The sequence below is a fragment of the Myxococcus sp. CA005 genome (assembly GCF_006518205.1).
Lineage (GTDB): Bacteria > Myxococcota > Myxococcia > Myxococcales > Myxococcaceae > Myxococcus > Myxococcus xanthus.
In genome coordinates, this window is the sequence record NZ_SRLV01000038.1 from 1 (window position 1) to 57671 (window position 57671).

Annotated in this window: 47 protein-coding genes and 1 pseudogene (1 of these 48 running past the window's edge); 23 read left to right on the forward strand and 25 right to left on the reverse strand. The window is 69.9% G+C overall.

Translation table 11 applies throughout. The features are described from left to right. From FMQ63_RS18255 to FMQ63_RS18270, 4 genes are all read left to right on the forward strand, one after another. A partial coding sequence (locus FMQ63_RS18255) for a fatty acid desaturase (RefSeq protein ID WP_141276675.1) occupies positions 1-877 on the forward strand: 877 nt, incomplete at its 5' end. Between the two features lie 80 nt (positions 878-957). Continuing rightward, a complete protein-coding gene (locus FMQ63_RS18260; RefSeq protein WP_011550762.1) occupies positions 958-1731 on the forward strand; it encodes a helix-turn-helix transcriptional regulator in 774 nt (257 codons plus the stop codon). Between the two features lie 306 nt (positions 1732-2037). Beyond that, positions 2038-3048 (forward strand): hypothetical protein, encoded by a 1011-nt coding sequence (locus FMQ63_RS18265; RefSeq protein WP_011550761.1) that lies wholly within the window; start codon positions 2038-2040, stop codon positions 3046-3048. Between the two features lie 38 nt (positions 3049-3086). Continuing rightward, complete coding sequence (locus tag FMQ63_RS18270; RefSeq protein ID WP_225888498.1) at positions 3087-3743, forward strand: ABC transporter ATP-binding protein; 657 nt, start codon at positions 3087-3089, stop codon at positions 3741-3743. Positions 3744-3874: 131 nt separating this feature from the next. Here FMQ63_RS18270 and FMQ63_RS18275 read toward each other — a convergent pair whose 3' ends face one another. Then, positions 3875-4507, reverse strand: a complete 633-nt coding sequence (locus tag FMQ63_RS18275; RefSeq protein WP_011550759.1) for a phospholipase D-like domain-containing protein — start codon at positions 4505-4507, stop codon at positions 3875-3877. A gap of 98 nt (positions 4508-4605) precedes the next feature. Here FMQ63_RS18275 and FMQ63_RS18280 point away from each other — a divergent pair, with 98 nt between their 5' ends. The 5 genes from FMQ63_RS18280 (at position 4606) to FMQ63_RS18300 (ending at position 9674) form a co-directional block, all read left to right on the forward strand. Next, positions 4606-5289, forward strand: coding sequence for a TetR/AcrR family transcriptional regulator (locus tag FMQ63_RS18280; protein WP_011550758.1), 684 nt, complete (start codon positions 4606-4608; stop codon positions 5287-5289). Positions 5290-5318: 29 nt separating this feature from the next. Beyond that, positions 5319-6770, forward strand: a complete 1452-nt coding sequence (locus tag FMQ63_RS18285; RefSeq protein ID WP_011550757.1) for an aldehyde dehydrogenase family protein — start codon at positions 5319-5321, stop codon at positions 6768-6770. 38 nt (positions 6771-6808) lie between these two features. After that, complete coding sequence (locus tag FMQ63_RS18290) at positions 6809-8248, forward strand: aldehyde dehydrogenase family protein (protein WP_011550756.1); 1440 nt, start codon at positions 6809-6811, stop codon at positions 8246-8248. A 75-nt stretch (positions 8249-8323) separates the two neighbouring features. Then, the gene (locus FMQ63_RS18295; RefSeq protein WP_011550755.1) at positions 8324-8914 is read left to right on the forward strand and encodes a PH domain-containing protein; all 591 of its coding nucleotides are present in this window, start codon (positions 8324-8326) and stop codon (positions 8912-8914) included. Continuing rightward, positions 8907-9674 carry a PH domain-containing protein gene (locus FMQ63_RS18300; protein ID WP_011550754.1) on the forward strand — a complete coding sequence of 256 codons (768 nt, stop codon included), beginning with the start codon at positions 8907-8909 and terminating at the stop codon, positions 9672-9674. The genes FMQ63_RS18295 and FMQ63_RS18300 overlap by 8 nt, the downstream gene beginning before the upstream one ends. Before the next feature lie 51 nt (positions 9675-9725). Here FMQ63_RS18300 and FMQ63_RS18305 read toward each other — a convergent pair whose 3' ends face one another. Continuing rightward, on the reverse strand, positions 9726-11348 hold the full coding sequence (locus FMQ63_RS18305) for an ABC-F family ATP-binding cassette domain-containing protein (protein ID WP_011550753.1): 1623 nt from the start codon (positions 11346-11348) through the stop codon (positions 9726-9728). Positions 11349-11533: 185 nt separating this feature from the next. On the opposite strand from FMQ63_RS18305, the gene FMQ63_RS18310 reads away from it, so the two are divergent. The 3 genes from FMQ63_RS18310 to FMQ63_RS18320 all read left to right on the forward strand — a co-directional run bounded on the left by FMQ63_RS18310 (position 11534) and on the right by FMQ63_RS18320 (position 13472). After that, a complete protein-coding gene (locus FMQ63_RS18310; RefSeq protein WP_011550752.1) occupies positions 11534-12160 on the forward strand; it encodes a phenylalanine--tRNA ligase beta subunit-related protein in 627 nt (208 codons plus the stop codon). 50 nt (positions 12161-12210) lie between these two features. Then, complete coding sequence (locus FMQ63_RS18315) at positions 12211-12987, forward strand: YdiY family protein (RefSeq protein ID WP_011550751.1); 777 nt, start codon at positions 12211-12213, stop codon at positions 12985-12987. Between the two features lie 146 nt (positions 12988-13133). Next, positions 13134-13472, forward strand: a complete 339-nt coding sequence (locus tag FMQ63_RS18320; RefSeq protein ID WP_171452297.1) for a CBS domain-containing protein — start codon at positions 13134-13136, stop codon at positions 13470-13472. A gap of 27 nt (positions 13473-13499) precedes the next feature. Here FMQ63_RS18320 and FMQ63_RS18325 read toward each other — a convergent pair whose 3' ends face one another. The 3 genes from FMQ63_RS18325 to FMQ63_RS18335 form a co-directional block, all read right to left on the reverse strand. Continuing rightward, positions 13500-15200, reverse strand: a complete 1701-nt coding sequence (locus FMQ63_RS18325) for a dihydroxyacetone kinase family protein (protein WP_011550749.1) — start codon at positions 15198-15200, stop codon at positions 13500-13502. Positions 15201-15214: 14 nt separating this feature from the next. Further along, on the reverse strand, positions 15215-15856 hold the full coding sequence (locus tag FMQ63_RS18330) for a carbonic anhydrase (protein WP_011550748.1): 642 nt from the start codon (positions 15854-15856) through the stop codon (positions 15215-15217). 117 nt (positions 15857-15973) lie between these two features. Next, positions 15974-16462 (reverse strand): gluconokinase, encoded by a 489-nt coding sequence (locus FMQ63_RS18335; protein WP_011550747.1) that lies wholly within the window; start codon positions 16460-16462, stop codon positions 15974-15976. 169 nt (positions 16463-16631) lie between these two features. Here FMQ63_RS18335 and FMQ63_RS18340 point away from each other — a divergent pair, with 169 nt between their 5' ends. Both FMQ63_RS18340 and FMQ63_RS18345 read left to right on the forward strand, forming a co-directional pair. After that, positions 16632-17684: a DNA ligase gene (locus FMQ63_RS18340; RefSeq protein ID WP_026114225.1), complete on the forward strand. Its 1053-nt coding sequence runs from the start codon at positions 16632-16634 to the stop codon at positions 17682-17684. Between the two features lie 132 nt (positions 17685-17816). Then, entirely contained in the window at positions 17817-19226 is a 1410-nt protein-coding gene (locus FMQ63_RS18345; protein ID WP_020478280.1) for a serine/threonine-protein kinase, read from the forward strand. A gap of 13 nt (positions 19227-19239) precedes the next feature. Here FMQ63_RS18345 and FMQ63_RS18350 read toward each other — a convergent pair whose 3' ends face one another. From FMQ63_RS18350 to FMQ63_RS18375, 6 genes are all read right to left on the reverse strand, one after another. Beyond that, positions 19240-21300 carry a neutral/alkaline ceramidase gene (locus tag FMQ63_RS18350; protein WP_011550744.1) on the reverse strand — a complete coding sequence of 687 codons (2061 nt, stop codon included), beginning with the start codon at positions 21298-21300 and terminating at the stop codon, positions 19240-19242. A 144-nt stretch (positions 21301-21444) separates the two neighbouring features. Next, positions 21445-23616 carry an ATP-binding protein gene (locus FMQ63_RS18355; RefSeq protein ID WP_011550743.1) on the reverse strand — a complete coding sequence of 724 codons (2172 nt, stop codon included), beginning with the start codon at positions 23614-23616 and terminating at the stop codon, positions 21445-21447. Positions 23617-23777: 161 nt separating this feature from the next. Continuing rightward, complete coding sequence (locus FMQ63_RS18360; protein WP_011550742.1) at positions 23778-24437, reverse strand: acyltransferase; 660 nt, start codon at positions 24435-24437, stop codon at positions 23778-23780. Between the two features lie 12 nt (positions 24438-24449). After that, entirely contained in the window at positions 24450-26210 is a 1761-nt protein-coding gene (locus FMQ63_RS18365; protein WP_011550741.1) for a histone deacetylase, read from the reverse strand. A gap of 130 nt (positions 26211-26340) precedes the next feature. Next, positions 26341-27069 carry a phosphatase PAP2 family protein gene (locus FMQ63_RS18370; protein ID WP_171452296.1) on the reverse strand — a complete coding sequence of 243 codons (729 nt, stop codon included), beginning with the start codon at positions 27067-27069 and terminating at the stop codon, positions 26341-26343. Between the two features lie 57 nt (positions 27070-27126). Further along, complete coding sequence (locus tag FMQ63_RS18375) at positions 27127-27366, reverse strand: hypothetical protein (protein WP_020478281.1); 240 nt, start codon at positions 27364-27366, stop codon at positions 27127-27129. 142 nt (positions 27367-27508) lie between these two features. On the opposite strand from FMQ63_RS18375, the gene FMQ63_RS18380 reads away from it, so the two are divergent. The 3 genes from FMQ63_RS18380 (at position 27509) to FMQ63_RS18390 (ending at position 31090) form a co-directional block, all read left to right on the forward strand. Next, positions 27509-28924: an NAD-dependent succinate-semialdehyde dehydrogenase gene (locus FMQ63_RS18380; RefSeq protein WP_011550738.1), complete on the forward strand. Its 1416-nt coding sequence runs from the start codon at positions 27509-27511 to the stop codon at positions 28922-28924. Positions 28925-29043: 119 nt separating this feature from the next. Continuing rightward, complete coding sequence (locus FMQ63_RS18385) at positions 29044-30723, forward strand: mechanosensitive ion channel family protein (RefSeq protein ID WP_043613003.1); 1680 nt, start codon at positions 29044-29046, stop codon at positions 30721-30723. Positions 30724-30799: 76 nt separating this feature from the next. Further along, positions 30800-31090 carry a hypothetical protein gene (locus FMQ63_RS18390; protein ID WP_225909723.1) on the forward strand — a complete coding sequence of 97 codons (291 nt, stop codon included), beginning with the start codon at positions 30800-30802 and terminating at the stop codon, positions 31088-31090. Between the two features lie 215 nt (positions 31091-31305). On the opposite strand, the gene FMQ63_RS18395 is transcribed toward FMQ63_RS18390, so the two are convergent. Continuing rightward, positions 31306-32391 (reverse strand): hypothetical protein, encoded by a 1086-nt coding sequence (locus FMQ63_RS18395; protein WP_011550735.1) that lies wholly within the window; start codon positions 32389-32391, stop codon positions 31306-31308. A gap of 96 nt (positions 32392-32487) precedes the next feature. Between FMQ63_RS18395 and FMQ63_RS18400 the strand changes: the two genes are divergently transcribed. The 4 genes from FMQ63_RS18400 to FMQ63_RS18415 all read left to right on the forward strand — a co-directional run bounded on the left by FMQ63_RS18400 (position 32488) and on the right by FMQ63_RS18415 (position 37777). Beyond that, positions 32488-35421 carry a sigma-54 dependent transcriptional regulator gene (locus tag FMQ63_RS18400; RefSeq protein ID WP_020478283.1) on the forward strand — a complete coding sequence of 978 codons (2934 nt, stop codon included), beginning with the start codon at positions 32488-32490 and terminating at the stop codon, positions 35419-35421. 465 nt (positions 35422-35886) lie between these two features. Then, positions 35887-36858, forward strand: a complete 972-nt coding sequence (locus tag FMQ63_RS18405; protein ID WP_011550733.1) for a COX15/CtaA family protein — start codon at positions 35887-35889, stop codon at positions 36856-36858. 319 nt (positions 36859-37177) lie between these two features. Next, positions 37178-37393 carry a hypothetical protein gene (locus FMQ63_RS38010; protein ID WP_225909722.1) on the forward strand — a complete coding sequence of 72 codons (216 nt, stop codon included), beginning with the start codon at positions 37178-37180 and terminating at the stop codon, positions 37391-37393. Positions 37394-37399: 6 nt separating this feature from the next. Beyond that, positions 37400-37777, forward strand: a complete 378-nt coding sequence (locus FMQ63_RS18415) for a DUSAM domain-containing protein (RefSeq protein WP_011550732.1) — start codon at positions 37400-37402, stop codon at positions 37775-37777. Positions 37778-37817: 40 nt separating this feature from the next. Here the strand turns inward: FMQ63_RS18415 and FMQ63_RS18420 are convergent. Further along, positions 37818-38264, reverse strand: a pseudogene (locus FMQ63_RS18420) (DUSAM domain-containing protein). A gap of 357 nt (positions 38265-38621) precedes the next feature. Further along, positions 38622-40304 (reverse strand): DUF262 domain-containing protein, encoded by a 1683-nt coding sequence (locus FMQ63_RS18425; RefSeq protein WP_011550730.1) that lies wholly within the window; start codon positions 40302-40304, stop codon positions 38622-38624. 890 nt (positions 40305-41194) lie between these two features. Between FMQ63_RS18425 and FMQ63_RS18430 the strand changes: the two genes are divergently transcribed. Then, positions 41195-41701 carry an SMI1/KNR4 family protein gene (locus tag FMQ63_RS18430; protein ID WP_011550729.1) on the forward strand — a complete coding sequence of 169 codons (507 nt, stop codon included), beginning with the start codon at positions 41195-41197 and terminating at the stop codon, positions 41699-41701. Here the strand turns inward: FMQ63_RS18430 and FMQ63_RS18435 are convergent. The 5 genes from FMQ63_RS18435 to FMQ63_RS38430 form a co-directional block, all read right to left on the reverse strand. Further along, positions 41698-43212 (reverse strand): glycine betaine ABC transporter substrate-binding protein, encoded by a 1515-nt coding sequence (locus tag FMQ63_RS18435; protein ID WP_020478286.1) that lies wholly within the window; start codon positions 43210-43212, stop codon positions 41698-41700. The genes FMQ63_RS18430 and FMQ63_RS18435 overlap by 4 nt on opposite strands. Further along, positions 43209-43967, reverse strand: coding sequence for an ATP-binding cassette domain-containing protein (locus FMQ63_RS18440; RefSeq protein WP_011550727.1), 759 nt, complete (start codon positions 43965-43967; stop codon positions 43209-43211). The genes FMQ63_RS18435 and FMQ63_RS18440 overlap by 4 nt, the downstream gene beginning before the upstream one ends. A gap of 21 nt (positions 43968-43988) precedes the next feature. Next, the gene (locus FMQ63_RS18445) at positions 43989-44942 is read right to left on the reverse strand and encodes a hypothetical protein (protein ID WP_011550726.1); all 954 of its coding nucleotides are present in this window, start codon (positions 44940-44942) and stop codon (positions 43989-43991) included. A 67-nt stretch (positions 44943-45009) separates the two neighbouring features. Further along, positions 45010-45681 (reverse strand): DUF4142 domain-containing protein, encoded by a 672-nt coding sequence (locus tag FMQ63_RS18450; RefSeq protein ID WP_225909721.1) that lies wholly within the window; start codon positions 45679-45681, stop codon positions 45010-45012. Positions 45682-45788: 107 nt separating this feature from the next. Next, the gene (locus FMQ63_RS38430; protein ID WP_255509256.1) at positions 45789-45914 is read right to left on the reverse strand and encodes a hypothetical protein; all 126 of its coding nucleotides are present in this window, start codon (positions 45912-45914) and stop codon (positions 45789-45791) included. Here FMQ63_RS38430 and FMQ63_RS18455 point away from each other — a divergent pair. Continuing rightward, the gene (locus tag FMQ63_RS18455; RefSeq protein ID WP_011550724.1) at positions 45913-47205 is read left to right on the forward strand and encodes a glycosyltransferase; all 1293 of its coding nucleotides are present in this window, start codon (positions 45913-45915) and stop codon (positions 47203-47205) included. The two genes, FMQ63_RS38430 and FMQ63_RS18455, sit on opposite strands and share 2 nt — an antisense overlap. A gap of 56 nt (positions 47206-47261) precedes the next feature. On the opposite strand, the gene FMQ63_RS18460 is transcribed toward FMQ63_RS18455, so the two are convergent. The 6 genes from FMQ63_RS18460 to FMQ63_RS18485 all read right to left on the reverse strand — a co-directional run. Then, complete coding sequence (locus FMQ63_RS18460) at positions 47262-47993, reverse strand: hypothetical protein (protein WP_225909720.1); 732 nt, start codon at positions 47991-47993, stop codon at positions 47262-47264. A 53-nt stretch (positions 47994-48046) separates the two neighbouring features. Beyond that, the gene (locus FMQ63_RS18465; RefSeq protein WP_011550721.1) at positions 48047-49819 is read right to left on the reverse strand and encodes a hypothetical protein; all 1773 of its coding nucleotides are present in this window, start codon (positions 49817-49819) and stop codon (positions 48047-48049) included. Between the two features lie 40 nt (positions 49820-49859). Then, positions 49860-51782, reverse strand: coding sequence for a HEAT repeat domain-containing protein (locus tag FMQ63_RS18470; protein ID WP_011550720.1), 1923 nt, complete (start codon positions 51780-51782; stop codon positions 49860-49862). Between the two features lie 113 nt (positions 51783-51895). Further along, positions 51896-54076 carry a hypothetical protein gene (locus FMQ63_RS18475; RefSeq protein WP_225909719.1) on the reverse strand — a complete coding sequence of 727 codons (2181 nt, stop codon included), beginning with the start codon at positions 54074-54076 and terminating at the stop codon, positions 51896-51898. 213 nt (positions 54077-54289) lie between these two features. Continuing rightward, a complete protein-coding gene (locus FMQ63_RS18480) occupies positions 54290-55609 on the reverse strand; it encodes a trypsin-like serine protease (RefSeq protein ID WP_011550718.1) in 1320 nt (439 codons plus the stop codon). Between the two features lie 139 nt (positions 55610-55748). Next, positions 55749-57671, reverse strand: the 3' portion of a protein-coding gene (locus FMQ63_RS18485) for a hypothetical protein (protein ID WP_011550717.1). Its footprint extends 288 nt past the window's final position; the window shows 1923 of its 2211 coding nt (coding positions 289-2211); the start codon falls outside the window, past its right edge — the gene reads right to left on this strand; it ends in the stop codon at positions 55749-55751.

Genomic DNA, 57671 nt, shown 5'->3' on the forward strand with positions numbered 1-57671 from the left:
CCCTTCAGCCGACCTGCCGCAGCTCGCAGTTCATGCGTTGTGGTGGGGGTGGTTCCCAGCCTTCATCTTGAGCTGGGACGCGCTTCCCTGGGTGGGGCGGCTGGCCATGTGCCTGCTGGGCTGGGCCATCTGCTTCTGGAACTACGCCGTCCTGCACAACCACATGCACGTGTCCATCGCACGGCCTCCGCTGGCGCACTGGGTGGTGTCCCGTTCGCTGGGCATGGCGTGTGGGTTCCCCTACCGGGGCTACTTCATCCACCACTTCAACCACCACCGGTACGATGACGGCCCGGGCGACTGGGGCCGCCGCCGTCCCGGAGAGCGCGTCTTCCGCTACTGCCTGCGCTCGGCGCTGACGCCGTGGCTGTGGCCCTACGAGACGCTGGGCCAGGTCTGGCAGTGGGCGAAGAAGAAGAACCAGCGGCTGGAGCTGGCGGTGGATTTCCTGGTGGTGGACGGCGCGCTGCTGGCGCTCATCGTGTGGAAGCCCGCGCTGGGCCTGGCCTTGTGGGGGGTGCTGCTGGTGACGCAGTTCTGCATCCACTGGCTCAACCTGGCAGCCCACTTCGAAACGGACTCCGAACAGAAGGACGCCCTGGGGACCACGTCCTATTCCGCCTTCTACAACCGGTGGTTCTTCAACGCCGGCTACCATCAGGCCCATCACCTGAAGCCGCAGGTGCCCTGGTACGAGCTCCCGGCCCTCACCGAGGAGCTCGCTCGGACGTCCAGGCTCCGTCCAGAGCTGACGACCGGGCTCTCCCCCATCAATCCGTTGTGGGTGGCACGGGTGGTGAAGCGCTATTCTGCCAAGCCGTGCGATCGGCAGACGGAGTCGAAGATTACCGCCGGGACCCCCACGGCCGTTACCTAGTCGGGGAGGGCTTCCTCCACTGGTACGCCTCGGTGGACCTGTGCGGCTTCATCCTCTGGGGACGCCCCGGAGAGGCCGAGGTGCGCCGGCTCGTCCAGGTGCTGGACGTGGAGTTGTCCCCCGCCAAGCCGCATGCCTCGCTGGTGGACGCGCGCCGGCTGGAGGCCGCGGACCCCATGGCCTTTGCCGCCCTGGTCAAATACATGCAGCCCCGCGAGAAGGACTTCAGTACCTCCGTGCTGAAGCAGGCGCTGGTGCGGCCGGAAGGCGTGGTGGGCGCGGTGGTGGGCGGCTTCTACACGCTGCTGTCCGGGGCCTATCCCAGCCGGGCATTCACCGCTCCCGACACCGCCCTTCAGTGGTTGGGGCAGCCGGAGGCCGAGGCCGCGGCGCTGCTGGCGGAGCTCAACGGACTGGTCGCGGAGGCCACCGGCCAGTCTCCCCTGCTGCGCGAGCTGCACCAGGTGATGCGAGGCCGGCTGCCGGAGGTGAATCTGTCGGACGTGGCCCGGGAGATGGGCATGTCCGAACGGACGCTGCAACGCCGGCTGAAGGAGGCCAGCACGTCCTTCCAGGCGGAGCTCAACGCGGTGCAGGTGCGCATGGCGCAGTCGCTGCTTCGCGAGTCGAACATGAAGCTCACCGCAGTGGCGGTGGAGGTGGGCTGCGCCTCGCTCCAGCACTTCAGCAGCCTCTTCCGCAAGCTGGTGGGCGAGTCCCCCAGCGCGTGGCGGGACCGGCAGAAGCAGCCGCAGGGCGACGGCACGCCACCACCCGCCGAGGCCCTGATGGAGGAAGTGGCTGGAGCGCCCGGTAAGGGCCCCGTCGCGGCCACGTCCGAAGTCCCCGAGTAGTCACGCCCTGGAGCCGGGAAGCCGCTGGCTCCCGGCAATCCCTGCCAGTCACCACAGGCGCTCAACATTCCCAAACGTTGTCAGGCGGGACTGCGCGACTCAGCGGGTGACGCGCAAGTCTTTGACACCTCGTGGGTGCGATACCTGGCGCGCGGGACTCCGGGAGTTCCGACTCTCAGCGGACTTTCAGACTGATTCCCGCACTTCATGGCGATTTGACAATATTTATCCACAAACACTACAAAAACATAGAACGCGACGCCCACCCTGCCGGCGCTTCCACCGCTGGCATCGGAGCTGCCTCCCTTGACGCCCGGTCAATTACAGACAGCGCTGACGGACGCGATTCACCTGGCGCGGCAGGTGGACCTGCGCCGGTGCGAGCAGGAGGAGGCCCCGCGCCTCTTGCAGGAGTCCGTGCCGGCGCTTCGGAACGCCGTCCTCGCGGGGGCCCAGGCGATGGGCTCCGTTCGCGCCCATTACGAAGAGGATGAGGACCCGCCGGGCTTCGTGGCCAACACCCGGCGGCAGCGCATCGCGGACCTGGCCTTCATGGCGCGCCTGGACCTGGGCGAACGGCTGGAGCGGCTGGGGATGATGACGGCCACCGAGGCACCCTGGAACATCATCGCCATGTGTGGCAGCGCCCGGCGCCGCCTCTTCAAGTGCGCCGCCGCGGTGGAACGTGCGTTGTGCGCGCACGAGGGGCTGACGCCCCGGCTGGAAGGACTCCTCACCCAGGAGCTGGAGCGGTCGCTGAAGGTGCGTCAGGCCTACGTGCTGTTCCGCCGGGGGCTGCTCACGCGCGCGGAGCCCACGGCACCGTGGCTGGCGCCCGTGCTGCGCCGGGCCGCGGTGTGCTTCTCCGAGCTGACGGGCCGGGAAATCTACGAGGACCTGCGCATCGAGGACCGCACCGAGCTGCGGCGGCTCCAGGCGGCGGTGCTGGACTGGCTGCGCGGGCAGGACGGCCATGACGCCGTGTCCGGCCGGAGGCTGTGGCAGGACGTCGCGGTGTTCGCCGAGCTGCTCACGCAGGTGAACCTCCGCCCCGAGCTGCGTGAGCACGACCAGGCGCTGCTGGGCTCACTCCTGCTCAGCCTGGAGCTGGACCCTTCGCTGAGCGCCGAGCGGCTGGCGGAGCTCGCCCATCCCCTGTTGGGCGTGGACGACGTGCTGGACGACTGCATCGAGAATCCCACCGCCGTGGAGCGCGCGGAGTGGCGGGAGACACTGGAGCGGCTCGCCACGGGCCTCCTGGGCGAACACGGCGCGGTGCCTCTTCCCGAACAGGAGGCACTGGCCGCCCCCCGTTGAAAGCCGTCCCCCCGGCATCAAGAAAGGAGCGCAGCGCCGTGATTCAAGCCAGGGACCTGGGCGCCGGCTATGGCCCTCGCGCGGTGCTTGCGAAGCTCTCTTTCGATTTGCCCTGGCGGCGCGCCAGCGTGGTGCTGGGCCCGGGTGGCAGTGGCAAGAGCACCCTGCTGCGGGCCCTGGTCAACGACCGGCTCGGAGACGGCGCTGACTTCTGGGTGCGGGGCCAGCTCACCCTTCCCGTATCGGCGCAGGCGGTGGTGCCCCAAGGCCGGCCCGCGGAGTCCCGCACACTGGGCGAGCTGCTCGGCCCCGATGCGCGCCAGACGCTGGAGTCCGTGTGGGCCTGCGCGCCAGCGGCGGCGGTGCGGCTGGACCGCCTGCGCGAGCGGCCGGTGGCGCTGCTGCCCGAAGGGCTGTGGCGGCTGGCCCTGCTCACCGTCGCCATCGCCAACAAGGCGCCCCTGGTCCTCCTGGACGAGCCCGAAGTGGGACTGTCGGGAGACGGCGTCCGCTGGTTGGCGCGGCGGCTGCTGATGCTGCGGGCCGAGCGCACGGTGGTGCTCGTCACGCAGCACCTCCCGCTGGCGCGCATGGTCGCCGACCACGTGCTGCTCCTTGATGAAGGGATGCTCGTGGACCAGGCCCCGCCCCGTCACTTCTTCGACGAGCCTGAGCTCCGTCGCCACACCTGCTGACGGTTCAGCGTGACACGCCACACCGTTCCACCGCGCCGCTCGCTTCAGGCGGGCGCGGGCATGGGCGCTGGCCGCAGACGTGAGGTGGCGAAGAGGGTGGCCGGGCGCACCCTCCGCGCCGTGTGGCCAACCTAACGCGTGGCGGCCTTCGTGCCCCGCTGAAGACGGCGCGCCTTGCCCAGACGTGGGGCATCCGCGCGAGGACGGCGCGGCGTGGGCGCTCGCTTGCCTGCGGGCAGAATGGGGTCGGGACACACCGCGCGGAGCTTGCATGACTTGCACTCGGCGCCGCTCCACACCGCTTCGTAGAGCGCCGTCACCCGGTCGATGACGTCGAAGTCCTCGGTGACGAAGCCCAGCTCGAAGTTGCGCGCGGAGTCGCCCTTGGCGCCCAGCCCCGCGCCGGTGAGGTTGGCGCTGCCCAGGTATGCCCAGGCGCCATCCACCACCACCGCCTTGAAGTGCACGCGCGGACAGACCTTGAGCGACAAGCCCCCCGCCACCAGCCGCGCCTGCCGGTCGAAGGCGGCGCGAAAGGGCCGGCTCGGCAGCTCTGCGTGCAACAGCCGCAGCGCCACGCCACGCGCGGCGAGCGTGTCCAGCACGTCCACCAGCGGGACGAAGCGGCCACCGTGCTCCACGAACATCGCCTTCACGTTGGCCGTGGCCATCCACACCGACTCCCGGGCGTGGAGCAGCTTCTCCAACACCACCTCCCGGTACAGCGCGCTGCCCGACAGGAGCTCCGCCTCGATGGGACGCATGGAGCGCACTCCATCACACATGTCCTCACCCAGCCACCTGACGGACAAATGACCTTCAGTCACTTGACGAATGACCGTGGGTCATTCATCCATGAGCCATGGCCAGCACCTCAGCGGCGAAGGCGAATCGGGCCCTGCCCCAGCGAGCTCGGAAGGACGAGGACAAGGAAGCGCGGCGGCAACTCATCCTGGATGAGGCCCTGGCCCTGTATCAGGCGACGTCCTATGCCGAGGTGAAGATGGCGGACGTGGCCGGCCGGGCGATGCTGGCCAAGGGCACGGTGTTCCTCTACTTCCCCACCAAGGAGGCGCTGTTCCTGGCGCTGCTGGAGGACCTGCTCTTCGCGTGGTTCGCCCGGCTGGACGGGCTGCTCGTGGAGGACTCGTCGGCCTGGACGGGGCCCCGGCTGGCGCGCACGGTGGCCGAGTCGCTGGAGGGCGAGGAGGCCCTGACGCGGCTGCTCGCGCGGCTGCAGACGGTGCTGGAGCAGAACGTGACGGCCGAGCAGCTCCGCCCGTTCAAGGAGCGGCTGCTGGCGGCGCTGCTCCGCGCGGGCACGCTGGTGGAGCAGCGGCTGCCCTTCCTTCATGCCGGAGAAGGCCCGCGCTTCTTCATCCACCTGCACGCGCTGGTGACGGGCCTGCGGCAGATGGCGGACGTGGCCCCGGTGGCGCGCGAGGTGCTGGAGGCACTGCCCCACCTGGCGCCCCTGCGCGTCGACTTCACCGCCGAGCTGACGACCGCCCTCACCACCCTTCTTCGCGGGCTGGAGTCCCGCTGAGCCTCCTTTCCCATCCTCTGGAGAACCCCATGCTCGAAGCAGCGTCTCAAGCCAACACGCAGCCCACCGCGGACACCGAGCGCATCCGCGCGGTGTTCGAAGCCCAGCGCGCGCACCGCTGGACGATGTCCCGCACCACGGCCGCCGAACGCATCGCCCGGCTGAAGCGGCTGCGTGAAGCCATCATCGCCCGCCGCGCGGAGCTGGCGGACGCCATCCACGCGGACTTCCGCAAGCCCGCGATGGAGGTGGACCTGACGGAGCTGCACCCCACGCTGGAGGAGCTGAACCACACGGTGCGGCACCTCAAGTCGTGGATGAAGCCCATGCGGGTGGGCACGCCGATGCTGCTTGCGGGCTCGTCCAGCCACGTGCGCTACGAGGCGCGCGGCACGGTGTTGCTGCTGTCGCCGTGGAACTACCCCTTCAACCTGCTGGTGTCGCCGCTGGTGGCCGCCATCGCAGCGGGCAACACCGTCATCTGCAAGCCCAGCGAGAAGACGCCGCACACCTCGCGCTTCCTGGCGCAGTTGGTGAAGGACGTGTTTCCCGAGAACGAAGTGGCGCTGTTCGAAGGCGGCGCGGAGACGGCGGAGGCGCTGCTGGAGCTGCCCTTCGACCACATCTTCTTCACCGGCAACACGCGCATCGGCCGCAAGGTGATGGAGGCCGCGGCGAAGCACCTGGCCAGCGTGACGCTGGAGCTGGGTGGCAAGTCGCCCGTCATCGTCGATGAGACGGCGGACGTCGCCGCCGCTGCCGAGCGCCTGTGCTGGGGCAAGTTCGTCAACGGCGGCCAGACGTGCGTGGCGCCGGACTACGTGTTCGTGCACGCGTCGAAGGAGCGGGCGTTCCTGGACGCGCTCAAGGCGTCCATCACGCGCTTCTACGGCGGCACCGAGCAGGAGCGGCAGGCGAGCCCTGACCTGACGCGACTGGTGGACCCGGTGGCGTGGCGGCGGGTGAAGGACCTGCTCAAGCGCTCGGTGGCCGCGGGAGCGAAGGTGGAAGTGGGCGGGGAGACGGACGAGCCCTCGCGCTACATCGCGCCCACCGTGCTGTCCGGCGTGACGGCGGAGAACCCGGTGATGGAGGGCGAGATTTTCGGGCCGGTGCTGCCGGTGCTCACCTTCCAGTCCCGTGAAGAGGTCTACGCGCACATCCGCGCGGGCGGGAAGCCTTTGGCCCTCTACGTGTTCAGCCAGGACAAGCGGGCGGTGGAAGACATCTTCCAGAACACCACGTCGGGTGGCGCGGTGGTGAACAACGTGCTCGTCCACCTCGCGAACCCCAACCTCCCGTTCGGCGGGGTTGGTACCAGTGGCCTGGGGAACTACCACGGTCATTTCGGCTTCAAGACGTTCAGCCATGAGCGGGCAGTGATGGTTCAGTGGATGAAGTCGCTGGCTTCGGTGTTCTTCCCGCCGTATCGCGGGAAGGCGCAGGAATTGGCCTCCCGCGCGACCCGGCTGATGGAGTAGGCAACCCTGGCCGGGGCACCTCCGGAAGGAGCCGGGCGATGCGCGTGGTGAAGTTGGAAGAAGCACGGATGCCGGACGGTGTGCAGGAGGCGTTCGACCGCCTCCATGCGCATCGCTGGGAGGTGGCGCGCCGCGGCATGAAGGAACGGCTGGCCCGGCTGGAGCAGTTCAAGACGCTGCTCGTCGCCCGGCGCGAGGCCCTGGCCGAGGCGCTCCACGCCGACTTCCGCAAGCCGCGCGCGGAGGTGGAGGCCACCGAGGTCCTCCCCGTCCTGATGGAGTTGGCCTCCATCCAGAAGCACCTCAAGACGTGGATGAAGCCCCGGAAGGTCTCCACGCCCCTGCTGCTCACCGGCACGTCCAGCCTGGTGCAGTACGAGCCCCGGGGCGTGGTGCTGGTGATGGCCCCGTGGAACTACCCCTTCCACCTGCTGGTGTCGCCGCTGGTCGCCGCGGTGGCCGCGGGCAACGCCGTCCTGTGCAAGCCCAGCGAGAAGACGCCCAACACGGCGCGCTTCATCGCGGAGCTGGTGAAGGATGTCTTTCCCCCAGAAGAGGTCGCGGTGGTGGAGGGAGGCCCGGAGGTGGGCGAGGCGCTGCTGCGGCTTCCCTTCGACCACATCTTCTTCACCGGTGGGGCCCGCGTGGGCCGGCGGGTGATGGAGGCCGCGGCGAAGCACCTGGCCAGCGTGACGTTGGAGCTGGGTGGCAAGTCACCCGTCATCGTCGATGAGACGGCGGATGTCGCCGCCGCTGCCGAGCGCGTGGTGTGGGGCAAGTTCCTCAACGGCGGACAGACGTGCATCGCCCCCGACCACGTCTGGGTCCACGCGTCGAAGGAAGAGGCCCTGCTGGAGGCGATGAAGGAGGCCCTGGAGCGCTTCTACGGCCGCACCGAGGAGGCGCGTCGCGCGAGCCTGGACCTGTGCCGCATGGTGGATGACAGCGCCTTCACGCGGGTGCGCCAGTTGATGGACCGCACCGTGGAGGCCGGCGCGCGCGTGGTGGTGGGTGGTGGCGTGGGCGCGGAGTCGCGTTACATCGCGCCCACGGTGCTCGCGGACGTGACGCCAGACACGCCCATCATGGCCGAGGAGATTTTCGGACCGGTGCTGCCGGTGCTGCGCTTCGAGTCCCTGGACGAAGTCGTGTCGCACGTGCGCGAGGACGGCAAGCCCCTGGCGCTCTACGTGTTCAGCAACGACGAGGCCACGGTGGAGCGGCTGCTGCGGGAGACTCGCGCGGGCGGCACGTGCATCAACACGGTGGTGCTGCACAATGTGAATCCGAACCTGCCCTTCGGCGGCGTGGGCGCCAGCGGTGTGGGCGCGTATCACGGCGAGACGGGCTTCCGGACCTTCAGCCACGAGCGCGCGGTGCTGCGCCAGGGGCGCACGTCCCTGGTCCACCTGTTCTTCCCGCCCTTCACGGGCAAGGCGCAGAAGCTGGCGCGGCTGGCGGGGCGGTTGTTCGAATAGGCGTGAAATGAGAGATGCTCCGGTCCGTAATGCCTGAGACCTCTCTCGCGAAAGACGCCTGCTGGTGAGCCGCACATGACAGACCCGGGGTCGCCCTCCCCTCTGACGGTGGTCCCCGGTGGTGACGGGGGCTTCCTGTCGCGCCTGCCCACGGTGCTGCAACCGCACCGCAGCCTGCTCACCTACTACCTCGTCAGCGCGCTGCTGGCCGGGCCCGGCTTCCCCATCCTCGGGCTCATCCGCTACTTCAAGTACCAGACGCTGCGCTACACGCTGGACGACGAAGGCATCACCGTCCGCTGGGGCATCCTCTTCCGGCGGGAGGTATCCCTCACCTACGCGCGCATCCAGGACATCCACTTGTCCAGCAACCTGGTGGAGCGCTGGCTGGGGCTGGCGCGCATCCAAATCCAGACGGCGAGCGGCAACTCGCAGGCGGAAATCACCATCGAGGGCGTTCCCGCGCACGAGGCGATGCGGGACTTCCTCTATTCGAAGATGCGGGGAAGCCGCGAGCGCGCAGTGCCTACGCAAGAGAGCGCACGCGCCATGCCCGCCGGTGACCATGACGCGCTGGCGGCCACGCTCCGCGAGATTGCCGAGGAGGTGCGCGCCCTACGGCTCAGCCTGAACAGCGGCGCCACGCGGGAGAAGCAGGATGTCTGACGCCGCGCCTGCCTGGCTCCTGCGCCTGCTGAAGGTGCCCCCCGCGCCGCACATCCCCGAAGGGGCGGCGGTTCGCGTGTTCCGCGCCGCCCCGACCCATCGCCAGCTCCAGTTGCTCCGTTGGGGCCTGCGGCAGGCCGGCGTCGTGGTGGGCCTGATTTTCACCTGGGTGGCGATGAAGAACCGGTTCGTCCCGCACCTGCCCTACGCGCATGCGGACACGGTCTTCTTCGTCTTCGAAATGTTCGCCTGGCTCGCGTTCGCCGCGCAGGCCCCCATCACCTTCCTGGTGGCGTGGCTCGACTACGAGTACCGCTGGTACATCCTCTCCGACCGCAGCCTGCGCATCCGGGAAGGGCTCGTCTCCATCCAGGAGAAGACGATGACCTTCGCCAACATCCAGCAGGTCTCCATCCGGCAGAACCCGCTCCAGCGGCTGTTCGGCATCGCCGACGTGAAGGTGGAGACGGCGGGCGGAGGCAGCAAGCGCGGCGCGCAGGACGCGGACGCCTCACACACCGAAGGACTGCACGAGGCCCACTTCCGGGGCGTGGACAACCCGGAGGAGATTCGCGACGTCATCATGGCGCGGGTACGCATGCACCGGGACGCCGGGCTGGGTGAGCCGCAGAATCCCGAGCCGGCGCTGCCCGCGCCAGTGGCCCCTTCAGCCGCGACGCTCGGCGCGGCGAAGGAGCTGCTGGGTGAGATGCGGGCGCTGCGAAGCGCCCTGACGGCCCAGGGCCACGTGGAGCGCTGAGCCGCCGTGAAGCGCGACGTGCCCGGCGGACGCCGGGCCCCTTGCGGTGCTTCAGCTCCGCAGACCGGGCGCTTCCTGGCCGGTGCGCGCGACGTACTCCGTGTAGCCGCCGCCGTACTGGTGGATGCCCTCGGGCGTCAGCTCCAGCACGCGGTTGGACAGCGCGGCCAGGAAGTGACGGTCGTGGGAGACGAACAGCATCGTCCCCTCGTAGCGGGAGAGCGCCGTAATCAGCATCTCCTTCGTGGCCATGTCCAGGTGGTTGGTGGGCTCGTCCAGCACCAGGAAGTTCGGCGGGTCGAAGAGCATCTTCGCCATGACGAGCCGGGCCTTCTCACCACCGGACAGCACGCGGCACTTCTTCTCCACCTCGTCGCCGGAGAAGCCGAAGCAGCCGGCCAGCGCCCGCAGCGAGCCCTGACCCGCGCGGGGGAAGGCGTCCTCCAGCGCCTGGAACACGGTCCGCTCGCCGTCCAGCAGGTCCATGGCGTGCTGCGCGAAGTAACCCATCTTCACGCTGCCACCCAGCGCCACGTTGCCCGTGTCCGGCTGCGTGGAGCCCGTCACCAGCTTCAGCAGCGTGGACTTGCCCGCGCCGTTGACGCCCATGACGGCCCAGCGCTCCGTGCGGCGCACCAGGAAGTCCAGCCCCTCGTAGATGGTCCGCGAGCCGTAGGCCTTGTGAACGCCCTTCAGGCTCACCACGTCGTCGCCCGAGCGCGGCGCCGGCTGGAACTCGAAGAGCACCGTCTGACGCCGCTTGGGCGGCTCCACGCGCTCAATCTTCTCCAGCTTCTTCACCCGGCTCTGCACCTGCGCGGCGTGCGAGGCGCGCGCCTTGAAGCGCTCGATGAACTTCAGCTCCTTGGCGAGCATGGCCTGCTGGCGCTCGAACTGCGCCTGCTGCTGCTTCTCGTTCATCGCCCGCTGCTGCTCGTAGAACTCGTAGTTGCCGGTGTACGTCGACAGCGAGCCGCCGTCGATCTCCACCACCTTGTTCACGATGCGGTTCATGAACTCGCGGTCGTGCGACGTCATCAGCAGCGCGCCGTCGTAGTTCTTGAGGAACTCCTCCAGCCAGATGAGGCTCTCGATGTCGAGATGGTTGCTCGGCTCGTCGAGCAGCATCGCGTCCGGACGCATCAGGAGGATGCGGGCCAGCGCCACGCGCATCTTCCAACCACCCGACAGCGCGCCCACGTCGCCGTCCATCATCTCCTGGGTGAAGCCCAGGCCCGCGAGAATCTCCCGCGCGCGGCCTTCCAGCGCGTAGCCACCCAGCTCCTCGAAGCGCCCCTGGACCAGGCCGTAGCGCTCCACGAGCTTGTCCATGTTGTCCGCCTGGTCCGGGTCGGCCATGGCGGCCTCCAGCTCCTTCAGCTCGGCGGCCACCGTGCTGACCGGGCCCGCGCCGTCCATCACCTCGGCGGCGGCGCTGCGGCCCTCCATCTCACCCACGTCCTGGCTGAAGTAGCCAATGGTGACGCCCCGGTCGACGGCGACCTGGCCCTCGTCGGGGTGCTCCTGGCTGGTAATCATCCGGAACAGCGTCGTCTTGCCGGCCCCGTTGGGTCCGACGAGGCCCACCTTCTCCCCCTTGTGGAGCGCCGCGGAGGCCTCGATGAAGAGAATCTGCTGGCCGTTCTGCTTGCTGATGTTGTCGAGACGAATCATGTGCGTGCGGGGGGCCCGAAAGCGGGTGCGGCGCCCTTATGCCACGTAGCCCGCCCCAGAAAGAATGTTCCGAACCCTTGGGAAGCGACTTCTCTTGCATGGGAGCCGACAGGCGGGGGAGCCCCCGGTCCCAGGCTGGAAGTGGGACCTGCCCCCACTCGGGCCGTGACATAGACTGCCGCGCCGTGCTGACCGTCGACGCCCACCCCTCCCTGAACACCCTGGCCTTCACCACCACCTTCCCCGGTCCCCTGGGCGGGCTGCCCTCCCCGGAGTGGCTGGTGGCCCTGCTGAAGCCCGGCGCCACCGCCCCCCTGTCCAGCGACGACACCGTGCGCGGCGCCATCCGCGACATGCTCCGCCACGGCGGCTACAAGCCCACCGGGCGTGGCAAGCCCGCGTCGGAGTACCTGGTGCGCGCCTCGGGTGACGGCTCGCTGGGCGCCATCAACCTGGCCGTGGATGCCTGCAACGCGGTGTCCCTGCACAGCGGCCTGCCCATCAGCGTGGTGGACCTGGACCGGGCCACCGCCCCCTTCCGCGTGGGCGTGGCCCCGGAGGGCGCGCAGTACGTCTTCAACGCGTCCGGGCAGAGCATCGACCTGGCGGGACTGCTGTGCCTCTTCGACGCGGAAGGCCCGTGCGCCAACGCCGTCAAGGACGCGCAGCGCACCAAGACGAACGCGGACACCCGCCGCACCCTCACCGTGCTCTGGGGCGCCAAGGCCCTGGGCGAGCGGACCGCGCGCGCCTTCGACTGGTATCGGGAGCTGCTGGAACGCGCGGGGGCCACGGTGGAGCGCCTGCCCTGAGCCGCGCGGACGCCCTTGAAACATGCCGGCCGACGGGGCAGACCCGGGCCATGGCGGGACGGCAATCCAGCAGGTGGGTGCTGCTGCTCGTGTGGCTTCATGCGGCGAGCGCGGCGGCGCAGATCGTCAACGTCCAGGCGCTGTTCGACGAGAACACCGGCCCGGGGCGTTCGGCGGCCGTGGACCTGGGCGCGGACTGGCGCACGGGCAGCACCGACCTCTTCAGCGTGCGCGGCGCCCTGCTGGGCCAGTGGCGCAGCGAGAAGCACACCTGGCTGGCCGTCATCCGGGGGGAGTACGCCTTCGCCGCCAATGAGGTCATCGTCAGCAAGGTGATGGAGCACGTCCGCTACCGCTACGGATTCACGGAGCGGCTCTCCGGCGAGGTGTTCCTCCAACACGAGTTCGACAAGTTCCGCCGCATCCAGTTCCGGGCCCTGCTGGGCGCGGGCCCCCGGGTGAGGGTGCTGACCGACAAACAGGCCACGCTGGTGGTGGGGCTCGCGCTGATGCTGGAGCACGAGCGCATCCGCCGGGATTCCGAACCGGATGCCGGGGAGTTCCGCACCGACCCGCGCCTGTCCAGCTACGTGCTGGGGCGGCTGGAGTTCATGGAGAACGTCTTCCTGGTGCAGACGCTCTACGCCCAGCCCCGCGTGACGAACCCCGCCGACATCCGCCTGCTCAACGACACCATCTTCGAGGTGAAGCCCAACGAACGCCTCTCGGTGGGCATCGGCTTCAACCTCACCTTCGACAACTCCCCGCCCCTGGGCGTCCCCAAGCTCGACACCCAGTTGCGGACCTCGGTGGGCATCCGGCTGTAGCCGCCTTCGTCCCACGAAGTGGGCCACCCAGGCGACAGCAGCCAGCCCTCGCCTGCCTCCCCGCCCATGCCGGGCGACGCCCCGGTTGTTGGCAACTGTCTTGCTACGGTGCCTCGCAGGGCAACAACAGGGTGGCGAGGCCGGCGATGACGGAGCTGTACGTGGAGCGCGAGGACACGGTGGCGAAGGCAGTGACGCTCTTCCCCAAGGACACGGTGGTGAGGGCACTGTCACTGATGCAGCGGTATGGCCTGAGCCGGCTGCCGGTGGTGGACGACGTGCACGGCGAGCTCATCGGCGACGTGACGGCCGACGACCTCACCCGGGTCTGGCAGCACGCGCCGCTGGCCTGTATGTCGGAAATTCTTTCACTGAAATCCCTGCGGGTTGAAGACCTGGAGGACGCCACCCGTTGGGGGCCGCGCCTCACCCTGGTCTCCCCCCTGGTGGACGTGTACCAGACCAGCAAACGCTGGGTGCAGTAGGCCGGAAGGCCCGAATCCCGACGGCGCTCAGCCGATGCCAGGCGTGAGCGCCTTCATCCACACCACCACGGCCGCGGCGCCCGCGTCCGGCACACCGACGGCGCGCGCACCCAGGTAGCTGGCGCGTCCCAGGCGCGGCTGCATCCGGGACGTCGCCTCCTCTCCCGCCTCGGCCGCGTGCACCGCCGAGGCCCAGGCCTCGCGAGCCCCCTGCCCGCAACGCACCGCCTTCGCGAAGGCGTCGGCGGCGGGCCGGAGTGCATCGAGCATGGTGCGGTCCCCAGGCCGCGCGCCGCCCAGCTCCGATACGGCGGTGACGGCGAGGTCGAAGGCCTCGGCCCATGCGGCGGCATCCACGGGCCCTTCCGCCAGCCTGCGCGCGGCGCGCAGCAGCGCCGTCGCGTAGAAGGGCCCCGAGCTGCCGCCAATGCTGCGCCGCAAGGCATTGCCAATGGCCGTCAGCGCACGCGCGGGGCTCGTCCACGCGTCCTCCGGAAGAGCGCGAATCGCCTCGGCGCCACGCACCAGACTGAGGCCCAGGTCACCGTCGCCCGCGGCGCTATCGAGCGCGGTCAGCCGGGGCTCCGACTGCTCGAATGCGTCCGCCACCCGCAAGGCGGCCTTCCGGAAGCGGTCCATCCCCGGTTGCGGCGCCTCCGCCGGAAGCGATGCTGGAGACGCCGTGGACGAAGGCCGGTACACCCCCGGCTCCTTCGGCAGCCGTCCCGCGCCGGGCCACGCGGGCGCATCCACCGCCGCATCCAGGCGGGCCAGCCGCGCGTCGTCCACCTTCAGCAGCGTCAACGAGCAGCCGGGCATCTCCAGCGCGGAGAGGAACGTCCCGCTCCACGCGCGCTCCACGCGGATGCCGCCCTGACGCAGAGCGGCCAGTGCGCGCCGGGCGACGATGGCCAGCTCCATGGGCGGCGTGCCGCCCAATCCGTTGACCACCAGCACCACCCTGTCTCCCGAGGTGATGCGCCGGTCCTCGACGATGGTGGTGAGCAGCGTGTCCACCAGGCTGTCCGCCGTCTGCATCGGCACGCGCCGCACGCCCTGCTCGCCGTGGATGCCCAGGCCCAGCTCGATTTCGTCCTCCTCCAGCGTGAAGCCCGGCTTGCCCGCCGCGGGCACGGTGCAGGGCCCCAGGGCCACGCCCATGGTGCCCAGCACCTCCGCCGCCGCGGTGGCCTCGCGGAGGACGTCCTGGAGCGCCGCGCCCGCCTCGGCCGCCGCGCCCGCGACCTTGTGGACCAGCACCGTGCCAGCGATGCCCCGGCGCCGCGCGGGCTCCACCGTGTCGTGCAGGGACACGTCGTCCGCCACCACCACCGTCTCCACGGGGATGCCCTCGGCGCGCGCCAGCTCGGCGGCGAGCCCGAAGTTGAGCCGGTCCCCGGTGTAGTTCTTCACGACGAGCAGCGCGCCCGCGGGCCCCGCGACGGCGCGGATGGCGGCCAGCACGGCATCGGTGCTGGGCGAGGTGAAGACGTCACCGGCCACCGCCGCGTCCAGCATGCCCGCGCCCACGTAGCCCGCGTGCGCCGGCTCATGGCCGCTGCCGCCACCGGAGATGACAGCCACCTTGCGCGCGCGGACGTCGGAAGGCGTGTCGGCGCGGAGCACCACCGACTCCCCGTCCAGCAGCACCTGCCCGGGGGCGAGCGAGACCAACCCCTCCAGCATCTCCCGCACCACCGCGCGAGGGGCGTTGACCAGCTTCTTCATGAACGTGTCCTCTCTCAGACGCCGTTGAAGAAATCGACAGCGCCCGTCTCCAGCGAGTACTCGGCGCCGACGATGAGCATGCCTTCCTCGCGGCACAGACGCTCCAGCAGGCGGCTGCCATGGCGGAGATTGTCGCAGGAGTTGCGGATGTTGGCGCGGACGGACTCCTTCATCAGGAACTCCGGGTCCGCCTTCGGCCCGGCGGCGCTCACCACCGTCGCCACCGGCTCGCGGCAGCGCTCCACGATGTCGCGGATGTTCTCGGACGCCTCGCTCTTGCCGTCACGCAGGTAGTCCAGCGTGGCCTGGATGGCGCCGCAGTGCGAATGCCCCATCACCACCGCCAGGCGCGTGCCGAACTTCGCCGCCGCGAACTCCACACTGCCCACCAGCGACGGCGCGACGACGTTGCCCGCCACGCGGATGACGAACAGGTCCCCCAACCCCTGGTCGAAGATGTACTCCGACGGCGCGCGCGAGTCCGAACACGAGAGGATGATGGCGAAGGGACTCTGCCCCGCCACCAGCGCCTGCCGGGCGGAGCGGCCGAGCGGGTTCTCCATGTTGCGCGCGTTCAGGACGAACCGCTGATTGCCCTCCCGAAGGCGCGCAAGGGCATCCTGGGCGGAGATGGGTGGCGTCGAAGCGGTGGGCATTGCGCGGGTCCTCGAGGGTGGGTGAATCAGAAAGGTGGCAACCCAACCGAGCGCTATACACCAGCCGGGTGACCAAGGAACGAGCTGTCCTCCTGCTTCGACGCGGGAGTTCAGCCGTCAGACACCCAGCTCGTCACGGATGTGCTTCACGATGTCCGCTGGCGGCGGCGTCACGTCCACGCTGAGCGCGCGCGAGGGCAGCTCCATGGCCGCCATCTGACTCTCCAGCAGGGACGCGGGCATGAAGTGGCCCTGGCGCTGCGACATCCGGCGAGCGAGCACCTCATGCGGCGCGTGCAGGAACACCCACCTCACGTGTGCGGGGTCCAGCTCCTCCAGCAGCGTGCGGTAGGCCTGCTTGAGGCCGGAGAACGCCATCACCACGTCCTCGCCCTGCGCCAACGCCCGCGCCACTTCATCGCGCAGCTTGCGCAGCCAGGGGGCGCGGTCCTCGTCCGTCAGCGGCGCGCCCGCGGCCATCTTCATCACGTTGGAGCGCGGGTGCAGGTCATCCGCGTCGATGAAGCGCCAGCCCAGCTCGGCCGCCAGGGTGCGGCCCACCGTCGTCTTCCCCGCTCCAGATACCCCCATGATGATGACGACCATTGACGCGACTCCTCCTGGTTCCAGGGCCCACTCCCCATCGTGGGGTGCCCAACGGCCTCGCGCCACCCCATCCGAGGCGGAATGCCCACCGCATCACGTCCTGAAACGTCGGCCCCGGGGGGTATGCTTCATCCCATCGCCGCTCCGGATGCGGCACGGAGGGTCGGTCATGGCGGACATCGCGGACGGGGAGCAGGTCTCGGTTCAGGGCTCGGGTTCCAAGCCCTACATCCTCAAGAACACCGGCGGTGTGTATTCGTGTTCATGCCCCGCCTGGCGCAACCAGTCGGTGGCCATCGAGCGGCGCACCTGCAAGCACCTGCGCCGCGTGCGCGGAGACGCCGCGGAGGACGCGCGCATCGGCGGTGACGGGTCCGGCGCTCCCGCGGTCCCCGCGCGTCCGACGAGGAGCACGTCGGCCAGCGACGACACCAAGGCCCCACCCCTGCTGCTGGCCCAGTCGTGGGAGAACGACGTGGACCTCACCGGCTGGTGGATGAGCGAGAAGCTGGACGGCGTGCGCGCGTACTGGGACGGGAAGCAGTTCTGGTCGCGGCTGGGCAACGCGTTCCTCGCGCCGGAGTGGTTCACCGCGGGGCTGCCGGACTTCCCGCTCGACGGTGAGCTGTTCGGCGGGCGCAAGCGCTTCCAGCGCACGGTGAGCATCGTCCGCCGGCAGGACCGCAGCGACGATTGGAAGGAGCTGGCCTTCGTCGCCTTCGACGCGCCCGGCGTGGAAGGCACCTTCGAGGCGCGGCTGGAGCGCTGCCGGCAGTGGATGGAGGAGGCGAAGCCCGCGTATGCGCAGTGGCACGCCCACGCGCGCTGTGACGGCACGCCGCACCTGCGCACGGAGCTGGCGCGCGTGGAGTCGCTGGGTGGAGAAGGCCTCATGCTGCGCCAGCCCGGGTCGCGCTACGAGGCGGGCCGCTCCCACACGCTGCTCAAGGTGAAGAGCTTCAAGGACGACGAAGCGCGCGTGGTGGGACACGTGGCTGGCGCGGGCCGCCACAAGGGCCGCCTGGGCGCGCTGGAGGTGGAGCTGCGTAACGGCACGCGCTTCAGCGTGGGCACGGGCCTGTCGGACGCGGAGCGCGCATCGCCGCCACCCGTGGGTGCCATCATCACCTTCCGCTACCAGGAGCTGTCCAACGACGGCGTGCCACGCTTCCCGTCGTACGTGGGTGTGCGCGTCGACGCCGCCCCCTTCGCCGCGAGCTGAGGCCAGCCGTCCCACGGCAGGAGTCACCGGTCCGCTGGTCGACGGAGCGGCGCCACAGTGCCACCTGACAGACGGTGCGTGCCCGGGGTGATGCGCGCCCGGGCGCCGCCCTGGTGTCTGCTTCAGGGAACCATGCACTGCGAGCTCTGTCTGACCGAGCATCCCTACGATGTGGCGTGTGGCGGCGAGCCCTGGACGCAGGTGTACCTGTCCACGGGCGACGCGGAAGCCCCTCCCGCGGACCTCACGGGCCAGACGTTGGGAAGTTACCGGCTGGTCCGCCGGCTGGGCGCGGGAGGGATGGGCACCGTCTACCTGGGCGAGCAGACGCGCATTGGCGCACGGGTGGCGGTGAAGGTGCTGCACCCCCACCTGGGCCGGGACGAAAGCCTGCGCGCGCGCTTCTACGCGGAGGCACGCACGGTCAACGTGGTGGGCCATCCGAACATCGTCCACATCTTCGACATCAACGAGGCGCCCGGCGGCATCCACTACTTCGTCATGGAGTACCTGGAAGGCGTGCCCATGTCGCACCTGCCCCGGCCCATGGTGCCCGCGACGTTGGTGTCGCTGCTGGCGCAGGCGTGTGACGCGCTGGACGCGGCGCACCGGTGCGGCGTGGTGCACCGGGACTTGAAGCCGGACAACCTCTTCGTGGTGCGGCACGCAGGCGAGCCGCCGTCGCTGCGCGTGCTGGACTTCGGCGTGGCCAAGGCGCGCCGGCCCCACCCGGGTGAGGATGAAACGGCGGCGGGCATCGTCCTGGGCACGCCGGCGTACATGGCGCCCGAGCAGTCCGCGGGGCAGCCGGTGGACGGACGCGCGGACATCTACGCGCTGGCGGTGACGGCCTATTACCTGTCCACGGGGCAGCTTCCCTTCGAGCGGGGGCAGATGGTGGAGCTGGCGCTGGGCACGGGCCCGGTGGGCGCGCCGCCGCCGCACCTGCTGGTGCCCGGGGTTCCGCCCGCATTGTCGGAGGTGCTGCTGCGCGCGCTGTCGCGCCGCTGCGAGGACCGCTACGCCACCGCGCTGGAGTTCAAGGAGGCCCTGCTGCTGGCCGCCGCCCAGCCGCTGGCGGACGCCCTGTCACCCCAGACGCCGCCGCCACGCAGCCACACGCCGGTGCCGTCCCTGGCGTGGCTGGATACGGAGGACCCGGCGACGGAGCCCAACGCGCTCACCCCACCCCTGACGTGGGTGGCGCGGGTGCGGCGCCGCTCCGGCGCGGGCGACGTGGAGGTGCTGTGCACGGAGTTGAGCCGGGGTGGGCTCTTCATGTGCTGCGCGGACCCCTTCCCGCGCCTGTTCAACCGGCTGGAGTTCACCCTGCTGCTGGCCGGCGAGTTGGTGGAGTGCGCGGGCGAGGTGGTGCGTCACGTGGACGCCGCCCAGGCGCAGACGTGGGGCATGTTGTCCACGGGCGTGGGCGTGCAGTTCATCAACCCATCCGCCCGGCTGTGCGAGCTCATCCGCCGCGTGCAGCCCCACCGGCTGACCACACCCGCGTCCACGTTGATGCGCGCGGAGGTGGTGCTGTGACGCGGGCCGCGCGTCACTTCACCGTGAAGGTCCGTGAGGCACCGGAGTAGGGCCGCACATTGCCGTCCCAGCCCGACTTCCAGTTGCCTTCGTGGACGAGCCGGTACGTGCCCGGCACCGTGTCGTCGGGGATGCCCCACGTCACGGTGACGTGGGAGCACGCCAACGTGGGCACGCAGTTCTCGCGCCGCCACTGGTAGCGCGTGGCCGGGTCCGCGTCGGTGGCCACGTCCGTCCAGGTGCCGTCCGGCTCGCGCCGCTGCACGCGCAGGAAGGTGCCCTCCAGGCGCAGGTCATTCTTGGGATGCCCGCCCCAGAAGGTGGCGCTCGCCGTGTCGCCGCGCGAGTACGTGGGCCGCGCGTCGGTGACGACCTCGCCGAAGTCCACCCACAAGAGCTTGTCGTCGAACACCACGCCGGGTTGCAGGCTGAGCTGCTCCTTGCGCAGGTCCCTGGGCGTGGGCCCGGGAGGCACACCGGCGCCGTCCCGCAGCGACGTGGCCAGCAGGTGGAAGTTCTGTTGGAGGGCCGCGAGCGTCCACGGGCCGAAGTGCGTGGAAGCACCTTCGTAGTCCTGACGCGCGTACTCCTCGCGGGTGGCCACGTAGCCCGAATAGGCATTGGACAGGCCCGCGATGACGACGTCCGTCACGCCCGCGGGCGCCAGCGCCGTCTCCACGGTGTCGCGCAGGCGGCGTCCGGCCATGGTCGTCAGCTCGAAGGGCACCGCCACCAGCGCCAGGTTGCCGATGGTGACCAGTTGCAGGGGCAGCACCTCCGGCGTCCACGGGAAGGGCCGCATGCTGCCCATCTCCAGGACGATGGGCTTCTCCGCCTGACACGGCGTGGTGGCGAGCGAGCAACTGAACTGCCCCCAGGCATTCTGGCCGGCGGCGCAAGTGACGCCCTCCACGCCGACGCCCGGCCCGTCCTCCGCCCCTGCCAGCATGGACACGCCGATGGCGGCCGGGCAGGTGGTTCGCGGCGCCCCGTCCGCGAAGGCTGGCGCCACGTCCACCGCGTCCATCTTCACGTAGACGTGCCGGTAGTCCACGCCGCCCGTGAGCGGCGTCTTCGCCTCCGCCCACAGCTTCGCGGCGAAGTCGTACTGCTTGCGACCGGAGAGGTCCGTGTCCTCGAAGTCATTGGCACCGCCGCCGTGGGTGCCTCCCAGGATGTTGGGCGTCACGTCGCCCTCGTTCGCGTTGGCGAATGCGGCGACGAACGTGTCCCCGGCCCCCTGCGCCTGCTCGGCGAGGTACGAGGCCAGGCCCTTGTTGTCGCCACTGATGAGCGTGTTGCCGTTGCCCATGGACGTGGCGTGCACCGCGAACCAGTTGATGAGCCCCATGTCGGTGCCATCCGCACGAGTGAGGCGCAGCAGCGTCATCCGCGTGTCCACGTCGTGCGCGTAGCGGGCGCGCTCCTCGGCCGGGTTGAGCAGGTAGGCGTTGGGGGAGCGGTTGCGGCTGGCCCCGAACAACTCCCCCGACGACAGGCGCAGCGTGCCCTCGGCGAGCCGCTCATGCGCCCGAACGATGGAGGCGACGATGCCGGAGACGATGGCCTCGAAGTTCTGCGGCGAGAAGCCCAGCGTGGTGAGGTTGTAGAGGGTGTAGTGCGAATAGCCCCCGGGCCCGGAGTGGGTGTGGGTGGCGCTCAGCAGCACGTTGTCGTCGGTGTACAGGTCGCCATAACGCGCGCGCAGCCGCTCCACGACCTGCTGCTTCACCGCCTGGAACACCATGCCCAGGTCCGCGCTGACGAAGGCCACCCGCTTACCATTGCAGGGCGAGGCGATGACGAACGCGCGCGAGTGCAGCCGCTGGTGGATGCCGGTGGTCTGCTGTTCCAGCATGCCGTAGCCCATCATCCCCACCTCGGCGGCGGGGCCGGTGATGTCGGCGCTGCCCGCGCCCAGCAGGAAGTCCCGCGCGTCTTCGCACGCGCCCGTCAGGCCGGACGCGGAGGACTCCGGATGAGGGGAGGTCCGCCAGGGCTGGCTGGCCGCCTGGGCGCCCGTCGCAAGCACGAGCGAAAGCGCCAGCAGATGCCGGACGAAGTGGGTGCGCATGGCCTGCCTCCAAGGCGCCAGGGGACATCCCCTGGGGTGGAAGTGGATAACGCTTCAGGGCGGGCGCGCAGTACCGGAAGAACGAGCCGTCGAGAGGGCTACAGTCCGCGCGAGGGCCGGAGGTGACACCGGCCGTCTCAGCGCTCACGCGCCCGGCCGGTTCGCCGGGGCCTTGGGCGGCGCGGCGCTGAGCGCCACGCGGAAGGTGGTGCCGGCCCCTATCGACGACTCCACGGAGATGTGGCCGCCCAGCGCCGTCACAATCGTGTCACAGATGGACAGCCCCAGGCCGGTGCCCAGGCCGGAGGACTTGGTGGTGAAGAAGGGGTCGAAGATGCGGCGCAGGTGCTCCGGGGGGATGCCCTGGCCCGTGTCGCTCACCACCACCATCACCCGGCCGCCCACCTCCGTGCGGGTGGTGAGGCGAATTTCGTTCGCCTCCGAATCGCCCTCTTCGATGGCGTGCGCGGCGTTGATGAGGAGGTTGAGGAACACCTGGAACAGCTTGCCCTCGTTGCCACGGACGAACGGCACCTCACCGTAGTCCTTCACCAGCCGGGCGCGGGCGCGCACCACGCTGGCGGCCATCTGCGTCACGGATTCGAGCACCGCGTGGACGTCCACCGACTCTTCCTTGCCGTCCTCCACGCGGGAGAAGACGCGCAGTTGGCGGACAATCTGGCGCATGCGCTCGGCACCCTCACGGGCGTCGTCGAGCACCTGCCGCAGCTCCACCATGTCCTCCGGGGAGAGCATCCGTGGACGCACGCCGCCCACGGCGCTGTGGAGGAAGTCCAGGTTGGACAGCACGTAGGCCAGGGGGTTGTTGAGCTCGTGGGCGATGCCGGCGGCCAGGAGGCCCATGGAGGCCATGCGGTCGGTCAGCATGAGCTGCGCCTGGGTGCGCTTGCGCTCGGTGAAGTCGCGCGCCACGGTGATGCGCGCGGGCGAGCCGTCCAGCACCACGGCCAGCGTCACCAGGTCCGCCACCACCACCTCGCCGTCGCTGCGCACCAGCGGCATCTCCACCACGCGCGCCGCGCTCTTGCCCTCCAGCGCCTGGCTCAGGTGGAGCTGCGCGGCCCCCCGGTCCTCGGGGCGGACCAGGTCCAGCATGTGGCGGCCCACCAACTCCGAGGCGTCGCGGAAGCCCAGGTACTGCACCAGCGCCGGGTTGACGGAGAGCAGCACGCCGTCGCCCACGTGCACCAGCACCGGGTCCGGGAAGGCCTCGATGAGCAGGTGGACGCCGGCCTCGGTGCGCCGCAGCGTCGTCTCCGTGCGCATGCGCAGCGCGTTGGCCGTGCGCTGCTCCAGCGCCAGGGACAGCGCGCCCGCCGCGCCCGACAACAGGTTCACCTCGATGGGGCCCCAGGACTCGGGTTCGCGGCAGTTGTCGAAGCCGATGACGCCGAAGAGCTGCCCGTGGACGTGCATGGGCAGCAGCAGCACGGAGCGGACGCCCTGCGCCTCCAGCATGGGCGCCAGCAGCTCCGAGAAGTCTCGCGGCTGGCCCTGCACCGGCTCGCCGCGCTGCAACTGTTCGGACTGATGGGGCCGCAGGGCCGCGTCGAAGGGCAGGCCGTGCATGTTGGGGTCCTCCAGGTTGGGAGGAATCCCCGGCGCGCACCACTCCGCGCGCTGCGACGCCAGCAGCGTGCCGTCCTCGGCGAAGTGCATCTCGAAGACGTAGACGCGGCTGGCGGCGGACACGTGGCCCAACGGCTCGACGACGGCGCCGTACAGGTCGTCCGGCAAATCGTGCCCCATCATCCGCCGCTGCACCTGCACCATGGCGTCCAGGTAGCGCTCGCGGGTGGTGACGGCCTCCTCCGCCGTGCGTCGCGACGTCACGTCCAGGAGCGTCCCCATCACCTCGCCCGGCACGGTGGCCAGGGCCCGGGCGGACAGCTCCACCCAACGGACGCCATGGCCGCCGCCCGTGTCCACGCGTACTTCCTGGCGCGAAACGGGGATGCCGGGCGTGTACGCCAGCAACGCCTGGGCGCGCTCGCGGTCCTCCGGGTGGATGGCCTCCAAGAGCGCGCGGCCCCGCCACGCGGACACGGGCGTCCCGGTGAGCCGCTCCCAGGCACCGCCCAGCACCGCGAGCCGCCCCTGCGCGTCGAGCTGGAACACCACCTCGTGCAGCAGCTCGGACAGGTGCCGGAAGCGCTCGGACTCCACCTGGCTCCCAGCGTGTGACGCCTGCGACTTCATGGGGGGGAGCAGGTCACACGCCATGTCGGCGGGAGCCGTCCCTGAAGCCTTCCCGGGAGCGTCCATGACCGCCGCGTCCCGTTGCTCGTCTGCCACGTGCTGGCCTCCCTAGCGCCTCATCGGAGAGGGGCTGGAGCCCTGACAGCACCTACGGCTGCCGGGAACGATTCCAGACCCTGCGGTTCCCCTCCCGTGGCGACGTCGACCCGAAGCATATTGGGTCTCAATAACCGGAAGTCAATGAAGGCGGGAGAAGTTCACGCTCCGTCTTCGGGCTCCCATCCACCCGGAGCACCTGAGCGGGGCCGCTGCCGCCGGTCCCCTACGACGCGGGCCGGCACGCCTGCGACAATGGCCCACGCCGGCACATCCCGGGTGACGACGGCCCCCATGGCCACCACGGCGTGGTCCCCCACGGAGACACCGTCCGTGATGCCGGCATTGGCCCCCACCCACACGTCCGCGCCGATGACGAGCCCCCGCGAGGTGACGGGTTGCTCGCGCACGGGCCGGTCCGGGGCAATGCCGTGGTCGAAGGCGTAGAGGGTAGCGCCGGTGGCGATGCGGGTGCCCTCACCGATGCGGATGCCCGCGGAGCCGCCGTCCAGGCTCGCCCGGGCGTTGATGCTCACCCGGGGTCCGAGTGTCACGGGGCCGTGGAGGAAGACATCCGCGGCGATGCTGCACCCGGGGCCGATGGAGACGGTGCGTCCGGGCTCGGCGAAGATGCGCGCCTCCGGGGCGATGAAGCACCCCTCCGCGATTTCCACCGTCTCCAGTTCGCGCAGCAGCGCCTGCACCTCGCGCTGCCATGCGTCCGCCCATTCGCGGTGGCGGGGCTTGAGGACGAAGTAGAGCCACGGCATCCAGGAGAGCCGGCGCTTGTGCTGCTCACGGCGAAGCGCGTCCAGGTCCACGCCCCTTCCCTATCATGCTCCGGTGGCCAGCCGGGCGGGTTCCCAGGTGAAGCGGCAGCGCTCGCGCTCCCGGGCAATGGCCTCCAAGTCTCCGGCCTCGGGCTCCAGGCGCGACACCATGTCGTTCGCCTCCCATGCGTAGGGCTGACCGTTGAGCAGGACGTGGCCGTCCACCACCGCCTGGGAGACCTCCAGGAGGGGCAGCTGCCCCAGGTCGCGCAGCAGCGCCTCGAAGCGCCCCTGCCGCGCCGGGTCGAGGAAACGGAAGCGCGAGCGCGCCAGCACCGCCAGGTGGAACCACATGGGACGGAAGGCCACGCCCGCCAGGACGAGGCGCCGGGCCATCACGAGCAGCATCTCCGTCGCCTCGCGCGCCAGGCCCAGGCCCGGCACGTCCTGGCCGGGGAGCCGCGAGCGCCCCTCGCTGAAGCGGGCGCGCGGGTGGCGCAGGCTGAGCCAGTTGACGAAGAGGAAGGGCTCCCCCGCCAGCACGCGGCGCTCCACGACACAGTCCACCAGCTGGTGCTCCTGGCCCGCGGCGCAGCCGTGCACCTCCATCCGGTCCCCCTCTCCCACGGAGCCCACCTCCACGCGCAGCCGGCTGTAGCCGAGCCGCTCCACGTAGGAGAGGATTCCGTAGCGGAAGAAGGCGTACTCGAGCGCCTGCGCCGTGTAGTAGCCGAGGATGCGCGGCTGGCGCGGGCCGCCGCTCAGGCCGAGGGCACCCTCCAGGTCCTCCTGGGTGATGGGCTCGTCCAGCGGCGTCGCGCCCTCGCGCGTCAGTGAGCGGGCGATGCGCCGATACCGCGCGCTCAGCGGGTCATAACGCGCCTTGATGCGGCGACGGCCCTGACCCGCGAGGACGAGCACGGTGCCCGCGAACACCTTCCACGCGTCGCGGTGATAGCCCCCGCCTGGAAGCCAGACGCTGGGGATGCCACGCAGGGCGCGCGCCAGGGCCCGGTCCCTGCGACGGGCGCCGTCCAGGGACAGGCCCACGCGGCCGAAGCGGTCTCCCGCGAGCACGTCGCTGCCCGCGATGACGAAGGCCACGTCCGGCCGGGGCATGCGCTCCAGGAGTCCGTCGAGCAGGGCCAGATACGTCCTGTCGTCCGTGTCCTCGGGGACGCGCGTCTCATCCACTTCGGGCGACAACGCGCCCCAGTCGCTACCGGACAGCGAGCCAATCCAGGCCCGCTTCTGTCCCGCCAGACACTCCGCCGTGCCATCCGGCGGGTGGGCATCCAGGTCGAGCACCACGGCCTGTCCGTCGAAGCCATCCGCGTGGAGGGCGGCGAGCGCTATCGCGATGTCATTCACCGCGCAGAAACCGCCGCCGCGCGCCGGACCGGCGTGGTGGAAGCCGCCCGCCATGTTCACCACCGGGCCCTTGCGCGCCACCGCGAGCCGCGCCGCGCCCAGCGTGCCGCCGCACACCCGCCGCAGGTTGGACAGCAGCGCGTCCACCGGCACGTCGGCGGGGTCGGTGGCGAAGATGCGCGCCAGCGTCTCCGGCTGGCCGAGCGACTCCAGGTAGGCGGCGTCATGCACGCGCGACAGCTCGGCGAGGCTCACCGGCTGCGGGTGGTGCACGTCCTGGGTGCGCAGCGCGCGGGCCTCCAGGAGATACCAGGTGGTGAAGTCCACGCCGCGCGGCTCGATGCCCGCGGAGGACTCGATGCCGGTGAGGGGCAGCCGGTAGGACTCGTCGTAGAAGGCGGGCACCGGCGCGCCGCCCCAACGCCATCGCGACAGCCAGTCCCGCAGGCTCATGGGCCCATGTCTCTCACGGCGCCAGGTCTGGGACCAGGGTCCCACAGGACGCCCAGGCACCACGGCAGCTTGGAGCTTCGCGCAGTGAACGGCGCCATGGGGTGGACGGCATGACGCGGCCCGCCGCGCGTCACTCCACCGGGCGCCGGGCCTCCGCGCGCAGCGCAGGGCTCCGCCGGCGGAGCGTCCGCGCACAGACCGCCATGAGCAGCGCCCACGCCAGTCCGGCCACCCAGCCGCCCAACACGTCCGTGGGGTAGTGCACGCCCAGGTAGACGCGCGTCAGCCCCACGAGGAACGACAGCAGCAGCGCCACGGTGAGGACGTAGAGCTTGAGTCGCTTGCGCTCGGCGAGCTGCGCCAGCAGTGCGCCCAGCGTGAGGTACACGGTGGCCGACAGCATGGCGTGCCCACTGGGGAAGCTCTGGCTGACCACCTCGGTGAGGTGCGGCACCACGGATGGCCGAGGCCGGGCGAAGAACTGCTTCAGCAAGACATTGAGGCCCGCGCCCCCCAGCGTCGCGCCCAGCACGAGCAGCAGCGTCCGGTAACGCCTCACCAGCAGGAGGAAGCCACACACCGCCAGGGTGGCGAGCGTCAGCACGGGAATGCCGCCCAGCGCCGTCACGTCCTCCGCCGTGCGCCGCAGCCACCAGGGTCCGCGAGGCTGCGCCGGGTCCTCGGGGTTGCGCAGCGCCAACAGCATGCGTTCATCGAGCTGCTGCGTCTCGCCCTCGGCCACCTCGTCCGACAGGGCGATGAAGCCCAGACAGCAGACCAGCACCAGCAACAGCAGCCCCAATGGCCGCGTCACCGCCACGTCCCATCCCGACATCCACTGCCAGAGCCTCCGCCACATGGCGGTGACTGTATGCACTCCGGCGTCCGGCGGGACGTCTCCCGCGCGGAGCGTTGGCTATCCGGGAAGACGGATGCGGTCGCTGCCCGCGCTGCCGAAGGCCGCGCCGAGGACGCAGAAGAAGTGCAGGACGAAGCCCGGGATGAAGAAGAACCAGTAGCCGGCCCCCACCATCAGGAACCACAGGACGGCGCGCAGGAACTGGCCTTTGTAGAGCTGTCCCAGGCCGGGAATGACCAAGGACAGCACCCCGGCGATGAGGAAGTTGAAGCGGCGCTCGCGGATGATGTCGGCCATGGCAGTCTCCAGTCCTGACCCCCATATAAAGGAGGGGCCGGGGCCGCGAAAGCCCTGGAGTGAACGGCCGGACGCTCGGACCACGAGCGGCACGGTCTCCCCGCGCCCGGCTGCTATCAGAGGGCCCCAAGGAGGCACTTCCATGGCCATTTCCACCATCGACCCGGCGACCGGCAAGACGCTGCGCACCTTCACGCCCCTCTCCGCCGAGGAACTGGAGGCGAAGCTCCAGACCGCCGCCGACACGTTCCGCACCTACCGCGAGACGACCTTCGCAGACCGCGTCACCTGGCTGCGGCGCGCGGCCGACCTGCTGGAGGCCGAGGCCGACCGCTACGGCCGCATCATGACGCAGGAGATGGGCAAGCCCATCGACGCCGCCAAGGCCGAGGCGAAGAAGTGCGCCACGGCCTGCCGCTACTACGTGGACAAGGGCGAGTCCCTCCTGCGCGACAGGCTCGTCGACATGGGCACCGGCCGCGCCTTCGTGCGCTACCAGCCCCTGGGGCCCGTGCTGGCCATCATGCCGTGGAACTTCCCCTTCTGGCAGGTGGTCCGCTTCGCCGCGCCCGCGCTGATGGCGGGGAACGTGGGCCTGCTCAAGCACGCCCACAACGTGCCCCAGTGCGCACTGGCCCTGGAGGAACTCTTCCTTCAGGCGGGCTTCCCACGCGGCGCCTTCCAGACGCTGCTCATCGAGACAGCCGACGTCCATCGCGTCATCGAGGACCGCCGCGTGCGCGCGGTGACGCTCACCGGCAGCGAGGGCGCGGGCCGAGCCGTGGGCGCCGCCGCGGGCAAGGCCATCAAGAAGGTGGTGCTGGAGCTGGGCGGCAGTGACCCGTTCATCGTCATGCCCAGCGCGGACATGGAGAAGGCGGTGGAGACGGCGGTGTCCGCGCGCCTCATCAACAACGGCCAGTCCTGCATCGCCGCCAAGCGCTTCATCGTCGCCGACGCCATCTACCCCGAGTTCGAGCGCCGCTTCGTGGAGCGGATGAAGCGCGTCACGGTGGGCGACCCCATGGATGCGAAGACGGACCTGGGTCCCCTGGCGACGCGCGGCATCCTCGACGGGCTCCATGCCCAGGTGGAGGCGAGCGTGAAGGCCGGCGCGAGGCTGCTCCTGGGCGGCAAGCCCCTGGAGGGTCCGGGGAACTTCTACCCGGCCACCGTCCTGGCCGAGCCCCCGCCCCAGGCCCCCGCCTTCCACGACGAGCTCTTCGGCCCCGTGGCCACGCTGCTGCGCGCGCGTGACGTGGACCACGCCCTGGAGCTGGCCAACGCGACGCCGTTCGGCCTGGGCGCCAGCGTGTGGACACAAGACGAAGCCGAGCAGCGGCGTTTCATCGACGGCATCGACGCGGGCATGGTGTTCGTCAACGCGCTTGTGGCATCGGACGCCAGGCTTCCGTTTGGCGGCGTGAAGCACTCCGGCCACGGGCGCGAGTTGGCGGACGTGGGCATCCACGAGTTCGTCAACATCAAGTCCGTCCGCATCGCCGCGGCGGAGGAGACGAAGCAGCAGCCTCCGCCCCGCGGCACCATCAGCGAGTAGACGGCCCTTCAGCGGAACGGCCGGGGCGTTGCCTCACCGCGCCCCACTCGCATGAGCCGCCCCTGACGGAAGCGCAGATCCGCGAGAACGCGCCGTTTTGCATGATATGCAACCATTGCATGGAGATCTTCCGTCTCGCGGATACTGTTGAGTTGAATAACGCATGGCTTGTCGGCCTGAGCGTGACACTGATGCTGCTCGCGCTCTGGGCCCTTCTGGTGGCCTCCAGTGCGCTGCTGTATCAGGGCATCCGGCTGGTGGGCCTGAAGGTGCTGGAGCAGGCGGCAGACGCCCTTCGCAAGCGCGCCCGGCTGAGCGCCGCCCTCCTGTCCTTCGTGGTGGTGGTCGCCGGCATCGCGGTGCTGGGCTTTTCCCTGTGGGCGAAGAAAGACCTGGCCCCCCACTTCAATGCCTTGCTTGGGGGGGTGACAGCGGAAGGGCTGGCGGATGTGGGGCGCGGAGCAGGGCTGCTGGTGCTGTTGATGGCGGCCTTCCTGGCGCTGGAACGCGCGGCGAGCCAGCTCCTGGTGCGGGTCGAACGCAGGTTGAACGAATGGCAGTTGCCCCCGGAGCACAGGGCACATGCCCAGAAGGCGATGGAGCAGGGGCCCGGCTTCATCAAGCTGCTGCTGGCCTACTTCGCGGTGGGCCTGGCGCTCGCCTCGCTGCAACTCCCGGCCGTGCTCGACTGGCTCATTGGCACCACCCTCTTCGTGCTGCTGGCCATCAGCGGCGGGCGGCTGGCGGTGTCCCTGCTGCACCTGGCGTCAGAGCGGCTGGTCGGGACCTGGGCGGCGAAGAGCACGGCCACGAAGTACGAGGAGTACTTCCTGGCCCTCGGCCGGCTGCTCCCGGTGGGGCAGAAGAGCCTGGAGGCCATCGTCTACATCTCGGTGGCGACGCTCGTCATCCGCCGGTTCCAGGGCCTGGAGTTCTTTGCGCCCTACGGGCCGGTGCTCATCCGCGTCATCGCCCTGTTCTTCGCCGCCAGCGTCGTCGTGGAGTTCGTCCGGCTGCTCATCGCGCGGGCATTCAAGGTGGACGGCTCCAACCTGGATGACGCGGCCCGGCGGCGCAACACCTTCGTCTCCCTCATCCAAAGCGCATCCAAGTACCTGGTCTACTTCCTGGTGGGGATGATGGTGCTCAGCGACCTTGGCGTGGACCCCACCCCCATCCTCGCTGGCGCCGGCATCGTCGGCCTCACCGTGGGTCTGGGCTCGCAGGCCATCGTCACGGACATGGTCAACGGCGTCTTCCTGCTCTTCGAGGACCAGATACTGAACGGTGACTACATCCGCATCAACGATACAGAGGGCGTGGTGGAGGAGATAACGCCTCGCATCACCCGCATTCGCGACCGCTTCGGGCGCCTTCACATCCTCCGCAATGGCGAGGTCAAGAATGTCATCAACTACAGCCGCGGCTGGACGCTGGCCATCGTGGACATGGCCGTGGCCTACGAAAGCGACCTGAAGAAGGTGATGGATGTGATTCGCCAGGTGTGCGAGCAGGTGCCCATGCTGTCGCAGGGGAAGGTGTCCGAAATCCCCAAGCTTCTGGGTATCGAGAGCATGGACGAGAGCTGGATGACCATGCGCATCGAAGCCAAGGTGCAGCCAGGGACACACTTCGACGTGAAGCGGCTTCTCAACCGGCTGCTGATCGAGGCCTTCACCGCCAATGGCCTGGAATTCCCCTACCCCAAGGGGGTGGAATACGAGGGGGGCCCGTTGCTTCCCGCCACCTCCGAGGCACCGCAGGAGGAGCCCCAGGCGCTCGCCGCCTCACACCGGTAACGATAGAGGTGCCTCCCCAGGATTCGAGTTGCTTCGTCTTCAGCTGCAATCCCTCTCACCCCATGGAGTCCGTCCCATGAAGAAGGCTTTCCTCATCGCCCTGTCCCTATCCCTGCCCGCGTTCGCCTCGTCCGACTTCGATTCGGAGGACCTGTCGGTGGACGTGGACCCGGAGGAGCTCGTGAGCCAGGAGGCCGCCGACGCCAGCCGACCGCCGCTGCTCCAGTTCTGCTGGAACCTCCACTACACGTCGTGCTCCGGCCCGGGTACGACGCAGCAGTGTACGGATGGCATCTGGTCCGACTACGTCTGCACCTGCCGCACCCTGGGCACGCGCAACGTCTGGGTCTGCCCCGAGGTCCGCTGAGTGCCGGGGGCGAGGACTGGGCCTGACATTCCCGCCCCTGTCGCAGTCCATCCTCACACCTGATTCTCGCATCCGGCACGGGTCCATCCGCGAGGCAATGCTCATGACCTGCGTCGCCACCGGGGCCGACCGTCCCCCTCGCCAACCGCGAACCGCGTCCCACGTGGACGCGCTGGACAGCCCCCCGGCGTGGCCCACGCCCCAACGCCAAACTTCTACCGCGTCCGCGTCCGGCCACCACCGCCGGGCGCGGCGTGAACCTCCTCCAGCGCCTGCGCCACCGCTTCCACTTCCGCACCGAGCTGCTCCACGCTCTGCCGCAGCCCCAGCCCGGCGATGTCCTCTCCCACAGTGTCCGCCGAGCGCACCCGCAGCACCTGCGCGTAGAGGCTCTCCAGGGTGTAGTAGAGGCGCATGTGCTCCGCCTCGAGCCGCGCCGCCGCGATGGCCAGCTCCGCGCGCTGACGCCGCTGCGACTCCAGCGCGGCCAGCGCTCCGGCCAGCCGCTCCCGAACCACCGCGTCCTCTTCCGAAGCCACCCGCGCGGCCAGCGCGTCCCGCTCGGCGTCCAGCCGCTGGGTCTCAGCGGGTGGCGCCAGCGCCCGCAGCTCCCGCTCACGGCGCACCAGTGCATGACAGCCCTGTCGCAGGGCCTCCACCGTGCGCTCCGGCGCATGCACCAGTTCGCGCAGCACCGCGGGCCCCTCGCCCAGGGCCTCCATCAGCCGGGCGCAGAGGGCGTCCACCTTCGCCACCCGGGCGTCCGCCTCCCCCTCCGAGACACCCACGGGCTCCCGCTCCGGCACTCCAGCGTCGCGCGCGCGGCCCTCGTCACGCCGAGGACGCTCCAGGTGCTTCAGCGAGGCCAGGAAGAAGCCCAGGGCCACGAAGACCAGCCACCACAGCCGGCGGGGCTGTGCCAGGGCAATCAACACGCACGTTATCGACGCGGTGACGTAGGCGGCGCCCCGCGCGGGGTTGCGAGAGCGGTTGGACAGCACCTCCCGTTCGGCGCGGCGTGCGGCGCGCTTCGCCTCCCGCCGCCACTGCTTCTCCCACTTCCGGCGAATCTTCCGGGGCGGCATCTGCCCGGTGCGGCGCACCCAGGCCTCCACCGCCGCGTCCTCACGCGCACGGCCCTCCGAAAGCGCGTCTTCCAACCTGAGCAGGCGTTCATGTTGGATGCGGGAAGGTGGGGAAACCGGAGGCTGGGAACGTCCACGAGGCACGAGGTGACGATAACGACGACACGCCCCCTCAGGGAGGGGAAGCGCACCATTCGTCGCCTGCTGCATATGCACGGTGCAACAAGCGGAAATGCTCAACCGTTTGCATTCGCCCTGGGAAACTCCGTAGAGAATGTGCGCTGGCGGGGGGCGAAAAAGGGGGCAGGTGCCGTGGAGTTACCGGAGGCGAAGGGGGAGAGCGCCGGGTGGGAACCCGAGACCATCCGCGCCCTGCGAGGTGAGCAGAGCCGCGCGGCGTTTGCTCGCCTGCTGGGCGTCACCCCTCTCACCGTCTACCGCTGGGAGCTGCCGAGCGAAGCCCCCCAGGCCCGCCGTCCACGAGGCCGCGTGGCCGTGGCGCTCCGCCAGCTCGCCGCGCGAGGCGGGGCCCCCACGCCCGTCGTCTCCGCGCCCCGGCGGCAGGAGCTGCATCCCGAGGAGCTGGCCCGCATCCTCCCCAGCGTCACCCACCTGACGCGGGCCGAGTGGCGAGCCGCCGAAGAGGAGCTGCTGTCACTGCTGGCGTCGGGCCTGCTGCGCACCCCGGGCGCGCGGGCCATGGCCGCGGTGGGACTTGCCTATCTCCAGCGCTGGGGCCGCGAGGACAGCCGGGGCGCCTTCACCACGCTGCTGCCCCACCTGGCGTTCGCGGACGCCGGCATCTTTCCCGAAGAGGTGGAGCTGCGCGTGCTCGCCATGGCGGCCAACCTCTACGCGTCACCGGACGGGAAGCTGTTCGACGCGAACAAGTCCGCCGCGTACGTGGCGCGCGCGGAAGCGCTGCTGGCCAACCACGACGACCCGGAGGTGCGCTGCCAACTGCGCATGGCCGAGGTCGCCTGCGGCTTCTACCTGGGCGAGGCGGAGCGCATCACCCACGGGTCCGGACGGCTGGAGGATGCGCTCGTGAGGGTGAAGGACCCGGCCCTGCGACTGCTCGCCGAGGACGCCAGCGCCCACGAGGCGGCCCTGCGCGGCGAGGCCACCCTGGCCACGCGCCGCTTCCGCGAGGTGGCGCAGGGCGCGGCGCGGATGGGCTACGCCTTCCTGGAGGCGCGCAACCTGGCCTTCCTGGCTCAACGCCGGTTGGACGAGGCCTGCGAGCCGTCCGAGGCGCTGCAGATGGTGCGCCGCGCGCGGGAGGCCGCGTATGGCGGGCGAATGGTGCGCGGCTTCTCCTTCATCTTCGCCGCGCGCGCGGAGGCCGAGGCCCTGCTGCGGCTGGCGCGCTTCGCGGAAGCCGAGGCCGTGCTGGATGAAGCGGACGCGGTGGTGGAGGAGCTGCGCTGGACGCCGCTGTACCTGACGGTGACGCGCGCGCGGCTGTACCTGCTCAGCGGGCGCTACCCGGGACTGCGCAAGCTGGCGCGGCAGCTGACGGCCTACGACGGCACCATCCAGCGGGCCCTCACCGGGGCCTATGCCCAGTTCGCGGAGTCGCTGGCCGACCTCGCCGAGGGCAACACGCATCGCGCGGCGGAGGGCTTCGCCGCGGCCGGGCAGCGCACCATGGAGCTGGGCGGCTGGCCCTACCTGCGCCGCGAATGCCTGCTGTACGAGACGTATGCGCGCGTCTACGCCTGCCAGCGCGACGAGGGCCTGGTGCTGCTGCGGCGGGCGCGCGCCTTCCTGGAGCGCATGCCATCCGCGTGGCACTCCGCCCTGCTCCACCGCTTCGAGGCCCTGCTGCACGTCCTGGACGGGCGCACCGCCGAGGCCCGGTCGCTGCTGGAGGCCGCGCTGGGCACCTTCAGCCTCACCGGCGACCTGTGCATGGCCGTCTACACGCGCCACCTGCTCGCGTTGCTGGCGCGGATGGAGGGCGACCCCGCCGCCGGTGAGCTGCTGGCCGCCAGCGAGGCGGAGCTGCACCGCGTGGGCATGGTGGTGCACCCGCAGCACTTCGTGCACTACGTCGCCCGCGAGCCCCACGCCACCGCCCGCGAAGCCGAGGGCGCCCCCCGCCTGGGCGCGGAGGCCCTGGTGGTGCCCTTCGAGCGGCTGTCGGTGCGCGGTATGGGCGCGCCCCTCATCCAGCGCGAGCTGCTGGCCGTGGTGGAGGGGCTCTTCCCCCACTGCGCGCCCCGGCTGGAGGAGCTGGACTCGCAGGGCCGCGCCACGCCGCTGGGCGGCGACACCACCGTGCCCGCCACCGAGGCCGTGGAGTTCGGGGATGGCTGTGGCCGGCGGCTCCGCCTGGGTGTCGCGGGCCACCTGCCTCCGGACGGCCGCGCGCTGCTGACGGCGCTGTCCCGGCTGGGCGGCTTCGCGCTGGAGGTCGCCACCCTGCGCGGCTTCGCCCAGGTGGACGTGTCCGCGCTCGCCAGTGATGACACGGACGTGCGGGACGCGGACGTGCCGGGCTTCATCGCCGCCTCGTCCGCCATGCGGCGGCTTCGCTCGGAGCTGGCGAGCCTGTCCTCCAGCCGCGCCACCGTCATCGTCACCGGCGAGTCCGGCTCCGGCAAGGAGGTGGTGGCGCGGGCGCTGCACGCCTTGTCCGCGCGCTCGCAGCGGCCTTACGTGGCCTTCAACTGCGCCGCGGTGCCCCGGGACCTCTTCGAAGGGCAGCTCTTCGGCTACCGGCGCGGCGCATACACCGGCGCGGCCACGGACCACCCCGGCGTCATCCGCGCCGCGCACGGCGGCACGCTCTTCCTGGACGAGATTGGCGAGCTCCCCCTGGAGGTGCAGCCCAAGCTGCTGCGCTTCCTGGAGAACGGCGAAGTCTTCCCGCTGGGAGAGATGCGGCCAGTGGAGGTGGACGTCCGGGTGGTGGCGGCCACGCACCGGGATTTGGGCCAGCTCGTGCGGGAGGGCCGCTTCCGCGAGGACCTCTATTACCGCCTCCAGGTGGTGCCGGTGCGCGTGCCCCCGCTGCGCGAGCGGCGCGAGGACGTGGTGGCGCTGGCCCGGCACTTCGTCCGGCAGCTCACGCCCGAGGGCATGGAGCCGCCGCAACTGGGGCCGGATGCCATCGCCGCGCTGATGTCACACCCGTGGCCCGGCAACGTGCGCGAGCTGCGCAACGTGATTGAGCGGTCCATGGCCTACGGGCCGTTCCCCGCGGTGCTGGGCGCGGAGCAGATGCGCATCGCGGGCTGAAGCCAGAGGAGTGGCCTCAGCCCGCGATGCGCTCCACCCTGTTTCCCCACACCCCTGTGGGAAGCGGCTCCAGAGGTGCGTGCGTCCACGCCTCTGGAAGAACACACCCACGGGTCGAAGAGGGGGGAAACTCCAACCCGGGGTGCCGAGACCACCGAAGCGGCCTCATGCGAAAGATGTGTGTCTCCAGCGCCCACCGCGGCACCGGATGCACTGTGGGAGGTGTTAAGCACCCGGCGTGCCAGTGCCCGGGAGGCGGATTGACTCAAATGGAAATCATCCGCGCGCCCGGACAGGGGGCGGGCATATCCAATGGATGCAGGGCAGCATCCATCTGAATCATTCCGGATACACTGGATGTCCAGCCGGCCCGACAGCCGAGCAGCCGCGCTGATGGCCGGGGTGAGCACCCAAGAGACGTGTGGGACAGCGGCGGGGGGTGGAAGTGGGTTAAGGGGGAGCGTGATGACCCACGCTGCCTCGTCCCGCCGGTTCCAGGCCTTCAGCCTGGGGGTGCTTGCCTTCACGCTGGTCGTGATTCTGTGGGGCGCCTTCGTGCGCGCCACGGGCTCGGGTGCCGGCTGTGGAGACCACTGGCCGGTGTGCAACGGCGAGGTCATCCCCCGGGCCCCCAGCGTCCAGACGCTCATCGAATACACGCACCGGCTGACGAGCGGCCTGGCGATGATTCTGGCGGTGGCGCTCTACGTCTGGGCCCGGAAGGGGCACGCCAAGGGCCACCCGGTGCGGAGCGCGGCGGCCTGGGCCCTGTTCTTCATGATGACGGAGGCGCTCGTCGGCGCGGGCATCGTGCTGCTGAAGTACGTGGCGGACAACGCCTCCGTGGGCCGGGCCCTGTGGATGGGCGTGCACCTGGTGAACACCTTCCTGCTGGTGGGTGCGCAGACGCTGGTCATCTGGTTCTCCCGGGGACGCGCCCCCCTGAGCCTGCGGGGACAGGGGCTGCCGGGCGCGCTGATGGGCCTGAGCATCCTGGGGCTGTTGGTGCTGGGCGTGAGTGGCGCCATCGCGGCGCTGGGGGACACCCTGTTCCCGTCCACCACGCTGGCGGAGGGCTTGCGCCAGGATATTTCGGAGACGGCACACATCCTCATCAAGCTGCGGGTGCTGCACCCGCTGCTGGCGGTGAGCGTGGGCGCGTTCCTGGTGCTGGCGTCGCGGTGGGTGGCGCGGGTGCGGCCATCGGAGGACGTGCGACGCGCGGCGTCCGCCATCACCGTGCTCTACGCGGTGCAGTTGGGCGCGGGCGTCACCAACCTGCTGCTGCTGGCGCCGGTGTGGATGCAGTTGGTGCACCTGCTGCTGGCGGACTTCGTGTGGATGGCGGTCGTGGTGCTGTGCGCGGCGGGCCTGGCGGCGGATGCGCCCAGGGTGGTGGCTGAAGCCTCGCCCGCTTCGAGCGCCGAGCCCGTCTGACGGCGTTCGCCGTTATCGGACGCAAGGACGGAGGGCGGCGCCCCGCCCCGAAGTACTCAGCCAGGGTGATACGCGCAGGGTGACGAACCCGATACATGTGGCAGTCATGTCCAATCGGAACACCCGTCTTTCCCTTGCGTACGCGCTCGCGGCACTTGCACTGGGATGCTCCAGCAGCGCCACCGGCATCTCCAGCCGTCGCGACATGGCCCCTCAAGACGCGTACGCTCAAGCCGCCTGTCTGGACAGCGCGACATGTTGCATTCAGCGATTCGGCCCGGATGCGTGTGGCCTCTCCGCCACCGAAGCCGCTGTGCTCATGGCAGGCTCCCAGGTCGCGGCGGAGGCCGACGCGCCGGACGTCGATGACGCCCACAACACCAACCTGCCCGAGTGGAAGCGCCGCTGCATCGCGACCTACTGCGAGTGCAAGGACGACGACTGGCAGGGCTCCTGCTACGCCTGCTTCCGCTACTGCGAGGGCCAGCAGGAATGGCCCATCAACAAGTGCCGCCCCCGCCGGGGCAAGAGGTAACAGGGCATGGCGGATGAACTTGAGTGGGAGCCCGTACGAGCCCTCGCGCGGCGCGTGCGGGAGGGTGAACGCCTGACGCTCACGGCGGAGGTGAGGGAAATGCTGGAACGCACCGCGCCGGAGGTAGGCATCGGCAAAGCCGACGCGGCAGCAGCCCTTGCCACGGCTGAAAAGGCCGAGGCCCTTCTGCTGGAATGCGCGCGCCGCATCAAGGAAGGCTCCGACCGCATTGTCGACGCGCTTTACCGCGCCAAGCGCCACCGAAAGGCCGGGGACTTCGACAGCGCCCGCCAGGAAATGCGGGAGGTGCTCGCCATTGAAGTGGTGCCGCTCTATCGCGAAATCGCAGAGGGTCAGCTCGAAGACATGGCAGAGGAGCCGTAACAACGCCAAGAGCGCGACGACTGGCGTGCGGCAGTTCGCGTTACGGCTCGTCGAGAGCGTCCAACTGGACCTGCAGCTCGCGGTAGAACGGAACGACCTCAACATCAAGGAGGTCCAGGAGAGGCTCGCGTGCCCCATCAAGGTCGCCCGCCTCCTGGAGCCTATTCGGCTCGACGAGGGCACGCGACAGGCGCCGTGCGTCTACGCGTCTACGCTTCGCGAGCAACTCGAGCAACTCGGCGGCACTCGCAACGCCTTGGCTCGCCTAGGCGGCCTCCTCCGGCGAGATGCCCACCTCGAATGAGGCGTAGCGCAGGAGTCCGCGCGTTCCATCACAAAGCACCAACAGCGCCCCACGTTCTGTGACGCAGCTATTCAGTTCCCCGATTTGCTCCCCAAAGAGATGCGCAACGGCGGAAGAGGAGAAGGGAAGGTTGGACAGGGCAAGTGTCCTGAACAGCCCTGCCGTCGGCAGCGCGTCCCGCATATTGGGGGCTATCCCGAAGCATTCAGCTTCGAGTGGCCCGCTGTGACGATCCTCAGGAGCTGCGGAGGGCCCAGCGACCTACGCCGCGCCGAAACCGGCCTTCTCCACCGTCTTCCGTGGCTACGCGTGCGGCATGTCGATGGCGATCGTGACGTGCCTCGCATCGTCGGGGCTGAGCTCGATTCGTCAAAGGAGAGCGCCGACCAGCGCGCCCCCCTCCGTGCGCAAGGGGGGAAGGTCCCGTACATTCCTACGCCACAGCTTGCCAACGAGCACAGGCCCTGATGGCTCTCGCGGTTCCAGGCGCTGACGTCCCAGCCGAGGAAGAGGCCGTTCAATGCGTGCGCTCTGAAGCTGCTACTTGAGCGACCACACCTTCTTGAGGGTGTCGATGGCCTCGGTCTGGCGGCGCGCCACGACGTCAGGCGTCCAAGCGGACTCCTTCAGCACCTGCGAGGTGAGTGCGAACGTGCTCACCCCCTTCTTAGAGGTGAAGTACCGCTTCTTCTTCTCGCCGAAGTCCCAGTTGCTCGCCTCGGAGTTCTTACGGCGAGGCAGCAGGAGCAAGTTTCCGATGCGATGCGTCCACGCCCGATCTTCGGGCCTAGGGAAATTCGTCAACCACTCACTCTTGTCACGCGGGTTCTGCGGAAGCACATGCTCGACGGTGATCGTGTCGACGTCGTACTTCGCGCCCTTGTCGCCCAGGGCTCGGTCAAGCCGGAGAAGGACGTACACGCGCACCTTCTGCTCGAGGTAGACCTCGCCATCGAGCGCGTCCACGAGTTGCTTCTCTTCGTCGGTGGAGAGAAGGAGCGGGCCCCCCGCGTCAATGGCTGTCCCATTCTCGATGGCCTCAAGAACGTTCGCGTACCTGTGGATGCGCTCGTTCACGTTGGAGCGCTTGATGAGCAGGAACGCGGCGAGACGCTCAAGCGCCTCGAGGTGGCGTAGCACCTTCGTGGCGTCAGCGCTCAACTGCATGACGCGGATCGCAGGAGGAACCCAGTCCTCGTTGTCGAGGCGATTGAGCCACTCAAGCAGCTCCTCGATCTTCGCCTGCGTCGCGTCATCGGATTGGCCATCCCAACTGCACCGACGGATCTGGTCGTACGCCCAAGCGCCAGCGACGATGACGTCGTCCACGAGCTTCCTGGGCTCGGGCGCCTTGTCTACGACGTACTTTCGGAACTCGGCGAGGACGGTCCCCTCGAGCTTCGCCCGACGATGAATCATTCGGAGGTGCCCGAAGAGATCCTTGAACGCGTCGCGCCCAATCTCTTCTTCGACCTCTTCCCACTTCGTGGCGTAGGCCTTCTGCAAGGCCTCGCCGTCAATCTTCCCAACGATGTCGGCCTTGAGGATGTCGGCGTGCGAGAGGTCGAGGCCGCGATCGTTCAGCACCGAGAAGATGCGATACGCCGAGTCGGCGTCGGGCGTCGACACCACGACCAGATAGCAGCGCCGCACGAGATAGCTCGCCAAGCGCTGTCGGCGCTCAACGGGCAGCGCGTCCAGTTCGCGCAAGAACAACAGCGCGTTCTCCCGAATACGTTGCTGCGCATCGGGGATTTCGCGCGTCAGCGCCTTCAGCTTCGCTGGCCCATCGACGGCCTGGACGAACTCCCTGAAGAACTCGGCGTCGCGGTCGCGCAGCCGGAGACGGTACTGGTCCGGCGTACCTTCCACGAGGCTTCCCGGTTGGTACAGATACTTGGTCAGGTCGCTGCCGAACGCAGCCCCCGTCGACGCACGCAGTGCCGCGAGGAGGATCGTCAGCGTGGTGAGGCGCTGCTGGCCGTCGATCACCTCCGCCTCGGGCCACGCGTCGTCCTTTACGAGAACAATGCTCCCGAGAAAGTACGGGGGGAGCTCGTCAACTTTGGTCGAGCCGCCGCCCATGAACGCCAACAGGTCGGAGAGGAGTTCCTGAGCATTCTCGAGCTTCCAGGCGTACGGCCGCTGGTAGTGCGGCACTCGCAAGACAAAGTCGTCGCAGAACACCTTTTGAATCGGTCGCTGCTCACCCTTGATGTCCATGTGTGCCATTCCCGCAACGGTATCACGCCCCGTGCGGTCAACCCCTACGATTCCGGCTGTCCTGACTCGAAACGAAGTCACCCTTCCTCTTGTGCTGGTGGCCTTCCCTGAATAGCCATTGCGTCCGGACCTCACGCCAGCACGCAAAGGGGTAGCGCGGTTTGATAGGGAAGCCCTCTCACGCCGCCCTGCGGTGCTCACTTTCAATCATGATGCGCAGTGGCATACTGCGACGAGGAGTTGAAAAGGCGTTTCCCCGCGTTGGGCTCCGCTAATCTGCGTCGAATGAGGAGCCTCCACCTCCCATTGAGAGCTGCATGCATGTCACTGCTGGTTGCCACTATCGGGTGCGGCTCAGCCACAGGAGGCGCCGCTGGCGTGAAGCCTTCGGCGAGATGGGTGGGGCCCGCCGTCCCGAGTCCAGCAGGCGGAACCGTCCGAACGACCATCTACTACGGGCCCTGGTCGTGCAGCGTCTCGCTTCGGGCACGATGTGAGCGCCGGTGCGTCGCGGAAGGGCATGCCCCCTTGCTGGGATGTATCTGGCTCGCGGACATCAAAGGCGACTGGCATGGTCGCTTCATGGCGCTGCCAGCTGCGGCCGGCGGGAGGCTGGCGATTACCCACTGCTGCTGCGATTACCCGACGGTCAGCGACCTCCAGCAGCGCCGCCGCACATGGAATAACGCGCGTGACGGCTACCGCGAAACGTGGAGCAACGAGTTTGGTGCATGGCCGCAGTCCGAAGGACGGAACTGGCCAGGCCATCACATTTTCGACCTGTTCCACGGGGGGCACCCGACGTCGCCAGACAACGTACTGCCAGTGCCTCCGCTCGTGCATGACACCTTCAACGGAGCTTACCCGGCTTGCTATAGCCGCGGTGGCCGGTGGAGCACTGTGGGGCCCGACAGGCCCTACGTGGATTGACCATGGCCATCGAATCCCTGCTGACGGAAATCTCGCGTGCGCATTTCCCACATCCCCCTGTGACGGCAGCGAGGATAGCGGCCTTCGAGGCGCAGATGGGCTGGCGCCTGGACGACGACCTGCGCGCCTTCTACCTGCACTGTGATGGAGCGGAGTTGTTCAGAAGGCTTCCTGACGCGAACTACAGCATCCTCTCGTTGGAGGGGATCGCAGCAGCGACTCCCAGATTGCGCCAGCGTGCACAGGGAGCGAGTGAGACCGCGTCTTTGTATCCACTCGTGGACTGCCAGGACTCCGACTTCGTCCTCGTGAACGTGGCGAACACTGGCGGCCCGTACCCGCTATTCGATGCCTATCACGAGACGTACCCCCGTGAAGTTCGGAAGATCGCTGACTCATTCAGCGACTTTCTTGAGCGTGCTCTCGCGAGCGGAGACGAATTCTTCTGGCTCGACGAGCAAGACTAACGCGTCGAACGCACCGCAGTGCCCAACCGAAGCCCTCGAGGCACCACCACACGCTCCACGGCGTCGAACAGGCCACTGGCGAGCAGTGCCAGCGCGGCTGCGGGAATCGCTCCCTCCAAGATGAGCCGCACGTCATCCAACCGGATGCCCGTGAGAATCGGCTGACCGTAGCCCCCTGCCCCCACCAGCGCGCCCAGCGTGGCAGTGCCCACGTTGATGACCGCGGCCGTCTGGATGCCCGCGAGGATGGACGGCGCCGCCATGGGCAATTCGATGCGCCACAGCCGCGCCAGCGCGGGCAGGCCCAGCGCCTCCGCGGACTCGCGAACCTCGGGAGGGATTCCCGCGAGCCCGGCCGCTGTGTTCCGGACAATGGGCAACAGGCTGTAGAGGAACAGCGCGGCAATCGCCGGACGTGAGCCGATTCCCAGCAGCGGAATCATCACCACCAGCAGCGCCAGCGACGGCACCGTCTGGATGACCCCCGTCAGCCCCAGCACACCGCGCCCCAGCCGAGGCCGTCGCGCGGCCAGCACGCCCAAGGGCACCGCGAGCGCCATCGCCGCCAGCAGCGACACCCCCACCAGGAACAGGTGCTCACGCGTCCGCTTCCACACGCGAGAAGCCAGCCCGTCCCCGCGCACTTCCGAAGTGACCCCCAGCGCCGTGGCGAGGAAACCCGACGCCACGCGGCCCTCCGACACGCGCTCCAGCCGGGCCAGCGCGTTGAGCTTCACCATGTCCGCCTCGGACACGTGGCCTTCCAGACGCAGCATCGCGGCCAGGGCCTCGGGCGCCCGCGCCTCCAGGTCGTCGCGATACAGCAGCACCGCGTCATACGCGGGGAAGTGGCGCAGGTCGTCCTCCAGCACACGCAACCCATAGGCCTCAATCTCCGCATCAGTGGAGTACAGGTCCGTGAGCTGGAGCGACCCGCTCTCCATGCCCCGGTACGCCAAATCATGGTCCAGCCCGCGCACGTCCCGCTGCGGCAGCCGGTAGCTGTCTCGCAAGGCGGGCCAGCCATCCGCGCGGTCCATGAACTCATTGCTGAAACCGAAGCGCAGCGAAGGATGGGCACGCAAATCAGAGATGCGGCGAATGCCCAGCCGCTCGGCCTCCGCTTCCTTCATGCCCAGTGCATACGTGTTGTTGAAGCCCAGCGGCTCGCTCATCCGAAGCCCAGACTCAGCCAGGGCCGCACGCAGCGCCGCGTCGTCCGGCAGGTGGCGCCCGGACAGCAACTCCTGTCGCAACGTGCCCGTGTACTCGGGGTACACGTCGAGTTCGCCCCGGCGCAGCGCCTCCCAGAGCACGGCGGTACCGCCCAACTCCCGCCGATGCGTGACCCGCGCACCGGTGCTCCGCGCGAGCTGCGTCACCGCTTCACCCAAGATGACGGACTCGGTGAACTTCTTGGAGCCCACGCGCACCTGGGGCACGCCATCCCCAGACGAGGACGCCCCGCCACACGCCCCCACGAGCAGCAACACCAGGAGCCACCCCCTCACGCCGCGCCTCCCAGCCCACCGCCAGGCAGAGGCCGCTGCGCCTGGATGAACCGGGTGACGAAGTCATCCGCGGGCCGTGCCTCCAAATCCGCGAGCCGCCCCTGCTGCACCACGCGTCCCTCTCGCATGAGCAGGATGCTGTCCCCCAGGAAGCCCGCCTCCGCCAGGTCATGCGTCACCAGCACCACCGTCTTGCGCAGCCTGGCGAAGATGCCGCGCAGGTCACCTTGCAGCTCGTGACGGACCAGCGGATCCAACGCGCCCAGGGGCTCGTCCAGCAGCAACACGTCCGGGTCCAACATCAACGCGCGCATCAGCGCCACCCGCTGACGCTGACCACCGGAGAGCTGCGAGGGATAACGCGCCAGCGCGTCCGTGGGAAAGCGCGTCAACTCCACCAATGCCTCCAGCCGCTCGCGCGTCTTCGCCGCGGGCCAGCGCAGGTGGCTCGCCATGAGGGTGACGTTCTCCTCGCCCGTGAGATGCGGAAAGAGGCCGCCACCCTGGAGCGCGTACCCCACGCGATGGCGCACCGCGAGCAACGCATCGCCTCCCGTGGGCAGCGGCTTGCCATCGAAGAGGACGCGCCCGGTGTCACACGGCAGCAACCCATTGAGCAGGCGCAGCAGTGTTGACTTGCCACAGCCGCTCGGCCCCAGCAGCACCGTGGTGCGTCCTGTCGGCAGGCTCAAGCTGAGCGGATGCAAGGCCTGCGTGGCCCCGTAGCATTTGGAGACGTCCTGAAGCTCGTACACGAGATGTCGTCCTTCGCAGCATCAAGGCAGGGTGAACGCGCCGTTGCAGACGGCGGGATACGGAGGCTCGGAGGCCCGGTGGCTGCACGCGGCGAAGAGCGCTCGGCCCTCCCACGTCACGGCCGCGGCCCACACGAGCAGCGGCCCCTCGGAAGAAGGCACCGTGAAGCGCGCGCATCGCGTGTCCAGGTTCTCCAGTCGGCAGGGCACTTCCTCGACGGGCCCCGCTCCCGGCAGCGCGTCCACCAACTCCGCCACGCTCTGCGAGCGCCAGCGCTCCGTTACCTGGGATTGGGCCGGTTCGTAGAGGCTCCACAACAGCGATGCCCCCTCGCAGCGAATGCGTCCCGCGCGCGCCGTGGACGCAGCGAGCAGACATCCATCCGGTACTGCCAGGGCCCGCCATGGCAGGCGCGGCGGAACGAGCAGCGCCTCGCGTCCCAGCGTCTCGCCCTCGGGGCTGCCATTCGAGGCGAGGGACTCGAGCAACTCCAAGCAGCGCGCCAGCAGGGGCCGCACGGGAGCCTGGACCACGCACCCGAGCTGCCGCACCCGCCCCAGTGTCCCGGTGATAGCGGATGCATACCCGGCGGCGCGACAGTCCTCCGCCTCGCACGCCTCGACCCGGACCGAGGGCCACGGACTTCCCGCCAGCGGCAGCGCTTCCTCCACCACCGTGGCACCGGGCCCCAACCGTTCGGTGATTCGGGCCTGGGCATCCTTCAGTGCCTGCTCGGGCGTCAGGTCCTCCCGCTCGGTCAACCACACCGTCACGCCATCGCAGCGGTACAGCCGCGAGTCGGCCCGGTCCGGCACCGGCGTGCACCCCTCGAACAAGGCGCGGGCTTCGGGAAGGAAGGGGCCCACGGGCGTCGCGCCCTCGGGGGCCACGGGCGACACACGAGGCGCGGGCGCGGCGCACGAGCACAGGGCCCCGGCCAGGTACACCCATAGCAGCCTCGCGGCGGTCCTCATGCCGCCGGAGTTAGGCGCCCCCTCTTCGTCACGTCAACCCGGCAGGCCGGGCGAATGGATGGCGCGTTCACTCGAATGACTCTTTCAGCCCCTGAGCCCGCTGCAGATGACGGTCCGCGAGGTTGCCCGTCCTGTCGAGCATGAGGGTGAACGCCCCATCGTTCTTGTACGTCGCCTGCGCCTGCTTCACGAGCCGCAGGGCTTCCTCCTGGTCCTCGATGACGCGCTTCAGGAAGGCCTCGTCGAAGTCAGGGCCCTGCGCCTTGCGGAGCACGTCCAGGTGCTGCTGGGCATGCGCCACGGCCTGCTCCAGGCGGGCGTCCGCGCGCTGCATGGGCAGACTCGGCCCCGGGATGAGGCCCCCGTCCTTGCTCCCCGAGCCGCCAATCCCCGCGGTGGTCCGGGGCTGCGTGAGGTCCGCCACCACGATGTCCATGGACGGCGAGCTTCCCCACGCCTTCAAGTCCTGCAAGTGCCGGCGGTGGTCCTCTACCAGCCGCAACGCGAACTGCCGCACCTGCGGGTTGGCCGACTTCTCCAACGCCAGGTTGCCCGCCGCGATGGTCTTCGCGTCGAAGAGGGCGAGCTGTCCCAGGAGCAGGTCCCGCGCTGACAAGACGTCCCGTGTCTGCCCCGCCTGGGGCGCCTCCGCCCGGGCGGTGAGCCCCACCAGGGGGCCCGTGCCCCACAGGGCCGCAAGGACCGCCACGCCGCCTGCTCTGCCAAGCCTTCCAGTCATGTCCACCTCCCGACGAAGCGATGTCCGAAGGTGGGTGCCGCGTGGCGCCCACGGCAAACACGGCCTGCCCGGCGGGGCCTCCCCATGGGGCCCCGTGAACACGAGACTCAGCCCTGGCGCTTGGCCGCTGCCACGACGTTGGCGCCAGCAGGCCCGGGCAGCGGCACCACGCCGAACGTCACGGCGGAGTGCCTGCCAGGCGGGCGGACACGCGCTGCTACACTGGGCGCCATGGCGAGGATTCTCATGGCGGCCCACCCCACGGCGGGTCACACCAACGCGCTGCGCGCCATTGGAGGGCGCTTGCGTGAACTCGGCCACGACCTGGCCATCGCAACGGTCGTAGCGCCGGCACGCTTTCCCGGCCTGATGCCAGAGCCGCTGCGCTTCGCCTCCCAGCTGCCGGAAGCCCTGCGCCAGGACGGACTCAGGCTGGTGCCGCTGCGCCCTGCTCCGGCCGCGCTCTGGTACGGCGCGCGCATCACCCGGGCCCGGGGACTCGACGAGCTGGGGTGGGCGCTCCGGCTGTTCACCACCGGCATGGAGGGGCATGCACGGCGCATCGCCGAGGAAATCGAAGCCTCTGGGACTGACGTCGTGCTGGCGGACTACCTCATGCCCGCGGCCCTGCTCGCGGCCCGGAGGACCCGGCGCCCCTATGTGGCGCTGTATCATTCCGCCCTCCCCTTCCCCGTGGAGGGCGCGGCGCCTTTTGGGAGTGGGCTCGAGGACGACGCCCCCCGCGATGCCACATGGACCCAGGCCGAACAGCGGGGGCTCGCGCTGCTGCGCTGGTTCGATGCGCGTGTCGCCCGTGCCGCGAAGCGCCTGCGCGTCCCCTTGAAGACGAACGGACTGCTCGCGGCGCCCATCTCCGACGACCTCAACCTGATGGCGACGACCCCGGCGCTGGAGCCCGGCCTCGAGCCGCTGCCCGGCCCGGTGGAGATGACCGGCCCGTGCCTGCCCCGGCCCGTGCCCTCGAGCATGGATGACCCCGCGCTCACCGCCATCCGGCCCGGCCGCACGCACGTCTACGTGTCACTGGGCACGGTGTTCAACGACCAGCCGCACGTCTTCCACGCCATCCTGGACGGGCTGGCGCGGCACGACGTGGACGTGGTGGTCAGCGCGGGTGCCAGCTTCGAACGGCTCCAGGCCCGCGCGGGCCCGCGCACGCAGGTGTTCCGCCGCGTTCCCCAGGTGCCCCTGCTTCAGAAGGTGGACCTGGTGGTGACGCACGGTGGGAACAACACCGTGCAGGAATCGCTCGCGGCCGGGCGGCCCATGGTCGTCGTGCCCTTCGGCGGCGACCAGCTCGCGAACGCGCGGCGCGTGGAGCGGCTGGGCGTGGGCCGCGCCGTGCCGCCCTCCGCGCTGAGCGCCGACGCCATCGCCCACGCGTTCACCCAGGTGTCCCAGCCAGAAGTGGCCACCAAGGCCCGCGCCCTGGCCGCGACGCTGGAGGGTGTGGACGGCACCGAACGCGCGGCCCAGGCCGTGCTGCGGCTCCTCACGACATGACACGGGGCGGAGCGTCCCCCTCCGCGCGCTCCGCCCCGCATCCGTCCCCGCTCGCCTCAGGGCGTGCAGGCGCCGTGCGTCACGCTGGTGCACGGGTCGCTGGCGCCACACCGCGTCCAGCGCGCGCAGCGAAGCGCGTTGTAGTCCTCGAACGCCTGAACGCTCGTGGTGCGCCGGCCCTGGCTCTGCGACTCCAGGCACAGCTCGTAGTCAGTGATGGGCGTGTTGGAGATTTCATAGACAGTCTCATCCGCCGCCAGCATCCCGCTGGCGCTGGCACACTGCAGCGCGTTCGCGGGCGAGCTCGCGCGGACCTCCACCACGCGCCGGGCGCACAGGTTCGTGTCCTGGATGCCCACCGTATACACCGTGCCATTCGGGTCGCAGGTGTGCGCCGCCACGGACTGGCAGCTCCCGCTGACACACACGGCGTTCGCGCGGCAGAACTGGCTGTTCCCCGACGAGACACAGCACGCCTCGCCCACTTCGCCGCAGTTGCGGCAGCGCTCGCCCGCGGACTCCATGACACACGTCAACGTGCCACTGCAGGACGTGGTGCCCGCGTTGACGCAGCAAGCGCCGCCTTCGTTGCCACACGGCTCACACGTGCCGCTGCGGCAGACCAGCCCGGCGTTGCAGCTAGCGGAGTCCGTCCTGCAGGCACAGCCGTTGGTTCCATACTGGCTGGGGGAACACGACGATGAGCTGCTCTGGCAACCGCCGCAGCCCGCCAGGAGGGCCATGAACACCATCATCAGCCCCCGAAGAAGGGGAAGGTTCGATTTCACGAGGAAGGTCCTTGTTTGAGGAAGAGTGGAAGTCGTGCTGGCCGGAATGCGGCTCACGGGCTCAGCACCAGGTGGACGCGCTGCCCCTGTCCATCCAGGGCCTGCACCAGCACGCTGAAGTCGTCGGCGAGCGCGAGCGCCCTCAGGACGCGGTAGCCGGCCTTCTTCAACTCCTCCGGCAGCACCTCATCCAACCGCGTGGCCGTCTTCCCGTCGGGTGAGGCGAGGAAGGGCACCTGCGTCTTGCCGTCCTCGGCGGTGGCGGTCCCCAGCACCCAGCCTCCATCGTTGATGGCCACGGCCTTCGCGGACACGGCGCCCTTGGGCATCGGCAGCCACCGGGCCTCCTCCTGCCGCGACCAGACGAAAGGACGGGGGCGCTTGTCCGAATCAAGCGCGGTGCCCACGAACACCCCCACGTCGTTCAGCGCGGTGACCTCGGACTCGTTGTCCAGCAGCACCTGCACGTCCTTGCCGTAGACGCGCGCGGCGCGGAGCCCCTTCTCCGTCTCCAGCGTCACCGCCACCTCCCCCAGCGCGTTGAAGAGGACGCGGCTCGGGAGCAGCTCGGACAGGCCAGGGTGCCTCGCGGGCCCCACCTCGTCTACGAGGTAGATGCCCTTGCCGTCGTTCGGGTCACGCACCAGCAGCGTACCGTGTGCGTTGGCCGTCACGGCCTCCCAGCCTTCAAGCCACTGCTCCGCGCCCGCCTTCACGTCCTCCGAACGGAGCAGGAACGCGTTGGGGCCCTTGGCGGTATATGCCGTGCCGAAGATGTCCCCCGTCGAGTTGACGCCCGTCACGCGCACCTGCTCCGCGCCGAGCACCTCGTTCAGCCAGTACGCCTCGCCCTTGCCCGTCAGCAGGACGTCCGACTCCGCCTCCTTGTACCGGGCAATCACCGCCCCACCGTTGAGCAGGTGCGCGGGGGCGTAGAGCGAATCGATGAGGTACCAGCGCACGAAGGGGAAGACATGTACGAGGCACGGGCGCACGCCCACCTTCACGCTCTTCCGGACGCCGCCCGACGCGCCGTAGACGACGGTGGGCCCCGTCCAGTAGGGCGGCAGGCGCAGCGTGAAGCGCGCGGAGCGCTGGCCCTCCGGGACGCGCACGGGCAGCACGCCCACGCTCGCATCCACGCTCATCAGGTCCACCAGGATGCCGCCGGTGGGCGCGGGGCTGCTGAGCACCACGTCGCCGGACAGTTCGCTGGGCCCCGAGGACGGGCAACGGCTGCTGGGGGTGACCACCGCCATCGACGACAGCCGGGGGCGCGGGACGCCGCCATACGCGACGAACTGCTTCACCTGGACGTCCTCCGTGAAGTCGATGTCGAAGATGAAGGTCTTGTAGCCGCTCACCTTCGCGCTGGAGCCAGGCGCAAGGGTCAGCTCCACGTTGTGGGGGCAGGCGGCGCTGTTACAGAAGGGGTCATCCGAGCCACGCACCTGCCGGGCGTAGGCCTTGAGCGTCCCCCGCACACGCGTCACGTAGGTGGAGTCCCCCAGGTTGTAGCGGCTGGGCAAGGTGTCATCGAAGGTCCAGGTGATGACGTTCCCGGAGCGCGAGCCATACATGTGCAGCACCAGGTCCGAGTTGAGACCGAACTGCCGCGCCGGCACGTTGAGGTTCAGCGTGTTCGCCGCCTTCGGCAGCAGCCAGTAGCCCGTGGCGTAGTCATTGCCTTTCACGCGGATGCGCGCGGCATTGAGCCGGATGTTCGTGCCGCGCCACACGTCGTCCACGACGTCCGCGTGGGCGGCCTGCGCCAGGAAGAAGCCAAGCAGGGCCAGGGGCAACAGCCCGTTGAGACTGCGTTTCATGAGGACCTCGACTGCGGTGGGTGGGTTGAAGCGAAGGGGCTCAGCCGCCGCGGCTGGCCGAGGCCTGGGCCATCAGCGCCATGACGCGGGCCCGGGTGGCGGGCTGCTGGCCGGGACGGACCGAGAGGGCCTGGAGCATCCGGAGGACGGCGGCGCTGTCGTCCATGCGGGGGGTGAGGACGTTGAGCAGCGCGGCCTCGGCCCCCGGCGCCAGTTGCCCCGCCACGACCCAGCCGCTCAGGCGCTCCAGCTCGGGTGCGCCCAGGGTGCGCGCATTCAGCGCGTCCAGCAGCGCGCCTTGCACGGCACGCGCTGGCTCGGACATCAGCGCGTCCAGCAACATGCGCGTGGCGGCCTCCTGGGGCGCGGTGCGCAGGGCCCCCGCGGCGGCGGAGCGCACCTCGGGCGCCTCGTCACGCAAGTGGGGCGACGCCAGGTCCATGACGCGCTCCGTGCCGCTGTTGCCCAGCGCGCGCAGGGAGTGCTCCAGCGACTCGGCGTTGTCCGCGCGGGCCAGGGCGTCCTCCAGCGGGCGCAGGAACTCGGCCACCTCGGGGCTGCCCGCGGGCAGGCGGGAGACGACGGCGCCCAGGGCGTAGGCGGACGCGCGCTCGGCGCCGACGTCACCCGCGGTCCGGGCCTCCGTGTTCATCCGCGCCAGCAGCCGGCCCGTCTCGGGCTCCGGCTCGCGGAGGAGGCCCGCGCGCTGCACCATCAGCCCATGCGCGCCGGCATGCTCGCGGGCCTCCGTGGAGACAATCAGCTCGCGCAGCGTGGCCTGGGCCTCGGCGTGCCCCGCGCCGGCCAGCAGGTCCAGCATCAGCTCGCGCATCGCGGGAGACCTGCCCTTCTGGAGGAACAGTTGCCCCAGCTCACCGGCCCGGTGGGGCTCCAGTTTGAGCGCGGCGATGGCCCTCCGCGCGAAGGTGCCCAGCTCGGGGATGGCGCCGGGGTCGGTGGCGGACGCCAGCACCTGGAGCGCCGCGTCCACCGTCATGCCGTCGGCCTGGCTGGTCGTCAGCGCCAGCGCCTCGTCGCCCTCGAAAGCCACCTGCGACGGCGCGCGGACAATGGGCTTGTCCTCCGTGGCCGGCGGCAGCGGCTTCTGCTGACGCGTGGAGAACGCGAGGCGCAGGCGGACGCGCCGCGACATCAGCGAGCGGCCATCGGTGTGCGTGGCATCCAGGATTTCGTCGTGGGACACCCCGGCCAGGAAGCCCTCCGGGTCCCGGTCGAAGTGCGTGAGGGAGCTCAGCGTTTGCCGGAAGGCTGGCGCCGTGGCGGCGGCACGCAGGGACTGGTAGCGCGCACGGCGGCGCGTCAGGCGTGCGTCCTCGCCGTCGAACTGGAAGCGCGCCTCCACCTCGCCCGTCTGCGTGGACTCAACGGCGCTCCACTCGGCGGCGTCGCGCAGCTCCGTGGGGAACAACTCCGCCGCCAGCGTCTGCGCGACCTGGCGGAACAGGGGCGGCTCCGCGTCGGAGAACCGGACGGCCACCAGCGCGCCCCGGGCGTCCAGCTCCAGCCACGCCGAAGCCGTCTGGGGCAGGTGCGCCTGCACGGCCGCGGCGTCGGGGAAGAGCGCCTGGCCAGAGAGCGTCGCGTCGTGCCGATCCAGCCGCTTCACCGCCAGCCGCACGCGCGCGCCATTCGCGCGGACCTCCAGGGCCTGGAGCGTCAGCTCACCCTCCAGGCTCAGCGTGCCGTCCATCGTCTGGGGCGCATCCCCCTGCTGCGGAACGGGGAGCGCCACGCGCTGCAGGTCGTTCCAGACGAAGTGGTACGTGCGCTCCTCCCCCACGGTCCACCGGTAGAGCGGCAGCCGGGAGGCGCTCACGGGCGCGGCGGCCACCACGGCTTCCGGCGTGGCGTGATGGAAGTAGGACCAGACGGGCACCGCGCCCACGAACAGCAGGGTGGTGGTCAGCGCGGCCGTGCGGACGGCGAGCCTCGAGCGACGCATGAAGGACTCCAGACAGATGAGGGAGAAGCGCCGCCGCGGCGGCGGATGGGCACACCGCGGCGGCGAGGGGCCCCCGGCTCGCGTCAGGCACGAGCCAGGGGGGGTGAGACGGACTAGTAGACGCGGACCAGCGGCAGCGACTTGGACTCGTTGTAGATGTTCCAGGTGTTGCCGAAGCCGCTCCAGCTCACGATGGTGGTCTCGCCCTTCAGGAAGAGCAGCTCACCGAAGAGCTTGATGCTGCCGTCCAGGAAGCGCAGCTCGATGTCGAGCTTCGACGACGCCCTCAGGAACAGCGTGTTCGGATTCGTCGGGTGCGAGGGCGAGCTCAGGTAGAGGCCGATGTCGCCATAGAGCGGCACGTTGACGCGGGCGATGACCAGCTCGCCCCTCACGCCCACCTGGAGACCCGGAACCCCGATGCCCACGGACGCGAAGCCCTTGACCGAGGCGAACGGGGTGATGGTCCCGTACAGGTCCACGCCCAGCAGGTCTTCGGAGCAATTGCGGGTGACGGCGCCGCCAATGTTCATCTTCACGCCCGCCTCCGCGGACAGGCCGCCCTGCACGGTGACGGGGACGAACACGACGACGAAGGTCGTGGAGGCCTTCGCGGCGTCACTGTCGAAGACGGGCTTGCCCTCATAGAAGGTGAAGCGCAGCGGGTAGTGCTTGTCGTGGCTGTAGAGAGAGGTGCCCAGCACGCGCGCATCCAGCTTGAGGCGGATGCCATTGCCTTCCGTGCCAGCCTCGCCGCTCACGTGCGCCATCTCGTGCCGGGTGGGACCGAACACGTTCGCATAGGCGTTGAACTCGCCGTAGAGCCGCACGTCGCTGTCACACCAGGCGCCCAGGGCCTTGTTGCGCAGGCCCGAGCCCGGCTGGACGTACTCCCAGCCGGCCACGTAGTTGTAGCCACCACCGAAGGTGTCGCCACCCGCGTAGCCACTGTCGCTGGCCTCTCCCCCGTGCCGCACCGCGCCCGTGGACGGGTTCGTCGGCGTGTTCAGCCCGTGGATGTGGGCGCCGTAGAGGGCGAGGTACTGCGCCAGCAACGACGAGGAGAGCGTGTAGTCCTTCCGGTCCAGGCCCTTCACCTCGAGCTTGTCCGCGTTGCGCACGAAGCTCTCCGGACCGAAGTCGTTGCCGGTCAGGAAGAGGCACGCCTGCAGGTCGGCCTCGCGGCGCGGGGCCATGGCGGCCTCCAGCATCGTCTTGTAGCGGCGGGGGCTCCAGTCACACACCGTGGGGCCCTGGGTGTCGAGGCAGCCGTCCTTCTGCGCCTTGACCAGCGACTCCTCGATGGCCTGGTCCAACCCGTACAGCCGCTCCGCGGTCAGCTTGTCCAGCTCCACCGTCTCGTGGTCGCGCGAGCGGAGGACCTTCGAGGCCTGCGCCCACTCCGCGTAGACGGCGTCGCGCTGACGCAGCAGCGCGGTGAAGGACTCCTGCTCCACCTGGTAGTGGTTGAGCACGTCATCCGCGATGTAGCTGAACTGCTCGGCCTGCTTCTGGTGCCATTCGTCCGACGGAGCGACCCAGTTGCGCGCCTCCACGTTGTTGGCCAGCTTCGCCGCCTCGGACTTGAAGACGTAGCCGTCGATGCCCTTCGGGTAGCGGCCGGGCGTGAAGTGGAAGTACGCGTTCTTCGCCGCGCGCTGCCCGTCCCAGATGGGCGCCAGCTTCTCCTGGTCCCCGCTGTAGAGCACGCGGTGCGCGATGCCGTCCTTGCCGAAGGCGCCGTTGAAGAAGGCGCGGTAGTCGTCGCCGTACCGGCCCGCCTGCCGCTCGAAGCGGCTGAAGTCGAGGTACTTCTCGTCAACGAACTCCTGGCAGGACGTCACCTGGGTGCCGTCCTTCTCCCAGCTCCGAATCCGAGACAGGTAGACCTGCTCCTCCTTCGTCAGGTTCTCCAGGCTCTTGCGGTAGAGAATCTGCCCCTTGAGCACCTGCCCCATGATGCTCTGGTCCATGCCCTGGAAGCGCGTGTGCTTCGGGATGTGGGGCGCGTAGGCCACCGTGTCCACCCCGCCCCCCAGCTCCTCGGGCAGCAGCGCCACGCGCTTGGGAGCAGCCTCCCAACCGGCCTTCCACTCCGACTCCACGACCCCCTGGCAGTACGCGTCGTGGACGCTGCCGCAACTGCCGGCGCGGTAGTCGGCGTCCACGCACTGCTGCGACGTGGGCTTGGGACAGTCCTGCGCGAAGCTCGCGGGCGCGGCCAGCACCGTCGCGGACAAGCCCGCCCAACGCAACTGGCGGCGTAGCTGTTTCGTGTGTTTCCGCTGATTCATGTAACGCGTCGTCCTTGTTGAGGGACCGGCTCCGGGCTCGGCCCGGCGGTGGCCCAGAGCACGGCGCGTGCCGGAGGCGCTCCACCCGCGCTCCAGAGGGAGGCCACGGGGAACGCGAGGACACGCGGGCAACAAGGGGATGCGAGGTGTTGTCTGCGAGGCTACGGGCGCGGGTGGCGGCAGGGCCACCCGCGCCCTCACGTCAAAGCGGTGCTACTGGATGGAGTAGGCCACCGTGCCGCTGCAGCTGCCGCTGGAGTAGCAGCCGACGCGCATCTGGTACGTGCCCGCCGAGGGCGCGGTGAAGGACACGTAGGACAGCAGGCTGCAGGAGTCGTCGTTGGCCGCCACCTGGGTGTTCGTCGCCGTGTTGAACAGGCGCAGGTAGGTGTCGCCCGTGCCCGCGGCCTGCGGCAGCGAGCAGGTGCCGAAGGACAGCGTCTGGCCAGCCGCCAGCGTCACGCTGACGTTGGTGGTGTTCTGCTGCGCGCTGTTGGTGTTGGTCACGTTGAAGGTGAAGGTCTTGACCGGCGGCGGAGGAGGCGGCTCGGTGGTGCCGCACAGGCGCATGCTGCCCGCGACGGCGCAGTACGCGTCGATGGCGGGACGCACGTAGGTGATGGACTCGCCACCGCAGCCCGTGTCGGTGCACTGGTTCACGACGTTGCAGCCGCCCTGGCTGACGTAGTCCGTCACGCCCCGGACCAGGATGCCGGCCACGGTGACGTTGTTGTTCTCATACACGCCCGAGCCCGAGTTGCCACCGAAGGTGTCGGTGTTGGCGACGAAGTAGTCCAGCGTGCCGGCGCGGGCGTCTCGCACCCAGCCGCCGTCGTCAATCTTGAACGGGATGCCGCTGCCGGAACCAATCACGGACACGCCCGTGTTCAGCGGCAGGGCGGTGTTGCCCGGACGGACGGGCGCCGGCTCGAAGCGCGGCGTGGCGGGACGGTCCAGCCGGACGACGGCGAAGTCCAGGTTGCGGCCGCCCACCGTGCCCTGCTGGCGCGCGACGATGGACTGGCAGGAGAAGATGTCGGCCGTGGTCACCGTCTGCAGCGTCGTCGCCGACGTGCGGTAGAAGTTGAAGACGAAGCGCGTGTTGGCGCAGGCGGACGCGCTGGTGATGCAGTGCCCCGCGGTGAGCACCAGGTCATCATCGATGAGCGTACCCGAGCAGAAGGCCGGCGTCGGGTCATTCAGGAAGCGCTGCGTGGAGCAGAGGTTGTAGGCGCTCTGCAGCGTGCTGGCATTGAAGGTGACATTGTTGGGATTGGAGGCGTTGAAGTCCGACGGATTCATCAACGCCACGGTGGACTTCTCGGCCCGGGTCCGCAGCGCGGACGCCGGATAGGCATAGACGTCCGTGCGGTGGTCCGTGCCATAGACAACGGGATTCTCCTGCGAACCCATCTCGGGGGACTTCTCACCGGAGGGCTCTCCTTCGGGCGCCGGGCCGCAGGCCGCGACAGAGAGGGTACACAGCAGCGCGCCGAACAGCTTTCTGCGAGAGGCGGTACGGGTGATGCGCATGGGCGACCACTCCTAACGATGAGGGGCCCGCCGGGAAGGACGGGCAGAGCCACTCTACGCCCGGCCCTGACACAATTTCATGCAATTCAGATTTAAACAGATTAACCAGACAGACGCATCGAAATTTTCTTGTCTCTCTTCACTGTCCGTATGCGTCATCGAGTATCACGTCGCTGCCCGAACCCGCGGCCTTGGCGGCTTCGACATCCAAGCCCTCGCCATGGCCTCGGCCACGGCCCTCGAACATCAGTGATTCGCCATTGAATGACGCGGTGCGAGGGCACGACGGCAGCTTCAAACCGGAGCGCAGCAAGTCACACGGCACCGAGCGCGCGGTGTCGAACGTCGCGTCACCGTCCGTCTCCGCGCGCAGGTAGTGCACCCGCCCCGCCTTGAAGTGCAGCGACACCAGCCCGCGCCCCAACAGGCGCTCCACCTCCGCGCGGGGCCGCGCCTGCCGCCAGGGCTCCTCCCCGCCCTGGGAGAAGGTCAGCCACTTGCGCCACTTCAGCGGCGCCAGTCCCAGGGCCTTCGCATCCTCGGACCGCACGCGCACGGTGCCGCGGAAGGCCTGACAGTGCGTGGTGTCACAGACGGGCCGCCCCGGGTGACGGCTGTGGCCATGTTGCTCGTTGTGGGCCACCACCCGCGCCAGCGCCACGCGAGCCTCGCCCGTCAGCGTCACGTCCTCGGCGGACACCACGCCCGCCGCGTATTGCAGGCGCGTGGTGCGGAAGACGAAGTCGGAGCCGCGCCGCGCCTTCATGGCGCTGGGGGTGGTGGGAACGCCCGGCGGCGGCCGGTACGGCGGCGGCTCGGAGGTGATGAAGACGCCCGCATAGTCACGGCCCTCGCCCGGGCCTCCGGGAAAGCGCACGCGCCAGGGCGCGCCCAGACACACGGCCGCGCCACGCTGGGTGAGGGATGCCAGGGGTGTCCAGGCCTCCTCGCCCGCGCGCGGCACACCCTCCACCAGTGCGAAACCCGCGCCGGAGCACCGCGCCTCGACGTCCCCCGGTGGAAGCAGCCCCAGCACCTGCACGCGCGCCGCCTCCAGGCCCGCCTGCTTGCGCGCGCGCGCCAGCGCCTTGGGCACTTCCTCCGCGAACTGGCGGGGCATGGCGCCGGGCCGCACCACCACCGCCACCAAATCCGGGTCCACGGCGGCAATCCAACCGAACTGGGGCCGGCTCGCCGCATCGCGCACGGTGCCCGTCTTCGTCGCCACGCCCACCAGTGACTCCGACGCGGGCAGCTCCGCCAGCGTGCCGCGCGCGGCATTGTCCGCCAGCAGCGCCACCACATCCGGCCGAGCCTCCGCCAGCAGCCGGTACGCCTGCGCCACGCCCCAGGGCGATACGGCCAGCGTGGAGCGAAGCCCCGTCGCCTCCGCCATGTCCTCCGGCAGGCCCGTCAGTCCCACCGAGGCCAGCACCGGTCCCCACGCGCCGAAGGCCCGGGGCGCCGAACCCCGCGCCTCCCAGTCCAGGTAGTAGCCGTTGCACGAACGCAGCAGCGCGGTGCGCGCGTCCACCTTCGCCGGCACCCCCGCGCCGCAGACCCACTCCGGTACGCCCGGGCGCGGTGGCAGCGTCGGGTGCTCCGCGCCCGCCGCGTACAGGAAGGGCTTGAGCACCGAGCCGTACGGCAGCGCGCGCCGCACGTCGCCCTCCGACAGCAACACCTCTCCCGAATGGCGGCTCACCACCACCGTCGCGGGCCGGGCCTCGCGCACGCCCACGCCCGCCAGCTCGTCGATGGACAGCGGCGACGCCCACCGCGCGCCGTCCTGGCACTGCCGAAGCCTGCGCGACAGCGCCGGCGAAAAGCCCGGGGACTCGTTCAGCAGCCGCGCCAGCGCGCGGCGGGCCCTGGGCGTGTCCACCTCCGGCGCCCCGGCCAACACCGACGCCGCGCGGGACAACGACAGATAGGGCCCCTCCTTCCACGAGGGCAGCTCGCCACTCACCGCCACGGAGAAGGCTTCGTGGAAGAGGCGGTCCTCGCTGGACTGGGGACACGCCCACCACAGGAACTGGTGTGCCAGCTCGTGCCGAAGCGC

Bases quoted from the DNA above. Each gene is read 5' to 3' on its own strand.
- FMQ63_RS18275 (WP_011550759.1), bottom strand. From the start codon at position 4,507: ATGCGTCCCATCGAGGCGGAGCTCCTGTCGGGCAGCGCGCTGTACCGG.
- FMQ63_RS18280 (WP_011550758.1), top strand. From the start codon at position 4,606: ATGGCCAGCACCTCAGCGGCGAAGGCGAATCGGGCCCTGCCCCAGCGA.
- FMQ63_RS18285 (WP_011550757.1), top strand. From the start codon at position 5,319: ATGCTCGAAGCAGCGTCTCAAGCCAACACGCAGCCCACCGCGGACACC.
- FMQ63_RS18290 (WP_011550756.1), top strand. From the start codon at position 6,809: ATGCGCGTGGTGAAGTTGGAAGAAGCACGGATGCCGGACGGTGTGCAG.
- FMQ63_RS18295 (WP_011550755.1), top strand. From the start codon at position 8,324: ATGACAGACCCGGGGTCGCCCTCCCCTCTGACGGTGGTCCCCGGTGGT.
- FMQ63_RS18300 (WP_011550754.1), top strand. From the start codon at position 8,907: ATGTCTGACGCCGCGCCTGCCTGGCTCCTGCGCCTGCTGAAGGTGCCC.
- FMQ63_RS18305 (WP_011550753.1), bottom strand. From the start codon at position 11,348: ATGATTCGTCTCGACAACATCAGCAAGCAGAACGGCCAGCAGATTCTC.
- FMQ63_RS18315 (WP_011550751.1), top strand. From the start codon at position 12,211: ATGGCGGGACGGCAATCCAGCAGGTGGGTGCTGCTGCTCGTGTGGCTT.
- FMQ63_RS18320 (WP_171452297.1), top strand. From the start codon at position 13,134: ATGACGGAGCTGTACGTGGAGCGCGAGGACACGGTGGCGAAGGCAGTG.
- FMQ63_RS18325 (WP_011550749.1), bottom strand. From the start codon at position 15,200: ATGAAGAAGCTGGTCAACGCCCCTCGCGCGGTGGTGCGGGAGATGCTG.
- FMQ63_RS18330 (WP_011550748.1), bottom strand. From the start codon at position 15,856: ATGCCCACCGCTTCGACGCCACCCATCTCCGCCCAGGATGCCCTTGCG.
- FMQ63_RS18335 (WP_011550747.1), bottom strand. From the start codon at position 16,462: ATGGTCGTCATCATCATGGGGGTATCTGGAGCGGGGAAGACGACGGTG.
- FMQ63_RS18340 (WP_026114225.1), top strand. From the start codon at position 16,632: ATGGCGGACATCGCGGACGGGGAGCAGGTCTCGGTTCAGGGCTCGGGT.
- FMQ63_RS18345 (WP_020478280.1), top strand. From the start codon at position 17,817: ATGCACTGCGAGCTCTGTCTGACCGAGCATCCCTACGATGTGGCGTGT.
- FMQ63_RS18350 (WP_011550744.1), bottom strand. From the start codon at position 21,300: ATGCGCACCCACTTCGTCCGGCATCTGCTGGCGCTTTCGCTCGTGCTT.
- FMQ63_RS18365 (WP_011550741.1), bottom strand. From the start codon at position 26,210: ATGAGCCTGCGGGACTGGCTGTCGCGATGGCGTTGGGGCGGCGCGCCG.
- FMQ63_RS18370 (WP_171452296.1), bottom strand. From the start codon at position 27,069: ATGTGGCGGAGGCTCTGGCAGTGGATGTCGGGATGGGACGTGGCGGTG.
- FMQ63_RS18375 (WP_020478281.1), bottom strand. From the start codon at position 27,366: ATGGCCGACATCATCCGCGAGCGCCGCTTCAACTTCCTCATCGCCGGG.
- FMQ63_RS18380 (WP_011550738.1), top strand. From the start codon at position 27,509: ATGGCCATTTCCACCATCGACCCGGCGACCGGCAAGACGCTGCGCACC.
- FMQ63_RS18385 (WP_043613003.1), top strand. From the start codon at position 29,044: ATGGAGATCTTCCGTCTCGCGGATACTGTTGAGTTGAATAACGCATGG.
- FMQ63_RS18390 (WP_225909723.1), top strand. From the start codon at position 30,800: ATGAAGAAGGCTTTCCTCATCGCCCTGTCCCTATCCCTGCCCGCGTTC.
- FMQ63_RS18405 (WP_011550733.1), top strand. From the start codon at position 35,887: ATGACCCACGCTGCCTCGTCCCGCCGGTTCCAGGCCTTCAGCCTGGGG.
- FMQ63_RS38010 (WP_225909722.1), top strand. From the start codon at position 37,178: ATGGCAGGCTCCCAGGTCGCGGCGGAGGCCGACGCGCCGGACGTCGAT.
- FMQ63_RS18415 (WP_011550732.1), top strand. From the start codon at position 37,400: ATGGCGGATGAACTTGAGTGGGAGCCCGTACGAGCCCTCGCGCGGCGC.
- FMQ63_RS18425 (WP_011550730.1), bottom strand. From the start codon at position 40,304: ATGGACATCAAGGGTGAGCAGCGACCGATTCAAAAGGTGTTCTGCGAC.
- FMQ63_RS18445 (WP_011550726.1), bottom strand. From the start codon at position 44,942: ATGAGGACCGCCGCGAGGCTGCTATGGGTGTACCTGGCCGGGGCCCTG.
- FMQ63_RS18450 (WP_225909721.1), bottom strand. From the start codon at position 45,681: ATGACTGGAAGGCTTGGCAGAGCAGGCGGCGTGGCGGTCCTTGCGGCC.
- FMQ63_RS18455 (WP_011550724.1), top strand. From the start codon at position 45,913: ATGGCGAGGATTCTCATGGCGGCCCACCCCACGGCGGGTCACACCAAC.
- FMQ63_RS38430 (WP_255509256.1), bottom strand. From the start codon at position 45,914: ATGGCGCCCAGTGTAGCAGCGCGTGTCCGCCCGCCTGGCAGGCACTCC.
- FMQ63_RS18465 (WP_011550721.1), bottom strand. From the start codon at position 49,819: ATGAAACGCAGTCTCAACGGGCTGTTGCCCCTGGCCCTGCTTGGCTTC.
- FMQ63_RS18470 (WP_011550720.1), bottom strand. From the start codon at position 51,782: ATGCGTCGCTCGAGGCTCGCCGTCCGCACGGCCGCGCTGACCACCACC.
- FMQ63_RS18475 (WP_225909719.1), bottom strand. From the start codon at position 54,076: ATGAATCAGCGGAAACACACGAAACAGCTACGCCGCCAGTTGCGTTGG.
- FMQ63_RS18480 (WP_011550718.1), bottom strand. From the start codon at position 55,609: ATGCGCATCACCCGTACCGCCTCTCGCAGAAAGCTGTTCGGCGCGCTG.